This window comes from Agromyces cerinus (assembly GCF_016907835.1).
Taxonomy (GTDB): domain Bacteria; phylum Actinomycetota; class Actinomycetes; order Actinomycetales; family Microbacteriaceae; genus Agromyces; species Agromyces nitratus.
Genome location: NZ_JAFBCT010000001.1, coordinates 2,390,966 through 2,447,747, shown reverse-complemented (window position 1 = coordinate 2,447,747; position 56,782 = coordinate 2,390,966). Strand labels below are relative to the sequence as shown.

The following is a 56,782-nucleotide window of genomic DNA, read 5'->3' as shown; positions in this document are numbered from 1 at the left end:
GCTCGGCGTAGCCGCGCACCGACACGAGCGGCGTGCGCAGCTCGTGCGAGGCGTCGCCGACGAAGCGGCGCATCTGGTCGATCGTGCGCGCACGGTCGCGGAAGGCCCGGTCGATGCGGTTCAGCATCGTGTTGAGCGAGCGATTCAGCCGCCCGACCTCGGTGTTCGGCGTCGCGCCGCCGAGACGCTGGCTGAAGTCGCCGTCGGCGATCGCCGCCGCAGTGCGCTCGACCTCGCGGAGCGGCATGAACGTCGTCGTCACGAGCATGCGCGTGAGCAGGGCGCCGACGAGGACCACCCCGAACCCGAATCCGAAGAAGATCGTGAGGTACATCGCGAGCAGCTGCTCGGTCTCCTTCGAGGAGATCGCGAGGATGATCGGCGAGTAGTTGCCATGACTGTCGGCGAGGGTCAGCGCCGTGACGGCGCGGAAGGTCGGGTTGCCGTCGCCGTCGAGCATCGGGAAGACCGAGTACTGCCCCTGGTTCCTCGCATTGACCTCGGCGGCGGTCAGCGTGTCGGGGAACTCCGGCAGCTCCACGCCGTCGCGATCGTGCCAGTTGTGCTTGTCGACCTTGCCCGTCTTCGCGTCGTACACGGCGACGAACACGTCGAGGTCGGGCTTGAAGCTGAGGTCGTCGAGGGGGGCCCGCTCGCTCGGTTCCTCACCCTGGTCGGTGAAGTACTTGCGCAGGTCGCCCGACGCGATCGCCTCGAGCTTGACCTTGACCTGGTCTTCGACATACGAGCGAAGCATCGCCGCGGTGCCGATTCCGGACACCAGAAGTCCGAGCGTGAGCATGAGCACGGTGACACCCGTGATCTTGGTACGCAGCGAGATGCGGTTCCACCGCTCGGAGATCTGATTCATGGCGGGCCGAGTCTAGGTGGGCCTTCCTGAGTCAGGGCTTGGAGGACTTCAGCATGTAGCCGAATCCGCGCTTGGTCTGGATCAGCGGCTCCGCAGAGTGCTGATCGAGCTTGCGGCGGAGGTAGGAGATGTAGCTCTCCACGATGCCGGCATCGCCGTTGAAGTCGTACTCCCACACGTGGTCGAGGATCTGCGCCTTCGACAGCACCCGGTTGGGGTTCAGCATGAGGTAGCGCAGCAGCTTGAACTCGGTGGGGGAGAGCTCGACGGGCACGTCGCCGACGAGCACCTCGTGCGTGTCCTGGTCCATCGTGAGCTCGCCGGTGCGGATCACCGCGTCTTCTTCGGCGTGCATCGTGCGGCGCAGGATGGCCTTGATGCGCGCGACGATCTCGTCGAGGCTGAAGGGCTTCGTGACGTAGTCGTCGCCGCCGACGGTGAGGCCGGTGATCTTGTCCTCGGTGTCGTCCTTCGCCGTGAGGAAGAGGATCGGCGCGGTGTAGCCGGCCGAACGCAGGCGCTTGGTGACGCCGAAGCCGTTCATGTCGGGCAGCATCACGTCGAGGATGATGAGATCGGGCTCCTCCTCGAGTACCGCCGAGATGGTCTGCGCGCCGTTGCCGACCGCGCGCACCGCGAAACCGGCGAACCTGAGGCTCGTCGTGAGAAGGTCGCGGATGTTGGGCTCGTCGTCGACGATGAGAATTCGTGGTCCGTCGCTCATGTGATGATTCTCTGCGCATCGGCTGGAACTTTCCTGAACATTCTTCGAGGGTCGCCGATCCGGTGTGTCGGATGACACATTGGATTGGAGGCCCGCAGCAGCCGTGGAAGACTCGGCAGCATGGCGAATCGAACCCCGGTGATCCGGCGCATCGGCCCCCGCGAGTTCGACTTCTCGCGCGAGGTCGCGGTGATGGCGATCGTCAACCGCACCCCGGATTCCTTCTACGACCGAGGGCGCACCGAGGCGCTCGACGCCGCGGTCGCCGCCGCGAGCCTCGCGATCGAGCAGGGCGCCGACTGGATCGACATCGGCGGCGCGAAGTTCGCGCCGGGCCCCGCGATCCCCGCCGACGAGGAGATCGAGCGCGTCGTGCCCGTCGTCGCCGCGCTCGCCGCATCCGGCGCCGTCATCTCGGTCGACACCTTCCTCCCCGAGGTCGCCCGCGCCGCCATCGCCGCGGGCGCGCACGTCGTCAACGACACGACCGGCATCCACGACCCGGCCATGGCCGACGTCGTCGCAGAGTCGGGGGCGACGATCGTCGTCACGCACAGCCTCGCGAAACCCCGTACGCCGTATCCCTCGCCGCGGTACGGCGACGTCGTGGCCGAGGTGTCGGCCTTCCTCACGGAGCGCGTCGCGCTCGCCGAATCGCGAGGCGTGGCATCCGATCGCATCATCGTCGACCCGGGCCACGACCTCAACAAGCACACGCTGCACTCGCTCGAGCTGACCCGCCGCCTCGGCGAGATCACGAGCCTCGGCTACCCGACCCTCGTGGCGCTCTCGAACAAGGACTTCGTGGGCGAGAGCCTCGGCCGGCCGCGCGAGCAGCGCATCGAGGGCTCGATCGCCGCCGCGGTCTACTGCGTCATGCAGGGCGCCCGCATCGTGCGCGTGCACAACGTGCGCGAGACCGTCGACGCCATGCGCATGGTCGAGGCGATCGAGGGATGGCGCGAGCCCGTGTTCCTGGAGCACAACCAGTGATCGCCGACGGGCCCGTGCTGCCACCCCCGCCCGATCGGGCGGCACTGCTCGCCGCCTACGCCCTGCCCGATCGCGACACACGGCGGGTGCGCATGAACTTCGTCGCGAGCCTCGACGGTGCGGCCACCCTCGAGGGCCGCAGCGGCGGTCTCGGAGACGCGAGCGATCGCCTCGCCATGCAGGTGCTGCGCACGCTCGCCGACGTCGTGCTGGTCGGCGCCGGCACCGTGCGGGTCGAGGGCTACGGCGGCCTGGCCGTGGGCGAAGAGGATGCCGCGTGGCGCGTCGCCCGCGGACTGCCCGGGCAGCCCCGGCTCGCTGTCGTGTCCTCGTCGCTCGACCTCGACCCCGATTCGGCGTTCTTCACGGCGGCCGTGACGCGGCCGATCGTCGTGACCCATGCCGCGGCGCCCGCCGCGCGCCGAGCAGCGCTCGAACAGGTCGCCGACGTGATCGTCGCAGGGGAGCAGGCCGTCGATCTGCGCGCCATGCTCGACCTGCTCGCCGATCGCGGCCTCCGGCAGGTGCTCTGCGAGGGCGGGCCGCACCTCTTCGGAGCCCTCCTCGAGGCCGACCTCGTCGACGAGCTCTGCCTCTCGCTCAGCCCGATGCTCGTCGGCGGCGATGCCGGGCGCATCGTGCGCGGTGCTCCCGAGCTCGAATGCCGCATGCACCTCGTGCATGCGATCCCGGCCGGGGACCTGGTGCTGCTGCGCTATCGGCGCGGCTGACGGCAAGCGTCACGTGTTCGAATCAGCCGAGCGTCAGGCGGCTTCGAGCGAGTGCGCGTCGAGGATCGTGTAGCTGTAGCCCTGCTCGGCGAGGAACCGCTGGCGGTTCTGCGCGAAGTCCTGGTCGACGGTGTCGCGCGAGACGAGCGTGTAGAAGTTCGCGCTGAGTCCCGACTCGTTCGGCCGAAGCAGCCGGCCGAGCCGCTGCGCCTCCTCCTGGCGCGAACCGAACGAGCCCGACACCTGGATCGCCACGGTCGCCTCGGGCAGGTCGACCGAGAAGTTCGCGACCTTCGAGACGACGAGCACGGGGGTGCGGCCGTCGCGGAACTCCTGGAACAGCCGTTCGCGCTCGTCGACCGGTGTCGAGCCGGTCAGCTGCGGGGCGCCGAGCGCCGCCGCGAGCTCGTCGATCTGGTCGAGGTACTGGCCGATCACGAGGATGCGCTCGCCGGCATGCTTGGCCACGAGCTCCTTGACGACGCCGAGCTTGGCCGGCGCGGTCGCCGCGAGGCGGTAGCGCTCGTCGTCGGCGGAGGCCGCGTACGTCAGCCGCTCGGACTGCGGCAGGTCGATGCGTACCTCGTAGCAGGCCGCGGGGGAGATGAAGCCCTGGGCCTCGATCTCCTTCCACGGGGCGTCGAAGCGCTTCGGGCCGATCAGGCTGAAGACGTCGCCCTCGCGGCCGTCCTCGCGCACGAGGGTCGCGGTGAGGCCGAGGCGGCGTCGCGCCTGCAGCTCGGCGGTGAGCTTGAACACCGGCGCCGGCAGCAGGTGCACCTCGTCGTAGACCACGAGGCCCCAGTCGAGCGCGTCGAGCAGGGCGAGGTGGGCGTACTCGCCCTTCCGCTTCGCGGTGAGGATCTGGTAGGTCGCGATCGTGACCGGCTTGACCTCCTTCACCTGCCCCGAGTACTCGCCGATCTCGTCGGCGGTGAGGGTCGTGCGACGCAGCAGCTCGTCGCGCCACTGGCGGGCCGAGACCGTGTTCGTCACGAGGATCAGCGTCGTGGTCTTCGCCGTCGCCATCGCCCCGGCCCCGACGAGGGTCTTGCCGGCGCCGCAGGGCAGCACGACGACGCCCGAGCCGCCGTCGAAGAAGTTGTCGATCGCCTGCTGCTGATAGCCGCGCAGGTGCCAGCCCGCCTCTTCGAGGTCGATCTGGTGCGGCGTGCCCGGCGTGTACCCGGCGAGGTCTTCTGCGGGCCAGCCGAGTTTCACGAGCTCCTGCTTGAGGGCGCCGCGCGCCCATGCCTCGACGAGGAAGCTCCGGTCGTCGAGGCGCTCGGTGAGCAGCGGCGCGATGCGCTTGGCCGAGGCGACCTCGGTCAGCACGGCGATGTCGTCGCTGTGCAGGCGCAGCGCGCCGTCGTCGGTGCGGTCGACGACGAGGCGTCCGTAGCGGCCGACGGTCTCGCGCATGTCGACGGCGACGGTCTGCGGCACCGGGAACTTGGCGTAGCGCTCGAGCGTCGAGAGCATGTCGTCGGCGTCGTGACCGGCGGCTCGCGCGTTCCAGAGGCCCAGCCGGGTGATGCGGTAGGTGTGCATGTGCTCGGGGGCCCGTTCGAGCTCGGCGAACACCGCGAGGTCGTGGCGCGCGTCTTCGGCGAGCGGGTGCGCGACCTCGAGGAGGACGGTTCGGTCGCTCTGCACGATGAGTGGGCCGTCTGACATAGCGGTCGAGTCTACGCCCGGTTCATGGGAGGTCGGCCGTGCGGCACCGGATCGGAGATCTGCACTCGATCGGATGCCTCGGGCGGATCCGGTCCGGAACCGTGCTGATCTCCGAGCGGGCGACGGGAGCGTCAGGCGCCGGCCGGTGCCGGAGACACGGCCGCGATCGCCGACAACGGCAGCGTGCGCTCGATGTCGGCCTTGCGGTCGCGCGCACGGAGCCGCCCGTTGGCGACGCTCGCCGGCGCCAGCAGATAGTCGGCGGTGTCGCCGCCCGGCATGCGCACGGTGACCGTGAGCGTCTCCTTCGAGCGGGCGGCGGCCTCGAGCTGGCGGGCCAGCCAAGCCTGCTCGCTCGCCCCGGCTTCCCCCTCGGCGAGCACGACGTCGAGGAGCGCCTCGATCGGGTCGGGCTTCGACACCGGCTCGGGAACCGTCGCCAGATGGTGGCGGCTCAGCCGGATGATCTCGCCCGCGGCGTCTTCCGCGGCGACCGGGTATCGCGCGTCGGCGAGCGCCCAGAACACGACCTCGGGCGGGAACCGCGAGAGCAGCCGGTGCGGGCCCGCCTGGCGCAGGCCGATCGAGACGAGCGACTGGTCGACGGCGAGGGTGCGCACGAGCTGCTCGTCGTCGGAACGCACGCTCGCCCGCGCCGGGGCATCCGCCGGATCTGCGAGCGAGACCCTGAGCGACCCGAATCGCGCCGCGGCCTCGGCGACGAGGTACGACAGTGGCTGCGGGATGCCGGTGAGCGAGAGCCCGCCGAGGAACTCGAGGATCGACTCGGCCGTCTCGCCGGCGGCGAGACCGCGATTGACGGATGCCGCGCTGACGCGATACGTCGAGGCGAGGTCGCGGCCCTCGACATCGGCGAAGCCGCGCAGGCGGGCGTCGAGCGCCGGCTCGAGCGGGCCGGGGGAGACGATCGAGAGGTCGTGCTGCAGGTAGACCTGCTCGACCTGGGCGGGGAAGTGCGCCGCCAGTCGCTCGGAGGCCCGGTCGAGCTCCCCGGCGAGCACGAGCAGCGCCGTCGGTGCGGGCTCGCCCGCCACCGCGAGACCGAGCGCTTCGGCCTCGCCGATGAGCCGTTCGAGCCCCTCGTCGATCCAGCGTCCGCCTGCGGGGTAGAACCAGCGCACGTCTTCGCCGAGCGTGCTCGCCGTGAGCGACTCGCTGCGACGTGCGACGAGTTCGCGGAGCGCCTCGGGGATGCGGGCGCGCCAGCACTCGGCGAGGTGCCGCCACCGGCCGGCCGTCGTCTCGAGCGACCACTCGGCGCCGCGGTCGGACTCGAGCCAGAATGCGCCGTCGCGCACGACGAGACCGGCTTCGTCGGCTCGGTGGAAGAGGCGGGGCAGTGCGTCGAGGGCGATGCCGCTGGCCTCGGCGAGGCGCTTCGAGTCGGGAAGTGCGAGACCGCCCTTGGCGAGTTCGCGGGCCGGCTGCGTTCCGAGCGCGGCCAGCACCTCGGCCGTGGCGGCGACTGTCGCGTAGGCCGTCTCCGCGGCGCGGCGGTCGATGAGCGTGCGGTCGACGTCTCCGCCGGAGACGAGCACCGGCGGTGCCGGCGTCGCGAGCTCGGCCACGGTGGGCAGTTCGGCGCCGAGGCGCGGAGCCACCCGTGCGATGACGGCGGCGGGCACGTGCACGCGGTCGTCGATGCGCACCAGCAGCATCAGGCCGCTCAGTTCGTCGAGCAGTTCACCCGTGGAGTCGGACAGTTCAGCGGATGCCGCATGCCCCACGAGCTCGGCACGTACCCGTTCGACCGTGGTGTCGCCTTCTGCGACCAGTTCGACGGCCTCGGCGAGCACGGCGAGGTGGCGGCGATCGAGCCGGCCGACCGCGTGGTCGATCGAGTCGGGTGCGAGCACCGCCTCGGCGAGGTCGAAGAGGTCACGCACCCCGGACGGCTCGAACTCGCGCGAGTGCAGTGCTGCTGCGAGGGAGTCTCGCGACAGCCCGCGGAGTCGTGCGGCGAGCTCGAGCATCGTCCCCGATCAGCTCGATCCGGATCGCGCGGCTCGGCCCCGCCGGACGCCGTTGACGATGAGCAGGACGATGAGGAGCACGAAGGCGATCGGCAGCCCGAACCAGGGCAGCATCGTGACGACCGCCCAGACGCCTGAGCTCATCTCATCGACGGCGACGCCGGAGATGGTGCCGATCATCACGGCGAAGAAGCAGATGATGGACAGGCCGACGATGGCGGCGAACATGTACGCCAGGACGCGCTCGGCGCGATTGTCGGTGATGGGGCCGGAATCGCTCACCATCCCAGAATAGGCCAGGCGGCCGGTTCACGGGTGTCCCGAGCAATAGACTGGGCAGTGGACGGCGCTGTGGTTCAGCGCGCCTGCAGACATGAGCGAGGTTCATACGATGCCCACCGGCAAGGTCAAGTTCTACGACGAGGAAAAGGGATTCGGCTTCATCAGCTCCGATGACGGCCAGGAGGTCTTCCTCCACGCATCCGCACTTCCCGCCGGCGCGACCGTGAAGGCGGGCAGCCGACTCGAATTCGGCGTCGCCGAGGGCAAGCGCGGCGCACAGGCGCTGTCGGTGCGCGTGCTCGACACTCCGGTGAGCCTCACCAAGATCAACCGCAAGCCCGCCGACGACATGGCGATCATCGTCGAAGACGTCGTGAAGGTGCTCGACGGCATCGGCGCAGACCTCCGTCGTGGCCGCTACCCCGAGAAGTCGAAGGCACGCACCGTCGCGGCGGTGCTGCGCAAGGTGGCAGACGATCTCGATGCCTGAGGCGACGGAACCCGAGCAGGCTGTGGCCGAGAGCGCCGAGAGCGCCGAGGTCGCCGAGGTCGCCGAGGTCGCCGAGAGCGCCGAGGTCGTCGTGGCCGACGAGGTGCTCCTGTCGTCGGTGGATCTCGCCCGACGCGCACTGCTCGAGGTCACCGCTCCCGAGACGGTCGGATCGGTTGTCGGGCACCTCGTCGAGGGGGAGCATGTGCTGACCCTCCTCTTCGCCTCCGACCTCCGCGGGTACCCGGGCTGGCACTGGAGCGTCACGCTGTCGCGGTTCGACGGCAACGCGGAGCCGACGGTGCTCGAGACCGAGCTCATGCCCGGCGAGTCCGCGCTGCTCGCACCCGACTGGGTGCCGTGGTCGGAGCGGCTGGCCGACTACCGAGCGGCTCAGGAGGCGATCGCGGCCGACGGCGGCGAAGCCGACGACGAGCACGACGATGACGACGTCGACGACGAGCTCGACCACGACGATGACGACGTCGACGACGAGTTCGACGGGATCGACATCGATGCGCTCGGCGCGGCCGACGACGCGGACGCAACCGATGACGAAGAGTCCGACGACGAAGAGTCCGATGACGACGAGTCCGATGACGACGAGTCCGACGACGATGAGTCCGATGACGATTCAGACGACGACGACGACGAGGACTCAGACGACGACGAGGACTCAGACGACGACGAGGACTCAGACGACGACGCTGACTCCGACGACGACGCGGACTCCGATGATCAGTCGGCCGAGCGCTCCGACGACTGATCGGCCCGTCGCCGGATCACCTGCACGACCGCGAGGCCGATGAGGCCGATCACGATGCCGGTGATCGCGGCGCCGACGAACCATCCGAGGCCCGCCGATTCGAGCGGCCCCCGGAACACGAGGCAGGCCACGAGCACGACGACCCAGCCGAGCGTGCCCGCGACCACGGCCTTGCGGCCGTCGGCCCGCGCGGGGGCCGGGTCGGGGCGCCGTTCGTCGTCGCTGAGCCAGAGCCGCATCGGGATCAGCCGATCTGCGAGAGCACGTAGTCGATCGAGGCCGTGAGCGCCCGCACGTCGTCGGGTTCGATCGCGGTGAAGGTGGCCACGCGCAGCTGGTTGCGGCCGAGCTTGCGGTACGGCTCGGTGTCGACGATGCCGTTCTCGCGGAGCACCGAGGCGAGCGCCGCGGCATCCGTCGACTCGTCGAAGTCGATCGTGACGACCACCTGCGAGCGGTGCGCGGGGTCGGCGACGAACGGGGTCGCGATCGAGGTGCGCTCGGCCCAGTCGTAGAGCACCGACGACGATTCACGGGTGCGGGCGTCGGCCCAGGCGAGACCGCCCGAGGCGTTCATCCACTCGAGCTGGTTCTCGAGCAGCAGCAGGGTCGCGAGGGCCGGAGTGTTCAGCGTCTGGTTCAGGCGCGAGTTGTCGACCGCGTTCTTCAGCGACAGGAACTCGGGGATGTACCGGCCGCTCGCCGCGACGCGCTCGACGCGCTCGATCGCGGCGGGGGAGAGCAGCGCGAACCAGATGCCGCCGTCGGAGGCGAAGTTCTTCTGCGGCGCGAAGTAGTAGACGTCGAACTGCTGCGGATCGACCATGATGCCGCCGGCAGCGCTCGTGGCGTCGATGACCGTGAGCGCGCCTTCGTCGCCCGCCACCCGGCTGACCGGGGCCATCACGCCCGTCGAGGTCTCGTTCTGCGGCCAGGCGTAGACGTCGACGCCCGCGAGCGCGGCGGGCTCGGCCCGGGAGCCGGCGTCGGCCTTGCGCACATCGGGAGCCTGGAGCCACGGGGCTGCTGCGGCGGCGGCGAACTTCGCGCCGAACTCGCCGAAGGAGGCGAGCTGCGCGCGCTCCTCGATCAGGCCGAAGGCCGCGGCATCCCAGAACGCGGTCGAACCGCCGTTGCCGAGCACGACCTCGTAGCCGTCAGGCATGTCGAAGAGGTCGGAGAGACCCGTGCGCACCCGGCCGACGAGCTGCTTGACCGGGGCCTGCCGGTGCGAGGTGCCGAGGATCGACGGACCGACCGCCGCGAGGTGGGCGAGCTGCTCGGGGCGAACCTTGGACGGTCCGCAGCCGAAGCGTCCGTCGGCGGGCAGCAGGTCAGTGGGAATCACGATGCTCGGCATGCGACGAGTCTAGCGAGCGGGCGCCGCCCGGTAGGCTGGACGACGGGCTGTGACAACGGGAGGACGACGCGTGACCGACCTGATCGACACGACGGAGATGTATCTCCGCACGATCCTCGATCTCGAGGAGGAGAACATCGTGCCGCTGCGCGCACGCATCTCCGAACGCCTCGGGCATTCCGGCCCCACCGTCTCGCAGACGGTCGCCCGCATGGAACGCGACGGCCTCGTCGTCGTCTCCGGCGACCGCCACCTCGAGCTGACCTCCGAGGGTCGTTCGAAGGCCGTGCACGTCATGCGCAAGCACCGACTCGCCGAACGGCTGCTCTCCGACGTCATCGGCCTCGAATGGGAGTTCGTGCACGACGAGGCATGCCGCTGGGAGCACGTGATGAGCGAGCAGGTCGAGCGCCGCCTCATCGAGATCCTCGGCGGTCCCCGCGAATCGCCCTACGGCAACCCGATCCCCGGGCTCGAGGAGCTCGGGCTCCCGCCCGCCGACGCGTTCATGGACGGCGTCGTCAACGTCGTCGAGGCCGTCGAGGCGAGCGACGAGCCGGTGCGCGGCGTCCTGCGCCGCCTGGGCGAGCCCGTGCAGTTCGATCCCGAGCTCCTCGCCCAGATGCGGCAGGCCGGGGTCATGCCGGGTGCCGTGGCGACGTTCAGCCGCGCGGGCGGCTACGTGCTCGTCGTCGTCGACGGCGTCGAGGGCGGCCTCGAGCTGCCCAGTGAAGTGGCCGGGCACCTCTTCATCGCCAAATAGCCTGATCAGCGCCACGCCGTGACCAGAATGTGACATTCGGGGACTCCTCGCGTAGTCTCATTCGAGTCCGCCGGCGAGAAGCCAGTCGGAGGACCAGGGTCGAGACGCCTCCCAAGCCCACCGCTCGATCAAGTACCCGTAGGCGCCCTCGTGCGCATCCGGTGGGGTGACATCCGATGTCGTGGGGCGACGGAGGTACACATTTTGGCTCGATTCTCACGGCGGCGGCTCTCCAGGAACCCCGCCCGCGGGGCTGCGACGAAGGCGATCATCGCCGCGAAAGCACCCGCTTCCCCCACTTCCCCCCAGCCGGATGCCGCAGCACGCGTCGCGACGAAGTTGCCGTCGACGCGACGACTGCGCCGTGGCCCGGTCGCGAACGTGCTCGTCATGGCGGTCTCGGCCGGCATCGTCGGCACCCTCGCGATCCCCGCATACGCGTTCGCACCGGGTTCGGCCGGCCCGCAGTTCGGCGAGACCGACGTGACGAAGCTCACCAAGGCGCAGGCGCAGTCGGTCGAGGTGACCGACGACGTGATCGCCGCCCCGGTGACGAAAGACAGCTACGACGCCGTCACGGGCGCCGAGATCGCAGCGGCGGCCGAGGCCGCGGCTGCGGCTGAGGCGGCGAGGATCGCGGCCGAAGAGGCGATGACGTCCTACGCTGCGTCGTACTCGGGCCCGTCGGTCGGCGACTTCCTCGCCAACCCGCCCTACCCGAACTTCGACCTCGCGAGCGTCTACGACGTCGCGACGTCGTACATCGGCGTCCCCTACGTCTACGGCGGCGCCACGCCCGCCGGGTTCGACTGCTCGGGCTTCGTGATGTACGTGTACGCGCAGTTCGGCGTCAGCATGCCGCACTCCTCGGCCGGCCAGGGCGACATGGGCACCCGGATCTCCGAGGCCGATGCGCAGCCGGGTGACCTCGTCATCATGCCCGGACACGACGGGTTCTACGCCGGCAACGGCATGATCCTGCACGCTCCGTACGAGGGCGCATCCGTTCGCGTGCAGCCCATCTGGACGAGCGACTACTACATCGTGCGCATCGGCATCTGACCGATGAACATCGCGTGACACCACGCGTGAATGGCGCGCCGGACATTCCCGGCGCGCCATTCGTGTTCTAACCTGAGACCCTGACGATCCGAGAAACCGGGCAGGGGAAGCCGATGGTGAAGTCGTGCAGCATCCATTCCACGGATGCGCGCGCGCTCTTCGACCAACGGCGCAGTAGTCGAACGAGCACGAACCGGGCCGAGGCCGCGACGGGCACTGTCATCATGACGGTGCCCGTTCTCTGTTTTCAGGGGTCCTCGAGCCGCGGTCGTCCGACGTTGCCCGCCACCGTCCGACGCCTTCTCGGGCCGCCGTTCCGTTCACGCGGCTGGAAGCCATCCAGCACCGATCGAAAGGCATTCCATGCGCACACTCGTGCTCAACGCGGGCTATGAGCCCCTCGCCGTCGTCTCCTTCAAGCGCGCGCTGCTCCTCGTCATGAATCACAAGGCGACGGTCATCCAGCACGAGGTCGGCAACCCGGTCTGCGCGGCGAGCGGATCATGGCAGCGGCCGAGCGTCATCCTCCTCACCCGGTACGTCCGTGCTCCACGAGCGAATCAGGCGCCGGTGAGCCGTCGCGGGGTGCTCCGTCGCGACGACCATGCGTGCGCCTACTGCGGCCGGCCGGCAGCCACGATCGACCACGTGCTTCCCCGCTCGCGCGGCGGGCGGGACACCTGGGAGAACCTGGTCGCCTGCTGCCTTCGCTGCAACAACACGAAGAGCGATCGCACGCCCGCCGAGATGGGCTGGGAGCTGCGGTTCACGCCGGGTCGCCCGAACGGACGCAACTGGGTGGCGCGGGGATTCGAGCGCCCGCTGCCGCAGTGGGACGAGTACCTCCTGACGGCGGCCTGACCACGCGCCACGGCACGCCGGACGCGATTCCTTCCCTCCGGGGCACGGCGGGTCTACGCTGCCGATCGGGAGCACATTTCGGCTCCGCTGGTGCGGCAGTGCAGGAGGACCGGAATGTCTGATTCGTCAACCCTCACACGAGTGATCCGGCATCCCGCGCGGAGCGCGGAGGCCAAGGAGTCGTCGGCCCTTCTGGTCGGGGCGGCCGCCCTCGTGATCGGCACGCTGATCGGTCTGTTCGTCTTCTGGGAGCGCGATGTGCCCATCTCCGGCCGCGGCTCGGTCGGCATCTACGCGGCCGTCGGAGGTGCCATCGCCGCGATCGTCGCGTTCGTGTTCGGCTGCATGCTGCGGCGGTCGCGCGCCCGTGCTGTTCCGGGGTATCGGCAGCGCCTCCACTGGTTCGACGTCGCCGCACTGGCCTTGGCGCTCGGTGTGATCGCGCTCCTCGGTTGGACCGGCCTCGCGTCGTTGTTGAGCGAGAGCTTCGTCGGTGCTCTCGTCTACGGCATCCCTGCGGCGATCCTCGGCGGCGTGGCGATGGCGATCGCCGCGTACATGTCGTACCTCTCGGCCGTGAACCTCACCCCGATGCTGCTGTCACTCGTGCTCGCGATGTTCCTCGCCGTCGGTGCGCTCGCGAGCATGCTGAGCGCGACCGACCCGCTCTGGTGGCAGAAGAACCTCAGCACGCTCGGCATCAGCGACGACATCTCCGCCCTGGCGTTCAACCTCACGCTCATCATCGCCGGCGTGATGGTGACGACCATCGCGCACTATGCGACCGCGTTCCTCCCGACGGACAGCGTCACCGAGCGGCGAGGCCGCAATCTCGTGCGCCTCGGGCTCATCGTGATCGGGATCCTGCTCGCCTGCGTCGGCATCTTCCCGGTCGACGAGTACCTCGGCATGCACAACCTCTCGGCCACGGGCATGGCCATCGTGTACGTCGCGATGGTGGTGAGCCTGCCCGCGTTGCTTCCGTCGATGCCGAAGGTGTTCGTCCTGCTCGGGTACGTCTACGTCGGCGTCATCGTGATCCTCGCCGCCTTCTTCATCAGCGGGTACTACAACCTCACCGCGGTCGAACTCATCGTCGCCGTGCTGGTCTTCAGCTGGGTCATCGTCTTCCTGCGCAACACCGGTGCGGTCGAGCAAGGTGCCGGCGACGAGGCGCGCCTCGATGACGAACTGGCCGTGACAAAGGTACGAGCTGTGCCCTAAGGTGATACGAGTCCGGCGGCCCGTGAGGTCGTCGACACCCGAGAAGCCACTCCGTTCCCGGGCTGCACTGCGGCCTCGGAACGGTGCCCGGAGGTCCCACTGTTGAACGCCGACGAGACGAACGACGCACCGGAGCGCCCGCGCTCCGCACGTCGATCGGCCGACCGAGGCCGCGCGCCGCGAAGCACCTCCTCAGCTCGGCGACGCTCCAAGCGGGCAGTGGGCAGAGCGGATGCCGCGGCACCCGTCGCCGCATCGCCGGTGACCGCCGGTCGCGACGATGTCGCCGCCGCCGTGGCCAAGGCCCAGCGACCGACCACGCGTCGCAACGGCCCGGCACGAGTCTTCGCGACGATGCTCGTCGTGCCGGCGATCGTCGGCACCGTGGCGCTGCCGGCCTACGCGTTCATGCCCGGCGGTGAGTCGTACGAGGCATCCGGCACCTTCAGCCTCTCGAGGGCGGAGGCGCAAGACGTCGAGGTCTCCTCGCTCGCGAGCGGCGCTCCGCTGTCGACCGAGGGCTACACCGTCGTGACGAAGGCCGAGATCGAGGCTGCGCGCATCGAGCAGGAGGAGAAGGACGCGGCGGCGTGGGCCGCGAACCTCGCCTCGCGCGGTTCGGGCAGCTATGCGATCTACACGGTCAAGGCCGAGGGAGACGACTACCCCTGGTGGGACCAGACGCCCGACGACTACGGCGGAGGCCTGTCACCGCTGCGGTACTACTACCGCGAATGCGTCGACTTCGTGGCCTGGCGCCTGAACCGCGACGCCGGTGTCACGAGCGCCCCGTGGAAGTGGGACTGGGCGAACCTCGCCTCCGGCAGCGCGTACGCGTGGGCCGACGAATGGGCGAGCAAGGGCTGGCCGACCTCGAGCGAGCCGGTCGTCGGAGCGGTCGCCTGGTTCCCGTACAACCACGTGGCGTACGTGCAGTCGATCAACGACGACGGCAGCGTGAACATCGAGGAGTACAACCAGAACTCCGACCACTCCTATCACCGGCGCACCATCCCGGCGGGCGAGGCGCTGTACCTCTACCCGCCCGGCTAGCTCGCGCATCGGCGGAGCCCGCGAGGGACCGCCACGGGCACCCGCCCGTCGATCGACAGCCCCGCGGGGGCCGTCTCGAGACCTACATCCGCGCCAGGCACGCCGGCGCCGGCGTCTCGACGACCCCGACGACGCCCGTCGGCACGCCGACCCCGTCGAGCGCGACCACGGTGATGGAGTCCGAGCCCTGATCGGCGACGAGCGCGAAGCGCTCATCATGCGTCAGTTCCAGGTCACGCGGATGCCGCCCGCCCGTCACGACCGTCGCCACGAGTTCGAGCGTGCGGGCCTCCGCGTCGAAGCGGAGGGCGCGCAACGCGTCGGCGTCCCGGTCGCCGATGAGCACGATGCCGCCGCGCGTCAGGCGGATCGCCGAGCAGCCGAGTCCGAGCGGCTCGACGTCGTCGCCGATCGAGCACCACGCCACCTCGCGTCCTTCGGCGAGGTCGATGACGCTCGCCGTCCGGTCGAGCTCGTTCGCGGTGATGGCCAGGTCGCCGGCGATGACGAGGTGCCTGGGGCCTGCGCCGGCATGCACGACGATGTCGCGCTCCTCGTCGTGCCCGAGCGCTTCGGGGAGCGCGTCGAGCGCGAGCACGCGCACCCGGTCGGATCCGAGGTCGGGCACGAGCAGCTGGTCGCGAGCGGTGTCGACGACCGCCTGGTGGGGGTGCGACGCCTCCTGGCGTTCCCGGTTCGGGCCCGAACCGGTGAAGTCCGCACTCAGGGCGACGTCGGCCGGGGCATCCGGAGCCGCGTGGTGCACCGAGACCCGTGCACCCGAGTAGTTCGCCGCGAAGAACAGGCCGCCCGCCTCGTCGAAGGCGAGGTGGCAGGGGTCGGCTGCCCCGGTCGCGCCGGACAGGCCGAAGCTCGAGAGGCCGTCGCCCTCGAAGGTCCACGTCGAGACTCGGCCCTCGGCGAGCTCGTGCACGATGCCGAGCACGCCCGTGGCGTGGGAGATCGCGAGGAACATGGGGTTCGGGCCCACGTCGACGGGTTCGCCGAGCGTCGCGGAGCCGTCGGCAGTGATGTCGAGCGAGCGGATGCCGCGCGCCGGCGCACCGATCGCACCGAGCGTCGACGCGCCCACCCAGAACCTCGTGCTCGTCGACTCGTCCATGCCGCCCCGTTCTGCGGCAGCGCCGCGATTCGCCGGCGCTCGCGCGCCGCAGAACACGCTACCGCGCGGCGGGTAGACTCTGATGCGGCCAGCCTCTGTAGCTCAATGGAAGAGCAACTCCGTCCTAAGGAGCAGGTTGGGGGTTCGAGTCCCTCCAGGGGCACCAACAGGTGTCATCCGCCGAGCAGGCCCCTGATGTCGTCGGCGGTGAGGGTCTCGCTGAAGAGCTCCCCGTCGTCCATGAGCGACGAGACGAGCTTCGCCTTGCGGGCCTTCAGCGCCATCACCTTCTCTTCGATCGTGCCCTCGGCGACCATGCGGTAGACGTTCACCGGCTTCGACTGGCCGATGCGGTGCGCCCGGTCGACGGCCTGCGCCTCGCTCGCCGGGTTCCACCACGGGTCGAGCAGGAACACGTAGTCGGCCTCGGTGAGGTTCAGGCCGAAGCCGCCGGCCTTGAGGCTGATCAGGAACACGGGCGCGTCGCCGTCGCGGAACTTCGCGATGACGTCGGCACGCTTGGTCGTCGCGCCGTCGAGGTACGCGTACGGCACGCCTGCCGCCTCGAGTCGGGCGGCGGCGATCTGCAGGAACGAGGTGAACTGGCTGAAGACGAGCGCCCGGTGCCCCTCGGCGACGACCTCGTCGAGCTGATCGAACAGGGCGTCGAGCTTCGCCGACGGCACGTCCGCGTACTGCTCGGAGTCGATGAGTGCGGCGTGCAGGCTCAGCATGCGGAGCAGGGTGAGCGAGCGGAACACCGTGAACCGGTTGCGGTCGAGGTCGTCGATGAGGCCGAGCAGCTTCTGGCGTTCGAGCTGCAGGAATGCGTCGTAGACACGCTGGTGCTCGGGATCGAGCTGCACCGTCAGCACCTGCTCCTGCTTCGGCGGCAGCTCGGGGGCGACGACGTCCTTCGTGCGGCGCAGCATGAACGGGCGGATGCGCCGGCGCAGCGTCGCGAGGCGCTCGGCGTTGTGGTCGTTCTCGATCGGCCGGGCGAAGCGCTCGGCGAATCCGCGCGCAGAGGGGAAGAGCCCTGGCGCGACGATCTTCAGCAGCGCCCAGAGCTCCATCAGGTTGTTCTCGACCGGCGTGCCGGTGACGGCCAGGCGGAACGGCGCACGGATGTCGCGTGCGGCCGCATTCGCCTTCGACGAGTGGTTCTTCACGAACTGCGCCTCGTCGAGCACGAGCCCGGCCCAGTCGAGGCCGGCGAACTCGGGAGCGTCGAGACGCAGGATCGCGTAGCTCGTCACGACGATGTCGGCGCGCGCCGCGACATCCGCGAGCCGTGTGCCGCTGGCCGCCCTCGTGGCGGTCACCGTCTCGACCCGCAGGCCGGGCACGAAGCGCGTTGACTCCGCCGCCCAGTTCGAGACGACCGACGTGGGTGCCACGACGAGGAACGGGCGTCGCTCGCCCTCGGCCGCGGTCTCGTAGGCGTGCGCGATGAGCGCGAGGGTCTGGGCGGTCTTGCCGAGGCCCATGTCATCGGCGAGGATGCCGCCGAGCCCGTGCCGGTGCAGGAACGCGAGCCACCGGAATCCGGCGAGCTGATACGGCCGCAGCTCCATCGCGAGCCCGGCGGGCGGGGCGATCTCCTCGACGCCGTCGGCCGCGCGCAGCCCGGCCACGGTGTCGCGCCAGGCCACGGCGGTCTCCGACTGGTCGGCGAGGTCTTCGAACTCCGCCCAGAGGCTCGTCTGGTAGCGGCTGATGGTCAGGCCGGCCTCCCACTCGCGGAGCGATCCGGCCTCCTCGATGAGTTCGCGCAGCGGGTCGAAGACGGGCTGCTTCAGCGACAGGTAGCTGCCGTCGACGAGGAGGAGTTTCGCCCGCCCCTTCGCGAGCGCGCTGAACAACGGCCCGAACGGCACCTTCTTGCCCTCGACCGTGACGACGACGCCGAGGTCGAACCAGTCGGTTCGATCGCTCTCCACGGTGGTGACCGTGAGCGTCGGGGCTTCGACGAGCTCGCGGTACGCGGGCGGGTCTCCGATGACATCCATCCGCAGCCGCTCGAGTTCCTGCAGCCGCGGCACCAGCCTGGCCGTGAACTCGGCGCTCGCGAGCCCGCGCAGCTCCGCCTCGGGGCGCAGGCGCGGCTCGGTGCCTGGCGTGACGGTCGGCAGACCGGCCGGGTCGTCGGCGAGCAGCGCGGCAGCGGATGTCGCGACCAGCCGCTCCCGTTCGGGATCGTGGAACTCGGCGTCGGGGGCGTCGAGCGCGAACCGCCGCCCGCCGTCGGCCTCCCACTGCCATTCGAGCCGCACGACATGGTTGGGCTCGTGGTGCATCGTCGCCACGAGGGTCGCGGGCGGCAACTCGGGCAGTGCGAAGCTGCCGTCGCCGCTCGCGAGGCGCAGCGATCGTGCCAGCGGCGCGTACTGCTCCTCGACGAACGTCGCGACCTCGGCGGCGGGCACGACGATCGGCGTGCGCCGCCGCACGGCCGCGCGGCCGGAGGCGGTGAGCGGCGCGGCGAGCGGCGCGAGGGTGATCGTGCCCTCCGCGAAGTCGAACGCGTAGACACCGTGGTCGCCGATGAGTCGCACGAGCTCGGTCGGGTAGCTGCGGCCGCCGACGGTGACGGACGGGGTGAGCACGAGGTCGGCGTCGGACTCGGGGGCGGGTGCAGGGTCGGCATCCGGTGCGTGTCCGGGCGCGGCAGGTGTGTGCCGGGCGTCGAGCCCGATCACTGCGGGCCGTGCGACGTCGATCACCGTGCGCGCCGTGCCGCCGACGAGTGCGATGCCGAGCCGCGGCGCCGCGTCGAGCAGCGCCCACAGCGTGCGGCTCTCGTACTCGTCGAGCGAGATCCACGCGGAGCCGTACTCGGCGAACGCGGAGTGCCTGGTGCCCTTCAGCAGCGAGAACTCGGCGAACCATCGCGCCTGCGCCGGGTCGAAGCCGCCCGCGCGGCCCTGGAAGCCGACGTTCTGCCACGTCAGGCTGCCCTTGATCCATCCGCCGCGCGTGCCGCGGGTCACCGGGCGCACGGCGAGACGGTCGACGGATGCCGCGGACGACGCGGGTTCGTCTCGAGCCGTCTGGCGGGCGCTCGCCTTTCGGGAGACCCGCTCGCGCAGCTCGAACTGGAGCGCGAGCGGCTGGCGGATCGCCGAGTCTTCCGGCCCGTCGGAACCGTGCGCGGTGCCGGCGAGCACCGCCAGCTCTCCGCGCCATCCGGTCGCCGCCGCGCTCGCCGCGTCGCGGTTCTCGAAGTCGGCGGCATCGGCCTGTTCCTGCCTGTTGCGGGCGGCCGAGGCGATCAGGGTCGCCGCGACGTGCTTGCAGTTGCGCCCGACCGGGCACGTGCAGGCTCCGGCGAGGATCGTCGCCCGCCCCGGCATGCCGAGGTCGAGCTTCACGGTCGAACGGTACGGCTCGGGTGCGGTGCCCTGCACCTCGGCGCTCAGCCGGAAGTGGGCGGGATCCCAGTTCAAGGAGACGACCGCTCCGGCGCGTTCGGCCGTGCGGCCGCGGCTCAGGTTCAGCGGACCGACGAACCTCGCGATCGCGAGCTCCTCCACGAACGGGTACGTGTCGACGGGCATCCTTCAATCGTCGCACCCCGCGAGCACCCGAATGCACACGAGCCTCCGGAGCGGGTCACCTCAGCCGAGCACGTCGTCGAGGTCGTAGGCGACCGGCCGCTCGATCTGCTCGAAGGTGCACGAGCGCGGTTCGCGGTCGGGCCGCCACCGTTCGAACTGAGCAGTGTGCCGGAACCGATCGCCCTCGAGCTGGTCGTAGCGCACTTCGGCGACGAGCTCCGGACGCAGCTGCACGAACGACACGTCTCGGCCCGATGAGAAGCGACTGCGCTCCGTCTCACCGGTGACCGCCGAACCGTCGTCGCCCCGCACGACGTAGGGCGCGAGCTCGTCGATGAGCTCGAGGCGCCGGGCGTTCGAGAACGCCGACATGCCGCCGACGTTGCGCAGGCGGCCCTCGTCGTCGTAGAGGCCGAGCAGGATCGAGCCGACGCCGCTGCCGGAAGCGTGGATGCGGTAGCCGAGCGCGACCACGTCGGCGGTGCGGTGGTGCTTCGCCTTCAGCATCACGCGCTTGCCGGGGGAGTAGGGCGCCGCGAGCGGCTTGGCCACGACGCCGTCGAGCCCGGCGCCCTCGAACTCCTGGAGCCAGCGCCGGGCGAGCGCGACATCCGTCGTGATGCGGGTGAGCCGGATCGGGTCGCCGATCCCGCCGACGAGTCGCTCGAGCGCGGCACGTCGCTCGGAGAACGGCCGGTCGAGCATCGAGACGTCGTCGGCTTCGATCAGGTCGAACGCCACGAACATCGCGGGGGTCTCGCGCGCGAGCAGCTCGACGCGGCTCGCCGCCGGGTGGATGCGCTGCGAGAGCGCCTCCCAGTCGAGGCGCGCCTGGCCGGTGCGGGCCGTCGAGATGACGATCTCGCCGTCGAGCACGCAGGGCACGGGTAGGAGGCGCGTGAAGGCCTCGACGAGCTCGGGGAAGTAGCGGGTGAGCGGTTTCGCCCCGCGGCTGCCGATCTCGACGTCTTCACCGTCGAACGACACGATGCCGCGGAAGCCGTCCCACTTCGGCTCGTAGGCGAGGCCGCCGGCGACCGAGTCGGGGTCGGGCACACCGGGCACGGCCTTGGCGAGCATGGGGGCGACGATCTCATTGGGCGCCATGCCGACAACGATAGAACCGGATGCCCCCGGCTGGCGAGAGCGGGCGGCTGAGAGCCGGCCGCTCAGATCACCGCGCGAAGCCCCGCCGACAGTGCGGTGTGGTGCTCGAAGACGAGGTTCGTCTCGGTGAGGGCGACCGCCGGATTCGCCGAGAGGTTCTTCAGCACGAACTGCCGGACGTGGTCGCTGTCGCGGACGCGCACATGGATCAGGAAGTCCTCGGAGCCGCCGAGGAAGAACAGCTGGGCGACCTCGGGCTGGGTGCGCAGCTCGTCGGAGATCTGCTCCATGAGGTGGCGGGCGCCCGGCCGGATGCGCACGCTCACGAGCGCCTGGAGGTGGTAGCCGAGCGCCGCCGGATCGATCTCCGCGGTGTAGCGCACGATGACGCCGCGTTCGCGCAGGGAACGCACCCGGGCGAGGCAGGTCGACGGCGAGATGCCGGCGGCGCGCGCGAGGTCGACGTTGGGGATGCGCGCGTTCTCATGGAGGCGGGCGATGATCTGGCGATCGATCGCGTCGAGCACGACGGGCGTGGGCTCGACGCCGGGTGCGCTGATCTGCGGTGCGTCGGGCATCGAGACATCCTTGATTCGAATGAGTGAAGCGGATATCGCGATCCTACCGAATTCTGTACGGGGGATCTGTCGGAACGGCGAACAAGCGGCGAGAATGATGCCAGTCGTCACTACGACATTCGGACCACAGCAACGGAGCAACCCCATGCGCATCGGCGTGCCTGCAGAGATCAAGAACAACGAGTTCCGCGTCGCGATGACGCCCGCGGGCGTCGACGCGCTCGTCGGACGCGGCCACCACGTCGCCATCCAGGCGGGCGCGGGCAACGGAGCCGGCTACCTCGACACCGAGTACGCCGAGGCCGGCGCGACGATCGTCGCGACCGCAGCCGAGGCCTGGTCGGCCGAGCTCGTGCTGAAGGTCAAGGAGCCGATCGCCGCCGAGTACGGCTTCCTCCGCGACGACCTGACGCTCTTCACCTACCTCCACCTCGCGGCCGACCTGCCGCTGACCCGCGCGATCCTCGACTCGGGCGTCACGGCGATCGCCTACGAGACGGTGCAGCTCGCCGACCGCTCGCTGCCGCTCCTCACCCCGATGAGCGAGGTCGCCGGCCGCCTCGCCCCGCAGGTGGGCGCCGCCGAACTGCTCGCCTCGAAGGGCGGCCGCGGCGTGCTGCTCGCGGGCGTGCCGGGCACCTCTCCGGCCAAGGTCGTCGTCATCGGCGGCGGTGTCGCCGGCGAGCAGGCCGCGGCGACCGCGCTCGGCCTCGGCGCCGACGTCACGGTGTTCGACATCTCGCTGCCGAAGCTGCGCGAGATCGACGCGCGCTACGACCACCGCATCCACACCCTGGCCTCCTCGCCCTACGAGATCGCCCGCCAGCTGAAGGACGCCGACCTCGTCGTCGGCGCCGTGCTGGTGCCGGGAGCCGCAGCGCCGAAGGTCGTCAGCGACGCGATGGTCGCCGCGATGAAGCCCGGCTCCGTGCTCGTCGACATCGCGATCGACCAGGGCGGATGCTTCGAGGGCTCGCGCGCGACGACCCACGCCGAGCCGACGTTCCGCGTGCACGACGCCATCTACTACTGCGTCGCCAACATGCCCGGTGCCGTGCCCGCGACGTCGACGCCCGCGCTGACCAACGCGACGCTGCCCTACACGCTGAAGATCGCCGACCTCGGCTGGGAGGCCGCGCTCGCCGCGGACCCCGCGCTCGCCAAGGGCCTGAACGCGACCGCCGGCAAGCTCACGAACGAGGGCGTCGCCGCGGCGCACGGCCTCGAACTCGCCTCGATCTGATCGAAGCGGGCGGCGGCGGCGTCCCACTCGGGTGCCGCCGCCGCCGGCTCGGCCGCCACGGCCGGCTCAGGAGAGCGTGAGGAAGAGCTTCTCGAGTTCGTCGACGCTGAGGCGCTCCGAGGCATCCGTCGCCTGCGACTCGTCGGGTTCTGCCAGGCATTCGCGCATCGCGGTCGAGATGACCGCGAAGCCGGCCTTGTCGAGCGCGCTCGACACGGCGGAGAGCTGGGTGACGACTGTGCGGCAGTCGGCGCCCGACTCCACGGCGTCGATGACCGCGTTCAGCTGGCCGCGCGCGCGCTTCAGCCGATTGGCGATGCGGCGCTGCGCCTCGGCCTTGGTCGACGTCGCGGTCGTCATGACGCACCGCCGAGCGTGACCGGCAGGCCCGCCCGGTGCCAGGCCACGATGCCGCCGTCGATGTTGACCGCGTCGATGCCGCGGCTCTCGAGGTACTGCGCAGCCTGGGCGCTTCGGCCGCCCGCGTGGCAGAGCACGTACACGGTGGTGTCGCTCGGCACCTCGGTCACCCGTTCGACGAGCTCGCCGAGGGGGATGTCGAGGGTGCCCTCGATGCGGGCCTGGGCGAGTTCGCCCGGCTCGCGCACATCGAGGATGACGGCGTCGGCGACCGCGTGGACGTCGTTCGGGGTGGTGGATCGCATCTGGGCTCCTGTTCGAGTGGGTCGGGGTGTGGTCGGCGGACGGCCGCTAGGCCGCCAGCGGCAGTTCGGCGAGCGACCTGGCGCGTCGGCCGTCCCGCCAGGTGAGGTAGCCGCCGTCGAGGTTCACGACGTCGTGGCCGAGCTCGGCGAGCAGGCGCGCGGCGGTGTGGGCTCCCTGCCCGACACGGCAGTGCACGACGATGCGGCGGCCGGAGAACTCGGCGTGCCGCTCGCGCAGTGATTCGACGGGGATCCACAACGCCCCGGGGATCAGTCCCTCGGTGAGCTGCGCCTCGGCGCGCACGTCGAGCAGCACAGCGCCGGTGGCGAGCTCGTCGTCGAGTTCGTGCCACTGGATGACGCGGTCCTCGCCGCTCGCGAGGTTGCGGGCGACGTAGCCGAGCATGTTGATCGGGTCCTTCGCCGAGCCGTACTGCGGGGCGTACGCGAGCTCGAGGTCGGCGAGAGCGGATGCCGCGAGGCCGGCGCTCATCGCCGTCGCGATGACGTCGATGCGCTTGTCGACGCCGTCGGTGCCGACGGCCTGGGCGCCGAGGATCCGATCGTCGACGGCGTCGATCACGAGCTTCATCGAGAGCGGGGCGGCGCCGGGGTAGTACCCGGCGTGCGAGGACGGGTGGGTGTGGACGACCCGCACGTCACGGCCGCGCTCGCGGGCGACGCGTTCGGTCCAGCCGACGCTCGCCGCGGTGAGGCCCGCCGCGTCGACGATCGCGGTGCCGAGGGCGGGCCGCGACGGGGCAGCGTCGCCGGCGATCGTGTCGGCGACAGCTCGGCCGTGCCGGTTCGCGAGTCCGGCGAGGGTGGCGAGCCGACCCGATCCGTCGATGGCGTCGCGCTTCTCGGCCGCGTCGCCGATCGCGAAGATCGAGGCGTCGCTCGTGCGGTGGAAGGCGTCGACGGCGATGCCGCCGCTCGCGCCGATCGCGAGACCGGCGGCGGCCGCGAGGGAGGACTCGGGCGTCACGCCGATCGCCGAGACGACGAGGTCGGCGGGAATCCGGCTGCCGTCCTCGAGCACGACGTGGTCGACGCCGATCGAGGTCGCGTCCTGCCCGAGTCGCACGTCGACGCCGAGGCCCGCGAGATGGTCGGCCACGGGGGCGGCCATCTCCTCGTCGAGCGAGGTCAGCAGGTGGGTGCCGCGCTGCACGAGGGTGACGTCGAGGCCGCGCCGGTAGAGGTTGTCGGCCATCTCCACCCCGATGTACCCGCCGCCGATGACGACGACGGCGCCGTCGTCGGGCACGCGGCCGAGTTCCGCCATGAGCCGGTCGAGGTCGTCGAGGGTGCGGAGCGCATGCACCGGTGCATCCGCCGCGATGCCCGCGGGTCGTCGCGGTGCCGCGCCGGGGGAGAGCACGAGTTCGTCGTAGGCGACCACCGAGGTCGTGTCGTCGTCGAGCCGGTGCACCGTGACGGTCTTCGCGGCCCGGTCGATCGCGACGGCCTCGTGCCGCACCCGGGCATCGATGCGGAATCGGGCGGCGAGACGTTCGGGGCTCTGCAGCGACAGGGCGTCGCGATCGGCGATCACGCCGGACACGTGGTACGGCAGCCCGCAGTTGGCGAAGGACACCTCGCTGCTGCGCTCGAGCACGATGATCTCGCGCTGCTCGTCGAGTCGCCGCAGGCGCGTCGCAGCCGACATGCCGCCGGCGACGCCGCCGACGATGACGGTGGTGCGGGCGCCGTCGCGTGCGGGTGCGGTGGACGTTTCGAATCGCTCGGCAGGACGTCGGGGAGGAACTGAACTCACCCGGGGGACGCTAGCACAATACCCTGGGGGTATCGAAAGAGCCTCGGGCACGGCGATGCTCCGAGAAATCCGCTGGATTCCACGTATGGTGTCGGTGTGCGGCGGCTCGATCGGAATCACGACGAGGAGGACATCCTCGACCCCGAGGTCGATGCTGCCGCCGAGAACCTCACCCCGGAGCACATGCGACACGACATCACGAGCCCCGAAGGATTGAGCCTCGGCGACCCCGACCTCGTCGCAGGCAACGTCGCCGAACCCTCGTGGCGGCGCTGGAACGCCGAACTCGCGGCCGTGGGCGGACGCTCGCCGCTCGCTCGCTTCGTCGACACCCCGCGCACCCGCATCGAGCTCTCGACGACCCACCCCGGCGGCCTGCCCCAGTTCATCACCGGCAAGTCCACCCTGCTCTCGAGCCTCATCCGCGACGAGCTCGCGCTCCGGAACGCCCGCCTCGCCGCAGCCGAGATCACCCAGAAGGGCATCGAGCTGCGCTCCGTGCGCGGCATCGAGTCGGTGCACCTGGCGATCGGCCTCGCCTCCTGGCGCAACGCCGGCGAGGAATTCCTGGCCCCGGTGCTGCTGCGCCCGCTCGCCATCCGTCGCTACGGGCGCGACTTCGAGCTGAAGCTCAAGGGGCAGCCGTTCCTGAACCCCGCGCTCGCGCGCGAACTCCGCGAGCAGTTCCAGATCACGCTCGACGCCGATGCCTTCGTGGCGCTCGCGATCACCAACGGCGTCTTCAAGCCGCAACCGGTCATCGACCGGCTCCGCGGCCTCACGAGTCACCTGCCGTGGTTCCACGTGGCGCCCCGCCTCGTCGTCTCGTCGTTCGCCGAGGTCGGCCCCGAGATGGCAGCGGATGCCGCGAAGCTCGACCACCCCGTCATCGATGCGATCGCCGGCAACCCCGCCGCCCGCGCGACGGTCGTCGCCGCGACCGGCGAACGGGTGCGCGCGGTCTCGCAGGACGTGCGGCCGCCCTCGACCGACACCCTCCTGCTCGACGCCGACCCCGAGCAGGAGCAGGCGATCGCCGAGATCGAGGCGGGCACCTCCGTCGTCGTCAAGACGCTGCCGGGCACCGGCGGCACGCAGACGATCGTGAACGCGCTCGGCGCGCTCGTCGCGAAGGACAAGCGCGTGCTCGTCGTCGGGGCGCGTCGGGCGAGCCTCGACGGCATCGCGCACCGCCTCGGCCAGGTCGGGCTCGGCGGCGCAGCCGTGACGACCGCGGGGCTCCGACGAGAGCTCATCCAGTCGATCTCGCGGAACGAGAAGGCCGAACGGCCGAGGGTCGCCGACGTCGACGACGCCCTCGTGCGCCTCCGCAAGGTGCTGCTCGACTACCGTTCGGCGCTCACCCGCAAAGACCCCGAGCTGCACGTCTCGGTGCTCGACGCGCTCAGCGAGCTCGCGAGCCTCGCGCTCGTGCCGAGCCCGCCGTCGACGACCGCGCGCCTCGACCATGCCGCACTCGTGGCCGTCGCCGACCGTCGCGACGAGATCGCCGGCGACCTCGCCCGCGCCGCCGCGCTCGGCGAATTCCGCTACGGCCCAGGAGATTCGCCCTGGTACGGGGCGTCCTTCACCTCGTCGGAGGAGGCGACCGGTGCGCACGACCTCGCGAAACGCCTCTCCCGCAGCGACCTGCCGCGACTGCTCGACCGGGGCCGCGCCCTCATCGAGCACACGCGGTTGCGCGAGTTCGAGTCGGTCGCCGAGCTCGGCGTCTTCCTGCGCCTGCTCCTCGACGTGCGCGAGACGCTCGATCGCTTCCAGCCGTCGGTCTTCGACCGTCCGCTCGGCGAGCTCATCGCCGCGACCTCCTCGCGCCGCGACTCTCCGGGCATGTCGGGTGCCAACCGTCGGCGCCTGCGGAGGCACGCGCTCGAATTCGTGCGCCCCGGCGTGCACGTCTCCGACCTGAACTCGGCGCTCCGCGGCATCCAGCAGCAGCGCACGCTCTGGCAGCGCTACTCCGACGCCGGTGCGATCCCCGGCGTGCCCGTCGGCATCGACGACGTGCACGTCGCATACCAGCACGTCGTCGCCGATCTTGCGGTACTCGATGCGCCGCTCGGCGTCGTCGGCACGCAGCGCCAGCTCGCATCCCGACCGGTTCGGGAGCTCACCTCGGCACTCGAGGGCCTCGCGGCCGAGTCCGAGGTGCTGACGAACCTGCAGGAGCGCACGGCCGTGCTCGCGCGACTCCGCGACCTCGGGCTCGACCCGCTGCTGCTCGACCTCGCCAAGCGCCACGTGCCCGAGCGGGCGGTCGCGGCCGAACTCGAGCTCGCCTGGTGGCAGTCGGTGCTGGAGTCGGTGCTCGCGAACGAGAAGGCCCTGCTCGGCGCGAACACCTCGGTGCTCGACCGCCTCGAGGGCGACTTCCGCCTCGTCGACGAGGCGCACGCCTCCGCGGCCGGGCCGCTCCTCGCGTGGCGCCTCGCCGAGAACTGGAAGGTCGCGCTCGTCGACCACGCCGACGAGGCCGGGCGACTGAAGCGGATGCTGCGGGGCGACCGGGTGCGACCCGAGGCCCTGCAGGCGGAGACGCCGCATCTCTTCCGAGCACTCGCGCCGGTCTGGCTGGCCTCGCCCTACGACGTCGCCGCGATCGACGACTCGATCGGCTTCGACACGGTGATCCTCGTCGACGCCGGAGCCACGAGCATCGCGGAGAACCTCGGCGCCATCCGTCGGGCGAAGCAGGTGGTCGCGTTCGGCGACCCCGTCACCCAGACCCCCACGCTCTTCGAGACCGGGCTCGACGACGTGGAGCAGACCGGGGTCTCGTCGACCGAGCACGGCGTCGACGCGCTGCACGCCGACTCGGCGCTCGCACGACTCGGCGAACTGCTGCCGACGCTCACACTGACCCGCAGCTACCGCGCCGGCGGCGAGGACCTCGCCGAGCTCGTCAACAACCGGTTCTACGCGGGGCGCATCGCCTCGCTGCCCTGGGCGGGCAGCTTCCTCGGCCATGGCAGCCTCGGCCTGCACTACGTCGCGGGAAACGGCCTGCCCGACACCGTCACCGGCACCGTCGAGTCGATCGACACCGAGGTCGCGAAGGTCGTCGAACTCGTCATGGAGCACGCGGTCAAGCGACCCCGCGAATCGCTCATGGTCATCACTGCGAGCACGAAACACGCGGGCCGGGTGCACCAGGCGGTGCTCGCGGCCTTCGCCAAGCGCACCGACCTCTCGGACTTCATCCTGAAGGACCGCGCCGAGCCGTTCACCGTGCTGACCCTCGAGCAGGCCGTCGCGCAGAGCCGCGACCGGGTGATCTTCTCCGTCGGCTACGGCCGCACCCCGCACGGCCGCCTGCTCTCGAACTTCGGCTCGCTCGGCGAACCCGGCGGCGACCGGCTGCTCGCTGTCGGCATGACTCGGGCGCGACGCTCGATGGACGTCGTGTCGGCGTTCCGGCCCGAAGACATCGACGAGGACCGCCAGAGTCACGGCGTGCTCGCGCTCGCGAACGTGCTCACGCAGACCGAGGAGCGCGCGGCAGGGCCGAGCGCGACCGGCGAGGCCCCCTCGATGCTGCACGACCTGGCCGCACGGCTCCAGCGCCGCGGCATCCGGGTCAGCGTCGGTCATCGAGGTCGACTCGCCCTCGCCGCTGCGAACGCGGGGAAGGCGGTCGTCGTCGAGACCGACGACGCACTCGCCGGGCTCAGCCTGCGCGAGTCGCTGCGGCTGCGCCCCGACGTGCTGCGCCGACTCGGCTGGCACTACCTGCGGGTGCACAGCTTCGAACTCTTCGGCAACCCCGAGGCGGTCGCCTCGCGGGTCGCGTCACTGCTCGGGCGGCCGGATGCCGAGCGAACGGCGGATGCCGCGGCCGAAGGCCGATGACCGAGGAACCGCGTCAGCGCGTCGAACGCGCCGGCGGGCGGGCGCGCCGTGCACGGCTCACGCCCGCGCCCGGTTCGGATCCGTCGCCCGAGACGCCGGTCGACCGGCCGAACGAACCGGCGACGCCCCGCAAGCAGAAGGCCGGCCGCGGGTCATCCGACGACGAACGCCTGACCCGCGACCGGCCTCCACACTGGAAGCAGACCTGATCACTCCCGGTGCGCGCCGGTGCTGCCCCGCTCTGCGAGCAGGTCGCGGATCTGGGCGAGCATGGTGAGCTCGGTCTCGGGCTCTTCGGGGTCGGGCTGGCCAGCCTTGCGCTTGGCCTCGGCCCGCTCCTTGAAGTGATTCATCGGCATGACGAAGACGAAGTAGACCACGGCGGCGACGGCGAGGAACGAGATGACCGAGCCGATGATCGAGCCGTAGGCGAACGTCGCGGTGCCGAGCTGGAAGGTGAGCGAATCGAGGCTTTCGGCCTTGAACAGCAGGCTGATGAGCGGGTTGATGAGCCCTTCGACGATCGCGTTCACGACCGAGGTGAACGCGGCGCCGATGACGACCGCGACCGCGAGGTCGATGACGTTGCCCCGCATGATGAATTCCTTGAAGCCCTTGATCACGGCTCTCCCCCTTGGTCGTCGGCGGATCCGAGTTCGGCGGATCCCGTTGTCGTCGGAACGACGGGCACCACGTTAGCCGAAGGTCACTTCGACGACGAAGACGACGATGAGGAGCCGCCGCCCGACGTTCCGCCGCCCGATGACGGGGCGGAGGAGCTCGACGACGATCCGGCGGAGCCGGAGGAGCCGGATCCCGACGACCCTGATCCGCCGTTGCGGGAGTCGGTGCGGTAGAAGCCCGAGCCGTTGAAGGTCACGCCGATTGTGTTGAAGAGCTTGCGCAGCTTGCCGCCGCAGACCTCGCAGACCGTCAGCGTGTCGTCGGTGAACGCCTGGTGGATGTCGAAGGCGTTGTCGCACTCGGTGCAACGGTAGGAATACGTGGGCATGGAGCTTCTTCCGATCTCGGGTGATGCGCCGGCCCGCAGCCGGTCAGAACGCGATGATGCGCGTGGGCGTCACGACGCCGTTGACGCCTTGATCGTGCACCTCACGCGGCACGGTCTCGACGAACTCGCTGTCGAAGACCACGGCGTACACCGGGGGACATTTTCCCATCGATCCGAGGGTCTTGTCGAAATAGCCCCTGCCCCAGCCGAGTCGCATGCCCGTCGCGTCGATCGCGGCGGCCGGCACGATGATGAGATCGACGTCGTTGATGGCCATCGGGCCGAGCAGTTCGCCGACCGCCTCGGGCGTGCCGTGGAGGCCGAGCGTCTCGGTCTCCTCCTCGCCGACGGTCCAGTCGAGCAGGCCGTCTTCGCGCGTGACGGGGAACAGGACGCGGATGCCGCGGGCCTCCGCCCAGTTCACGAACGGCCGCGTGTTCGGCTCGGTCGGCATCGACAGGTAGCAGGAGATCGACTCCGCCTCGGTCGAGCCGATCAGCTCCTCGAGGCGCGCGGTGAAGCCCTCGGTCGCGAGCTCGCGCTCGTGAGCGGGCATGTTCCGGCGTCGCTCGCGCAGTTCGGCGCGGAGGATGCGCTTGTCCACATCCGGTTCGTCGGGCATGGCACACATCCTAGGACGAAGCGGCCGGAACTCCTCCGAGGGCCTACAGGTACGCTGAGTCGCATGACTCAACGGATCACGAAGGCCGTCATCCCGGCAGCGGGACTCGGCACTCGCTTCCTGCCCGCGACGAAGGCGATGCCCAAGGAGATGCTCCCGGTCGTCGATCGGCCGGCCATCCAGTACGTCGTCGAAGAGGCGGTCGGAGCCGGACTCACCGACGTGCTGATGGTGACCGGGCGCAACAAGAACGCCCTCGAGAACCACTTCGACCGCGTCGCCGAGCTCGAGGCGACACTCGAGGCGAAGGGCGACACCGCGAAGCTCGCGAAGGTCAACGAGTCGACCGACCTCGCCGACATGCACTACGTGCGCCAGGGCGACCCGCTCGGGCTCGGGCACGCGGTGCTCCGGGCGCGCATGCACGTCGGCGACCAGCCGTTCGCCGTGCTGCTCGGCGATGACATCATCGACGCCCGCGACATCCTGCTGACGCGCATGCTCGAGGAGCAGGGCGCGAGGGATGCCTCGATCGTCGCGCTCCTCGAAGTCGACCCCGACTCGATCCACCTCTACGGCGCCGCGGCGGTCGAAGCCACCGACGACCCCGACGTGGTGCGCGTCACGGGCCTCGTCGAGAAGCCGGCGAAGGACGTCGCGCCCTCGAACTACGCGGTGATCGGCCGCTACGTGCTGAAGCCCGAGGTGTTCGACATCCTCGAGCACACTCCGCCGGGCAAGGGCGGCGAGATCCAGCTGACCGACGCGCTCATGACCATGGCGGGCGATGTCGAGGGCACCGGCGGCGTGTACGGCGTCGTCTTCCGGGGCCGCCGCTACGACACGGGCGACAAGCTCGACTACATCAAGGCGGTCATCCAGCTCGCCGCGGATCGTGACGACCTCGGACCCGATCTCCGCCCGTGGCTCGTGGAGTACGCGGCAGGACTCGATACAGTCTGAGCATGCCCGCAGTCGCCGTGCCCACCCTGCGAGACGGCGACGTCACGCTGCGACCCATCCGCGTCCGTGACGCGAAACCGCTCGAGCGGGTGCTGCTCGCCAACCGCGGGTGGCTCCGGCAATGGGAGGCGACGTATCCGGGCGGCGGCTCGGTGATCGACACCCGGGGCAGCATCCGCAACCTGCTGGCCCACGCGCGCAGCGGCCACGCGTTGCCGTTCATCATCGAGGTGGACGGCGCGCTGGTCGGGCAGCTGAACGTCTCGTCGATCGCGTACGGCTCGCTGTCGTCGGCGACGATCGGCTACTGGGTCGCCCAGGAGGTCGCGGGGCGCGGCATCACGCCGACGGCGGTGGCGCTCGCCACCGACTACTGCTTCGCCGCCCTGCGGCTGCATCGCATGGAGATCTGCATCCGGCCCGAGAACGGGCCGTCGCTCAGGGTGGTCGACAAGCTCGGCTTCCGCTACGAGGGGCTCCGGCGGCGGTTCATCCACATCAACGGGGTCTGGAGCGACCACTTCGCCTTCGCGCTCGTGGCCGAGGAGGTGCCGCGCGGCGTGCTCCGGCGTTGGCGCGACGGGCTCGTGCCCGAGGGGCTCGCCCGCGTGAACGACGAGGACCGCGAGGCATCCGCGCACCCCTTGCAGCTGCCTGATCGGTGAACACGCGGGCGTCGAGTACGGCTGAGGGCATGTAGTGACCTAGCGTTGTCCCATGGACGTGATCGGTGGGGGGCTGCTCGTGGCTGTTGCAGCCGCGCTGTGGATCGCGTACCTCCTGCCGAACTGGCTGCGTCGTCGCCAGTACATGGCCACCGAACGCAACGCGGTGCGGCTCCAGCAGACGCTCCGCATCCTCGCCGAGACCGCCGAGACGCCCGAACCCGTCCGGGTGGAGGCGACGGCTCGCGAGGTCGCGGCGCAGCAGCGCATCCTGCAGCAGCGCGAGGCGACCGCCCGGCTCACCGCGGAGGCCGAGGAGCGCGAGGCGCTCGCCGAGCGCTGGGCAGCTGAAGGCGCAGTGGATGCCGCGCGACTTCGTGTCGGCGTCGTGCTCGCCGCGGCCGCAGCGGCGACGGAGCCGATCGCCATCATCGCGCCCGCAGAGGTGCCGGCGGCTCCGGTGCAGAGCCCTCGATCGCCGAAGAGCGCCCTCGCCCGCAAGCGGCTTCGTCGCGGACGGGCGCTGTGCTCGCTCCTGCTGCTCGTCTCGCTCCTCACCGCCGTCGGCGGTGGCATCGCCGCCGCGCTCGGCGCCTCGCTCATCACGCCCGTGATCGGAGCGCTCGGCATGGCACTCGCGCTCGCGGGCCTCGTCAGGCTCGCGCGGGTGCGCCCGGCGGCTCCCGTCGCGGCCCGGACGGCGAGCGTCGTCGAGGCGCGACCGTTCGAGCCCATCGATCTCGTCGAGCCGGAGTCGCCCGCCGACGGCTGGGTGCCGCAGCCGCTGCCGCGGCCGCTGCACCTGTCGAGGGGCACGATCGCCGCGATGGCGATGGCCTCCATCGACGCGGCGGCGGAGCTGAAGAAAGCGGAGACCGGCGACGACATCGCGCGTCGCGCGGCGGAGCTGGAGCCCGAACTGCCCGTCATCAAGCCGGCAGCGGCCGCCTCGGCAGCGGCGGCGCGTGCGCGGCCCGCGACCTCGGTGCCGGCCGACGCGCCGGTCAGCCCGTATTCGCGCATGGGCATCATCGACGAGGCGCAGCCCGGATTCGACGACCTCGACGCCGTGCTGCGTCGTCGCCGCCAGGCCGGCTGACCGGGCCGAGCGACCCGGATGGTCTGAACCACCGACTGCGAGATGATAGGCTTTTTCTCGCTCGGGCCCTTGGCGCAGCTGGTAGCGCGCCTCGTTCGCATCGAGGAGGTCAGGAGTTCGAATCTCCTAGGGTCCACCGAGTCGAAGGGCTCCCGCCATGCGGGAGCCCTTCGTGCATTTCGGCCGCACCTGGATCATGCGGCACCACGAACCCGGGACCTTCGATGCGATCCCGCCGCTCGGACACTACCCTCGAACGGACATGCATTCGAGTGCTGCGAACCGGGGGAGTGCGACATGAGGGCGACGACGGTGGCGCGTCCGAAGCGTCGCGCGCCGAAGGCGATTCCCACCCGCATCGTCGAGGACCGCCCTGCCGACCCCGGCGCCGTGGTCGCCGCCGGCCTCATCGCGCTCGCGCCGGTCTCGGTTGCGGCTCCCGCGTTCACCGGACTCGATCTCGTGGCTGCCTACTGGGTGTCGACGGGATTGCTGCTCGCCGGGGAACTGGTGCTCGCGACGACGGCTCGGCGCGGTGTCTCCAGTGCGCCGCGCCGCATCGGTCGACTCAGCCCTGTCGCGTTGCGCTGGGTCGCCGCGTTCGCGGCCCTCGTGCCCGTGCTCGTCATCGTGACCGCGTTCGCCGATCCCGTCGCGGCGACGCGCTACGTCGGAGCGTTCTTCGCAGCGCAGTGCATGATGGTGTTCGGCATCGCGGCGTTCTCGGAGATCGCCCGAAAGCAGGACTGGAACGCCCGTGGCGGCCGCTCAGCCGATCCACGAGTCGAACGCGGCGAACCGTTGCGCATCGACGTCGGAGCGTTCCTCGGCATCGCACTCGTCGCGGTCGCTCCGTTCGCGGTGACGGCGAGCCTTGCGGCCCCGATCGACCCCGTGCACTGCGGATGGGTCGGGACCGGCCTCCTCGTCGCCGGCGCAGTCGTGCTCGGGCTCACCGCCGGCCGTGCCGACGGGCTGGCGCCGGCGCGCCGGGGCCGACTGAGCTCCGCGGCACTGCGATGGGTGGTGGCACTCGCGGTCGTGACCCCGGTCACGCAGCTCGCGATGCTCCTCACCGAGCTCGATGCGCTCTGGGCGGCGATGGCGGGGTGCCTCGCGATCCAGTCGATCGCCGTCATCGCGCTCATCACGCTGCCGTCGATCGCACGCGGCCAGGAGCGCGGTGGTCCCCTGTACGCCTGAGGTGGCGGGGGACATAGGGTTGAACGGATGTCGCAAGCGCCAGAGACCCGGTCGATCACCCTCCCCGAAGGCCACCGTTGGCGCGCCTACTGGGTGTGCGTCGCCGTCGCCGCGCTCACGATCCTCGACCTGTCGAAGGTCAACGTGGGGCTCCCGGCCATCGAAGACGCCTTCGGCGCCGGCTCGACGGAGCTCCAGCTCATCGTCGCCGGCTACGTGCTCACCTTCGGCCTGACGCTCGTTCCGGCCGGTCGCATCGGCGACCAGCGCTCGCGCAAGACGCTCTTCATCGTGGGGCTCAGCCTCTTCACGCTCACGAGCCTCGTCGCCGCGCTCGCGCCCAACATCGAGGTGCTGCTCATCGCGCGCCTCCTGCAGGGCGTCGCCGCCGGCATCCAGATGCCGCAGGTGCTCGGCATCATCCAGGAACTCTTCACCGGCAAGGAGCGCGGCAAGGCGTTCGGGCTCTTCGGGGCGACGATCGGGCTCGCGACGGCGTTCGGGCCGACACTCGGCGGGCTGATGATCGCGATCGGCGGGCCCGAAGACGGCTGGCGCGGCATCTTCTGGATGAACGTGCCGCTCGCCCTCGCCGCGATCGCGCTCGCGATCTGGCTGCTGCCGGTGACGCGGCATCCGTCGTCGAAGCCGCTGTCGCTCGACCCGGTCGGCCTCGTGCTCTTCGCCGTCACGGTGATCTCCCTCATGTGGCCGTTCCTCTTCACGACGGGCTCGCCGACCGACAACCCGGCGCGCTGGTGGGTGCTCGTGCTGTTCGTCTTCGCGATCACGGCGTTCATCGCGTGGGAGCGGCACTACGCGGCATCCGGCAAGCATCCGCTCGTACCGCTCGCCCTCTTCGGCGTGAGTTCGTTCCGCAACGGCACTGCGCTCGCGAGCGTGTACTTCGCGGCGATGCCGTCGATGTTCCTGCTCACGACGCTCTACCTGCAGCACGGCCTCGGACTCGAGGCCGTCTTCGCGGGCATGGTCGGCATCGGCTTCGCCCTCATGAGCGCCGTCGGCTCGTGGGTCGGCGGCACGCTCGTCAACCGCCTCGGCCGGCCGCTCGTCGTGTGGGGGCTCGCACTGCTCCTCGTCGGCATCGGGCTGCTCGTGCTCTTCGCGCTCACGACATCGCCCGAAGTCACGCCCTGGGCGATGGCGGGCGCGATGGTGATCGGCGGCGCGGGCGGCGGTCTCGTCGTCTCGCCGAACCAGACGCTGACGCTCATGGACATCCCGGTCAAGCAGGGCGGCCTGGCCGGCTCGGTCGGTCAGCTGGGCCAGCGCATCGGCACGGCGATCGGCACGGCCGTCACGCTCTCGCTCTTCTACTCGACGATCTTCCGCGAGTCCGATGGCGAGCCCGACCTCACCGTGTACCACCACGCCTACGGCATCGGCATGCTCGCGGTCGCGATCTTCGTCGCGATCGCCTTCGCGATCGGCGTGGCCGATCTCGGGGCGCGGCGGCGACAGCGCAGCGCCCTCGGCGGAACGGAGCCGGCGGCCGGCTGACGCGGGCGGCGGGCAGCCGTCTCGATCGCCGCGGGACGACTCAGCGGATCGCGAGGAATCGGGAGCGCTCGGGCCTGTCGTAATGCTCGATCGCGGCGCGCAATGCGACACGTGGCATCGTCGGGGCGTGGCGCTCGACGAAGGCCGTGAGCCGATCGCGATCGAGGTCGCCGGCGGCCCGGAGCACCCAGCCGAGTGCCTTCTGCACGAGCGGCTCGGGATCGTCGGCGAGGGTCTCGGAGAGCTCGAACGCATCGTCGAGCTCACCGCGGCGGAGGAACGCGAACGTCGCCACGAGCGCGGTGCGGCGCTCGGGCCAGAACGCGGATGCCGCGAGCCCGGCGAGCGGAGCCCGATCTCGTTCGATCAGGTACCCGCCGACGACATCGCGTGCGGCGAGGTCGACGAGGTCCCACTGGTCGATGCGGTCGTGTCGGCGGAGGTAGAGCTCGTAGAGTTCGTCGCGCCGCTCGGTGTCCGTCTTCGGTCGTGCCGCGCACTTGCCCATGATGCTGCAGGCGAGGGCGCGCACCTCGTGCGTCGGCTGCTCGAGCAGCGTCTCGAGCTCGCCCGCCGGCAGGTCGAGCGCCGTCTTCGCGAGGTCGAACACGGCACCCATGCGCACCCCCATGAACGGGGCGTCCGGGTCGGGTGGGAAGTAGCGCGTGTACTTCTCCCGCTCCTCCTCGCTCGCGAGGCCTTCGAGCGTGGCGACGAGCGCTGCGGCATCCAAATCGCGCCCTCCCGTCGTCGGGATCAGCGTACGGCGGTGGCGGCCTCAACGACAGGTGCGTCGGAGAACGCGAGCTTCGGCACGAAGGCGAGCAGCACGGCCGCCAGTGCCGCCGTGAGTCCGCACACGAGCCAGACGGTGATGTACCCGCCGAAGGCGCCGGCTGTGCCCGTCGCGGCCTCACCGGCGGCGCCGAGCAGCGCGATGCCGAAGACGCAGGAGGCGATGGCGCCGCCGACGGTCTTCACGGAGTTCGTGAGGCCCGTCGCGACACCCGTCTGGTGGGCCGGGGCCGCTGCGGCAGCGGCGGCGGGGAGCGCGGCGACGAGGGCGCCGGAGCCGATGCCCGCGATGATCATGTTCGCGAGCACCTGTGCGTATCCGTCGTGGAAGGGGAGGAACAGCAGATAGCCGGTCGCGACGAGCGAGCTCGCACCGATGAGGGCGACGCGCGGTGTGACCCAGCGGGTGGCGAGCGGGAAGAGCATCGCGCCGACCACGAGGGAGAGCACGTAGGCGCCGACGAGGATCGACGTCTGGCCGGTCGTCGCGCTCAGGCCGAAGCCGTACTCCGCGGCATCCGTTCGGGCGAAGGTCGAGAGGGGCGCCTGCGCGCCGAGCACGCTGACGCCGAAGAGCCCTGCGGTGAGGAAGATCGGCCACAGGGTGGGCTCGCGGAACATGCGCACGTCGATGAGCGGGTCGGGGTGCTTCAGCTCGTACCGCGCGAACGGGATCACGAGCAGGGCGCCGAGCGCCACGAGCGCCCAGGACAGCAGGTCGGCGGGGCCGTTCAGGCGCATGAAGCTGAGCCCGCCCGTGAGGGAGAGCAGGGCGAGCGAGATGAGGATGAGTCCGCCGGTGTCGAGCGTGCCGCCGGTGAGGTCGGGCGACTCCTTCACGCCGAACAGCACGACGAAGAAGCAGGCGACCACCGCGACTGCCGGCACGAGAAGCAGCGCCTGCATGGGGAGGAGTTCGGCGAGGGCGCCCGCCGAGAGCGCACCGGCGATCGCGCCGAGCTCGAGCGCCGCGACGAGCAGGCCCGCCGCCTTGCGGGTCATCGCCGCCGGACGGTCGGCCGAACGGCTGCGCGACCAGATGAGCGCGATCTCGAGGGGCAGCCAGACGACGTAGAACCCCTGCAGCGCCCACGCGACGAGGAACACCCAGAACTGGTCGGTGAAGGCGAGCGCGATCGAGGCGACGGCGGTGACCGCCGTCGACCACACAAGCATGCGCTTGTGGCCGACCATGTCGCCGAGTTTCGCGAACGCAGGCACGACGAGCGCCGAGAGCATCAGCTGCGTGCCCTCGAGCCAGTTGACATCGGCGTCGTGGATGCCGAGGTGCCGGGCGATGTCGGTCAGCAGCGGCGTGTAGTAGCCCTGCAGGATGCCGCTCGTGAACTCGACGAAGGCGAGGAATCCGACGATCGCGGCAACGGGACCGAGTCTGGCAGCACGCGACATCGGGGCTCCTTCGGGATGGGGTGGACTCACCCTAATGGGTCATCCGTCTCACTCGGGAATCGCTGCGATGAGGGCGCGGTGGAACCGCTCACCGCGCTCGAGGCTGTCGATCGTCACCCACTCGTCGACCCCGTGGATGGACGCGCGCTGGGCGGCGGTCATGGCGATCGGCGCGAAGCGGTACACGGCGGGCGAGAAGCGGTGGAAGTACCGCGAGTCGGTCGCCGCCATCATGAGGTACGGCGCCGTCGTCGCCTCGGGATACGACGCGGCGACCGCCGCCGCGATCGCCGCGAACTGCGCGGAGTCGGTCGGCGACTCGGGGGAAGGGTCGCCGCCCTCGACGACGGTCACCTCCACCTCGGGGTCGCGGATGACGCGGCGCAGGTGCGCGACGACCGACTCGACGGTCTCGCCGACGGCGATGCGCAGGTTCAGGGTGGCCGTCGCCTGCGACGGCAGCACGTTGTCGGCGGTGCCGGCCTCGAGCATCGTGGCGGCGACGGTCGTGTGCACGAGGGCGGCGGGCTCGCCGCCGAGCCGCGAGAACACGCGGGCCGTGACCCAGGGGAGGGCGATGAGGAGGCGGAGCAGCAGCCGCGATCCGCCGCGCGTGTGCGGCACGAAGCTCGAGAGCATCGCCCGCATCGATCGCGGCATGCGCTTCGGGAACGGATTCGGCGCGAGGCGGTCGACGGCACGGGCGATCCGCGCCGTCGGCGTCGTCTTCGGCGGAGCGGAGGCGTGGCCCCCGTCGCCGCGGGCCGTCAGTCGCACCGTGAGCACGCCCTTCTCGCCGACCCCGACCATCGCGGCGGGAACCTGCACGAACGGCAGGGGCGCGTCGACCACGGCGCCGCCCTCGTCGAGCACGAGCCACGGCGTGATGCCGCGCTCCTGGAAGAGTGCCGCGATCGCCACAGCTGCCGCGCCGTGGCTCTCCTCGTTGCCGCCGAACGAGAGGTACACGTCGCGCGCCGGAGTGAACCCGTCGGCGAGGAGGTTCTCGACCGCCTCGAGCACGACGAGCAGCGGACCCTTGTCGTCGAGCGTGCCGCGGCCCCACACCGAGCCGTCGGCGATGCGCCCCTCGAACGGCGGGAAGCGCCATCCGTCTCGCTCGTCGACCGGCACGACGTCGAAGTGCGCCATCAGCACGACGGGGTCGGCGTCACCGCGTCCGCGCCAGTGGAAGAGCAGCCCGAGATCGGTGACCTGCTCGAAGGCGAGGTGCTCGTGCACGAGGGGGTAGAGCTCGGCGATGAGCTCGCGGAAGCGGTCGAAGTCGGCGAGGCCGCGTTCGGCGAGTTCGGCCGACACCGTCGGCAGCTGCACCATGCGGGAGAGGCGTTCGGCTGAGCCGTCGCGAACGGTCACGGGTTCGGGCATCCACCCACCCTAAATGAGCGGATGTCGCGGCTCGCGCGGGCCGCTCAGGCGGCGAGATGCACGGCGGGCGTGAGCAGCGCCGCGAGCTCGGCCGCCGAGAGTTCGCGGCCGAATGCGGGGTGCCCTGGCTCGAGGGCGACGCCGTGTCGGAGTTCGCCGCCGTCGACCGGGTCGAACCCGAGCTCGTCGATGATCTCGGCGACCACCGCCCGAGCCTCGACATCGTCGCCGACGACGGCGAGGGCGCGCCGCAGGGGAGAACCGGCGTCCATGCTGTCGTCCTCCATCTCGTGGTAGCCGAGGTGGTTCAGCGACTTCACGACCCGGGCGCGCGGGTTGCGTGCGGCGTTGATCTCGCTCGTCGTGCGGTCGTCGTCGTCGATCTCGGCGATGTTGCCGTCGACCGGCGGCCAGTAGTTCATGGCGTCGACGACGATGCGGCCGTCGAACGCATCCCAGGGCACGGTGCCGGCCTTGCCGAACGGCACGGCGACGATGATGACGTCCGCCGTCTCGGCGAGGATCTCGGGGGAGGTCACCTCGGCACCGGGGGCGACGACGCCGACGAGCAAGTCGAGTGCCGTCTGGCGCGGCGAACCCGCGATGAGCACGCGGTGCCCGGATGCCACGAGGAGGCGGGCGAGGGCTGTGCCCACCTTGCCCGCGCCGTAGATTCCGATGACCGGCCGATCCGTCACGTTTCGATTCTCCCATCCCTCGACCCACCAGATCGATGCGTCGTCATGGAAATGAACGCGCCGGCCGCAGCGGGCATTCCCGCGGGCGGTGCGCGCGTCGATGACGGGGAATAGTCTCGTCCCGACGGTGGTTCCCAGTGACGCGTGCGAGTTGCATGCAGGCGTATGGAAATGTGGAGAGGGATCGCGATGTCTGAGCGGTACGAATTCGGAGTCGACACCTTCGGCGACGTGACGAGCAGGGCCGATGGCAGCCTCCTGCCGCACGCCCAGGTGCTGCGCAACGTCGTGGAGGAGGCCGTGCTGGCCGACCGTCTCGGTCTCGACTTCTTCGGCGTCGGCGAGCACCACCGGGTGGACTTCGCGGTCTCGGCGCCCGAGGTCGTGCTCGGCGCGATCGCCGGTCGCACCGAGCGCATCCACCTCGGTTCCGCGGTCACCGTGCTGAGCTCCGACGACCCCGTACGCGTCTTCGAGCGCTTCGCGACGCTCGACGGGCTCTCGAACGGCCGCGCAGAGGTCATCCTCGGCCGCGGCTCCTTCATCGAGTCGTTCCCGCTCTTCGGCTTCGAACTGAACCAGTACCAGGCGCTCTTCGAGGAGAAGCTCAACCTCTTCTCGGCCCTGCTGTCGCAGGAGCCCGTCACCTGGAGCGGCCAGCTGCGCTCCTCGCTGACCGACCAGCTCGTCTACCCGCCCGTCGAGCACGGCCGGCTGAAGACCTGGGTCGGCGTCGGCGGCAGCCCCGAATCCGTCGTGCGCGCGGCCCACTACGGCCTGCCGCTCGTACTCGCGATCATCGGCGGCAGCCCAGCGCGGTTCGCGCCCCTCGCGGACCTCTACCGCCGCGCCCTCGACCAGTTCGACAAGCCGCTGCAGCCGATCGCCATCCACTCGCCCGGATTCATCGCCGAGACCGACGCCGAGGCGCTCGACACGCTCTGGCCGCACTACAAGGTCAGCATCGACCGCATCGGTCGCGAGCGCGGTTGGGGCGCGGTCGACCGCGACCATTTCGAAGACGAGGCCGGGCCGAACGGCGCGCTCTACGCGGGGTCGCCCGAGAACGTCGCCGCCAAGATCGCCGCAGCGATGCGCGCCGTCGGGGCGAGCCGGTTCGACATGAAGTACTCCAACGGCGCCCTGCCGCACGAGGCCATGATGCGCAGCATCGAGCTCTACGCCACGGAGGTCGTGCCGCGGGTGAAGGAGCTGCTCGCGGCATCCGACGCCGCCGATGCCGAGCTGGGCGCCGTCGCCGATCTCGGCGCGACCGACCTCGCCGCGGCCGATCGAGCGGATGCCGCGGCATCCGCCGAGCAACCGGCCGACTGAACTCGGTTCGCAGCCCTCAGGCGGCGGGCGGCACCGGGCTCGCGCCGGCGGCCGCCCGCCGTCGACGCACGGCCGCCCGGAACCAGAGGGCATCGGGCACGCGCGCGAGGAACGTGCCGGCGACGATCGTGATGAGCACGTAGGCCGTCGCGAGCGGCGCGAGTTCGGGCGCGACGACGCCCGACCCCACTGCGAGCCCCGCGATGACGATCGAGAACTCGCCGCGAGGCGCCAGCGAGAGGCCGGCGCGCCACTGGCCGAGAGTGCCGACACCGGCACGTCGTGCGGCGTACGCGCCCGTGATGAGCTTCGTGATGATCGTCACGAGGGCGAGCGCGAGCGCCGCGGGCAGCATCGACAGCAGCGCCGACGAGTCGGTCGTGAGGCCGAAGAAGACGAAGAAGATCGCGGCGAAGAGGTCGCGCAGCGGGGTGAGCACCTGGCTCGCGTTCGCCGCGACTCGCCCCGACAGCGCGATGCCGACGAGGAACGCGCCGACGGCGGCCGACACGCTCACCTCGGCCGCGAAGCCCGCGACGAGCATCGTGAGGCCGAGCACGCCGAGGAGCAGCGGCTCGAAGTGGTCAGCCGGGAAGAGGCGCGAGACGAGGTGTCCGTGCCGCAGGGCGACGTAGAGGATCACCGCGACCACGCTCACCGCGATCGCGACGGACACGGCGCCCTGCATCAGGCTCATGCCGACCACGAGTGCGGAGAGCACCGGCAGGTAGAACGCCATCGCGAGGTCCTCGATGACGAGCACCGCGAGGATCGCCGGCGTCTCGCGGTTCGAGAGCCGGCCGAGGTCGCGCAGGAGCTTCGCGATGACACCCGACGACGACACCCAGGTCACTCCGGCCATGGCGACCGCGGCCACCGGACCCCAACCGAGGAGGAGCGCGAGCGCGGCGCCTGGCAGGGCGTTCAGCGCCGCGTCCACGAGGCCCGCGGTGCGCGCCGACTTGAGGCTGCCGAACAGCTCGGATGCCGTGTACTCGAGGCCGAGCAGCGCGAGCAGCAGGATGACGCCGATCTCGGCGCCCGTCTGGAAGAACTCCTCGCTCGCGTCGAGGGCGATGAGCCCGCCCTCGCCGAAGGCGAGCCCGAGCACGAGGTAGAACGGGATCGGCGAGATGCCGAAGGCGAGCGCGACGCGCCCGAGCAGACTCATGCCGAGAAGCAGCGCGCCGACTTCGATGAGGAGCAGCGTGGTCTCGTGCATAGCGGCCTCAGTCGGGGCCGTTGGCGAGCAGCCGGGCTACTCCGTCGAGTCCTTCACGTGTTCCGACGACGACGATGACGTCTCCAGCGCGCAGCGTCTCTGCAGGCGTGGGTGAGGGGATGATCGCGCCGTCGCGCACGATGGCCACGATCGAGGCGTGCGTGCGTGTGCGGGCTTTCGTCGCCCCGAGGGTGCGGTTCAGGTACGGCGAGTCCGTCGGCAGGGCGATCTGCTCGGTGTAGAGGCCGGCCGTCTCGTCGCTGAGGCTCGTGAGCCGGCTGAGCATGACGGAGGCGCCGAGCACGTCGGCGAGGGCCGCGGCCTCGTCGTCGTTCAGCGGAATGGAGTCGCGACAGGCATCGGGATCGTCTTGGTCGAAGAGCCCGAGGTCGCGCTCGCCGTCACGGTGCGAGACGACGCTGATGCGCCGCCCGCTCTCGGTGACGAGGTCGTGACGAATGCCGATCCCCGGAAGGTCGACCTTCTCGATGCGTATACCCACATCCGCAATCGTAACCCCGCGCGGAGGTGTCGCGGCCAGTGGCGCTCAGCGCGCCGGTGCGGCGTGCGTGCGCATGGTCAGCACGGGGGTGCCGGCATCGTCGCCCGCCTCGAACTCGACCTGCACGTCGCCGAGCTCCGCGAGCGAACCGACGTGGGTGCCGCCGCACGCGATGCGGGCGGTGCCGGCGGGAAGCTCGGCGACCCAGTACCTGCGGTCGGTGAGCCCGTCGCCCTCGCGGTCGATGCGTACAGCGGTGCCGGCGGCGGCCCATTCGGCGATCGTCGCGGTGACGGATGCCGCGAGCTCACCGAGACCGTCGGCGGCGACCGATGCCGTGTCGAACCCGGCGCGGCGCAGCGACTTGTTGAGACGGTACACGTCGACGGAGCCGTTCGGCACGATGCGGCTCGATGCGATCGCGATGCCGTCGAAGTCGGGTGCTCCGAGGGCGTCTTCGCGTGCGGCCTTCGACCAGTTGCCGGCGAGTGCGGCGTTCAGGGCGAGCGCCGCCGCGTGGCAGGCGGTATGACCGGTCGAGAGGGCGCGGCGCGCCGTGGCATCCGCTCGCACCGAGACCGCATCGCCCTCGGCGATCGCGGCATCGCCGGCGACGAGGTGGGCGACGAGGAACGCCCAGCCCTCGGTGCCCTTGCGCACGGGGATGTCGGCGCCGAGGAAGAGCTCGGTGCCGTCGGTGGCCGCGACGACGGCGTCGACGATCGGGACCTCGAGGTCGCCGGCGGTCAGCGTCCCGGTGTCGGCCGGCTGGTCGGGCCAGGCGGCGTCGACCGGGTGGAAGCTCGTCGCCTCGGTGACGACGGCGGTTCGGCCGTCACCTGCTGGGGCGACGTGCAGCACCACGGTGTCCGCGTCGAGCGCGCCAGCGGGGTAGGTGACGAGTGTGTCGCGAGAGGGCAGCAACTCGGGGCTCAGACGCCGTCGCTGCGGCCGAGGAGATGGAACGGGATCGCGAGGGAGAGCGCCACGGCGACGATGCCGCCGAAGAACACGGGCGCCTGGAACTCGGTCATCACCGGCGCGGTGCCCATGAGCCACATGCCGAAGACGAAGAGTCCCATCGAGATGAGGAAAGTGACGACGTTCACAACGACCTCCAGAGTTCCGGTGACGGTCCGCGCCGCCCGGTCGAGTCTACCGGGCGGACGCACCCGGGGTCGGGCTCACGCGTCGATCGGGCCGAGCCAGGCGTTCGCGACCGTCGCATGGGCGGACTCGTCGTCGGAGGGGTGGAAGATGCCGGCGAGCACGTCGCGGTAGAGGCGGCCGAGCTCGGAACCCGCGAAGTACGTCGACCCTCCTGAGACGCGCACGGCCTGGTCGACGACGTGCTTGGCCGTCTCGGTCGCACGCACCTTGATGCCCACGAGCTTCGCGAACCAGAACGCACCGTGGTCGACGAGCTCCTCGAGGTCGCGCGCGATGGCGAGGAGCTGTGGGGCGATGGCCTCCTGGGCCATCGCGGCATCGGCGATGCGCCAACGGATGTCGGGATCCTGCGAGAGCGGCGCACCGCCGTTCTTCATCGAGGTGCGTCGGCGCGCCGCTGCGACGGCGAGGTCGAGTGCGCGGTCGCCGATGCCGGCGTACACCGAGGCGAGCAGCAACTCGAAGTTCGCGAAGATGCCGAAGATCAGCGGGTCGGCGTTGGGCCCGGGGTCGAGCCGGCGCACGATGCGGTCGGATGCCGCGAACGCCCCGTCGAGCACCGTCGTGCGGCTCTGGCTCGCCCGCATGCCCATCGTGTCCCAGTCGTCGAGGATCCGCACGTCGGGGTCTTCGCGGTCGATGAAGCCGTAGACGATCTTCGGCGCATCGGCGGAGACCGTGTCGAGGCCCATCGTGCCGAGCCGGGTCCAGGCGGGGGAGAGGGAGGTGAAGATCTTGCGGCCCGTGTACCGGTAGCCGCCGCCGGCCTGGGGTTCGGCGATGGTGCGCGAGCCGAAGAGCATGAGGTCGTTGCCTGCCTCGCTGATGCCGAACCCGAAGATCTCGCCGGCACCCGCCTCGCGCAGCACGAAGTCGAGCGAGTCGTCGCCTCGATCGCGCAGCACCTTGGCGACGCCGGTCCAGACGAGGTGCATGTTGACCGCCAGCGCCGTCGCGGGCGCCGCACCGGCGAGGCGCATCTGGCCGCGCACGGCGTCGGCGAACGTCCAGCCGAGGCCGCCGAGCTCGACGGGCACGAGGGCCGTCAGATAGCCCGCCTCGCGGAGCTCGGCGAGGTCTTCGTCGAAGAACGCGTTGTCGCGGTCGTACCGGGCTGCCCGCTCGCGGAAGCGTTCGAGCAGCTCGTCGTGCAGCAGGGTCTCAGGCGTGGCGCTCACGCCGCCAGACTACGCCTCGGGCGCCCGGTCGTGCGGGGGCGTCACGGGCGGAGCGGGGTTCGCCGGCGCCGTGGCCTGCGGGGCGACGGATGCCGCGGCATCCGCTCGCCGGGTCCGTCGCCGCCGCGACGACAGCAGCACGATGCCGACGACGATCGCGGCGATGACCGCTGCTGCGAGGAGCCACGGCAGCAGCACGCCGATCGCGACGCTCAACCATGCGCCGAAGACGACGAGCGCGCCCCAGCCGGCGGCGAGCCCGCTCCAGAAGTCGCCGGGCACGGCGGCGGGCGCCTGGGCCTCGGTGACGAGTTCGACGCCGAGGGTCGAGTAATCGACCTGGTCGACGAGCGCGTCGCGCTGCAGGGTCAGGCTGTCCAGCTCGGCCTGCCGAGTCGTGAGCTCCGACTCGATCGCGATGAGGTCGGCGATCGACGTCGCGGTGCCGAGCAGTTCGCGGAGGCGATCGACGGAAGCGGTGAGTGCTTCGATGCGCGCGTCGAGGTCCCTGCGCTGCGCGCTGACATTGGTCGAGTCCATCGACACGGAGGTGACGGTGCCGAGCTCGCGCAGCTCGGCGACGACGGCGTCGAGCTCGTCGGCGGGAATGCGCAGCGTGAGTCGGGCGCTCGGCGTCTGCGTCTGCGTGCCGGGCGTCTCGTTGCGGCTGTCGACGCGTCCGCCCGACGAATCGGCGATGTCCGCGGCGGCCTCCGCCGAAGCGATCGGGTCGTCGACGGTGATCGCCATCGAACCGGTCGTGATGACGCTGTCGGCGTCGGCGTCGGCGTCGGCGTCGGCGTCGGCGTCGGCCGCGGCATCGCCCCCCTCGACCGACTGCGGCGCGTCGGGCGCGACCTCCTCGACCACGCCGCCGGGCTCGCCTGTCGACGCGCTCTGGCCTGCTGTGCATCCGGCGAGAAGGAGGACGGTGAGCACGGCCGCGACGGCGGCCGTCGGTGCGAGTCGTCGTCTCATGCGCTCACTGTATTGCCGGCCCGGAATGCGATGTCTGGACGCCGGCTGGGAGTCGGGTCACGATCGGATGACGCTCGAGACCCGGTCTCAGTCGTCGTCGGGATCGCGGCCGGTGCGCTCGCCGCTGTCGAGCGAGGCGATCGCCGCGAGGTCGGCGGCGTCGAGCTCGAAGCCGAAGACGCCGAGGTTCTCGCGGATGCGTTCGGGCGACGATGCCTTCGGGATCACGATGTTGCCGAGCTGCACGTGCCAGCGCAGCACGACCTGCGCAGGGCTCCGCCCGTGCTTCGCGGCCAGCTCGTCGAGCAGCGGCGTGCCGAGCACTCTGCCGCGTGCGAGCGGCGACCACGCCTCGGTGCGGATGCCGCGGGCCGCATCGAACTCGCGCAGCGCCGTCTGCGGCAGCCACGGATGCAGCTCGACCTGGTTCACCACGGGAGTCTCACCGGTCTCGGCGACGAGTCGTTCGATGTGATGGGCGTGGAAGTTCGAGACGCCGATCGAGCGCACGCGGCCCTCGTCGCGGATGCGGATGAGCGCGCGCCAGGTATCGACGTACCGGTCGGTCGACGGCACCGGCCAGTGGATGAGGAAGAGGTCGAGCCGATCGAACGCGAACCGACGCATCGACGCGTCGAAGGCACGGAGGGTGGAGTCGTAGCCGTTGTCGTCCTTCCACACCTTGCTCGTCACGAACAGCTCGTCGCGCGCGAGCCCCGACGCACGCACCGCTTCGCCGACCTCGCGCTCATTGCCGTAGAACGCGGCGGTGTCGAGGTGTCGGTAGCCCGCGTCGATCGCGTCGAGGCAGAGGCCCGCGGCATCCGCTGCCGGCACCTTGTAGAGGCCGTAGCCGAGCTGCGGGATGCTCGAGCCATCGGCGAGCGGCAGTCGGGGCGCTGCGGGAAGCGGTCGTGACATCGGGGTCTTCTCTCGACGGGTGCGGCGGTGCCTCAGCTCGGCTGAGCCGGAATCGGCTCGGTGTCGGGGATCGGGCTGGCATCGCGTCCGCGGAGGTCGGGGTGCCAGCGGCGACCGAGCAGCGGCACGAGGAAACCGAGGAAGGCGAGCGCCGTGGCGGCCCAGAACGCACCCTGCGCGCCGTTGCTGTCGATGAGGAAGCCCGCGAGCGCCGAGCCGAGGGCGGCGCCGATGAGTTGGCCGGTGCCGACCCAGCCGTACGCCTCGGCGGTGTCCGAGAACTTCACGCTCGCCGACACGATCGCGAAGAGCACGGCGAGTGCCGGCGCGATGCCGATGCCGGCGATGAAGAGGGTGATCGAGAGCCACCAGAAGTCCATGAGTCCGGCCGCGAGCGCCGTGCCCGCGAACACGATGAACATGCGGCGGGCGGTCGACCACGGGCCGATCGGCACATGGCCGAGGAAGAGGCCGCCGGCGAGCGAGCCGACCGAGAAGATCGCGAGCACGATGCCCGCCTCGGCGCCGTCATGGCCGAACGCGGCGACGACGCCGGCTTCGATCGCCGCGCACGCGCCGATCAGCAGGAAGCCGACGATCGTCGCGAGCATCACCGGGGGGCGCCCGAGCACGGTGCCGAAGCGCCGCTTCGACCGGGGGATGCGCACCCGGCCGAGCTCGGGCGAGGAGATGAACCAGATGCCGCCGACGACCATGAGCACGGCGGCGAGGAGGATCGCCCAGACCGTGCCGATCTGGGTTGCGACGAACGTCGTGACGACGGGGCCGACGACCCAGATGATCTCCTGCGCCGAGGCGTCGAGTGAGAAGAGCGGCGTGAGCTGGCGCGAGTTCACCATCTTCGGGTAGATCGTGCGCACCGCCGGCTGCACCGGCGGGTTCGCGAGCCCGGCGATGAGCCCGATCGCCATGTAGAGCGGCACCGTGAGCGGCAGCAGGGCGATCGCGACCACGGCCGTGACGCAGACGGCGAGGGTCGCGATGAGCACCGGCCGCATTCCGAGCCGGCCCATCAGGCGGCTCGTGAGCGGACCGGCGACGGCCTGGCCGATGGAGGTGGCGGCGAGCACGAGCCCGGCGGAGCCGTAGGAGCCCGTCTGCTGTTCGACGTGGAGCAGGAATGCGAGCGAGAGCATGCCCGACGGGAAGCGTGCCGTCAGCTGGGCGGCGATGATGCGAGCGACGCCCGAGGTTCTGAGCAGTTCGGAGTAGCTTCCCACGGTGCGACCAACTCTATCGAGGGCCGGATCGTGATCTCGAAGCCGGATCCAGCGCGCCGCACGTGACATATGCTCGGTCTGTAACGGCGCCGGGGCCAGAGTCTTGCGGCGTCGACGATCATCGCAACGACAGAGGTTCTCCCATGCACACCCGACGCCTGCTCATTCCGACCGTGGCTGCGGCCGCGGCCGCGGTCCTCCTCCTCTCCGGCTGTGTCGACAACACGACCGGCGGCGACGAGCCGAACACCGATTCCTCGGCCCCCACGATCGCGGTCGACGAGGCCGCCGCGGCCCTGCTGCCCGCCGAGATCGCCGATTCCGGCAAGCTCGTCGTCGGCACCGACGCCGCCTACCCGCCCAACGAGTACAAGGACGACGCGGGCAACCCGATCGGGTGGGACGTCGACCTCGTCGAGGCCCTCGGCGCCAAGCTCGGCCTCGAGGTCGAGTACGAGATCGCCAGCTTCGACAAGATCATCCCGTCGATCACGGGCGGCACCATGGACATGGGGATGTCGAGCTTCACCGACAACGCAGAGCGCCAGAAGCAGGTCGACTTCGTCGACTACTACAGCGCCGGCATCCTGTGGGCCGCACCGGCCGGCAAGACCGTCGACCCCGACGACGCGTGCGGCCTGAAGGTCGCCGTGCAGGCGACGACCTACGAGCACACCGACGAACTGCCCGCGAAGAGCCAGGCCTGCGTCGACGCCGGCAAGCCCGCGATCCAGATCACGCCCTTCGACACGCAGGACGCTGCGGCGAACGCCGTGGTGCTCGGCCAGGCCGACGCGATGAGCGCCGACTCGCCCGTCACGGGCTACGCGATCGCGCAGACCGACGGCAAGCTCGAAGCGGCCGGCGAGGTGTTCGACTCCGCGCCGTACGGCTTCCCGGTGGAGAAGGGCTCCGAGCTCGCCGCGGCGGTCCAGGCCGCGATGCAGTCGCTCATCGACGACGGCACCTACGGCGACATCCTCGCCGAGTGGGGCGTCGAGTCCGGCGCCGTCGACACGATCGAGATCAACGCGGGCACCTGATCATGAGCGATCAGTCCTCCGGCCGGGCGACGACGCCCGTGCCGGCGGGCGGCCCCGGGGCCGCCCCGGTGCCGACGAAGGTCGTGCGGCTGCGGCATCCGTGGCGCATCGTCTTCGCCGTGCTGCTGCTCGCCGTCGTGGCCGTCTTCGTCATCGATGCCGCCCAGCGCGAGGCCTTCGACTGGCCGACCGTCGGCAAGTACCTCTTCGATCAGCGCATCTCGCAGGCAGCGGGGTACACCCTGCTCCTCACCGTGCTCTCGATGGTCATCGGCGTCGTGCTCGGCATCATCCTCGCGGTCATGCGGCAGTCGCCGAACCCCGTGCTGAAATCGATCGCCTGGGTCTGGCTCTGGATCTTCCGCGGCACTCCGGTGTACGTGCAGCTGGTCTTCTGGGGCCTGCTGTCGACGGTCTACACCACGATCGACCTCGGCGTGCCGTTCATGGAGGCGTGGGTCTCCTTCCCGACGGACGTACTGTTCAACGCCTTCTGGCTGGCCGTCATCGGGCTCGCGCTCAACGAATCGGCGTACATGGCCGAGATCGTCCGCGCCGGCCTCCTCTCGGTCGATTCGGGGCAGCACGAGGCGGCGACGGCACTCGGCATGAGCTGGGGCACGACGATGCGGCGCATCGTGCTGCCGCAGGCGATGCGGGTGATCATCCCGCCGACCGGCAACGAGGTCATCTCGATGCTGAAGACGACCTCGCTCGTCTCGGCGATCCCGTTCACGCTCGAGCTGTACATGCGCCAGCGCGACATCGCGGCCGCGATCTTCGCACCGGTTCCGCTCCTGATCGTCGCATCGATCTGGTACCTCGCGATCACGTCGGTGCTGATGGTCGGCCAGTACTTCCTCGAGAAGCGCTTCGCGCGCGGGGTCGGCGCTCGGCCCGACACCGGTCCCGGTCCGGTCACCGGCGCGATGAGCGCCGTCGACGCGGAGATCGCCGAGACCGCGATCGCCGCCAAGCACGGAGGAGACGCTCGATGAGCGAACAGACGACGGCTGCTCAGAAGCCGATGGTGCTCGCCGAGCACGTCTCGAAGAGCTTCGGCTCCAACGAGGTGCTGAAGGACATCTCGCTCGAGGTCAAGCGCGGCGAGGTGCTCTGCCTCGTCGGCCCGTCGGGTTCCGGCAAGTCGACGTTCCTGCGCTGCATCAACCACCTCGAGCAGGTCTCGGCGGGGCGGCTCTCGGTCGACGGCTCGCTCGTCGGCTACCGCGAGGTCGGCGACAAGCTATACGAGATGCACCCGAAGGATGCCGCGAAGCAGCGTCGCGACATCGGCATGGTGTTCCAGCGGTTCAACCTGTTCCCGCACATGACGGCCCTCGAGAACGTCATGGAGGCCCCGACCCAGGTCAAGGGCGTCTCGAAGTCGCAGGCCAAGGCCCGTGCGCACGAGCTGCTCGCGCGCGTCGGCCTCGCGGAGCGCGCCGACTACTACCCGGCGCATCTCTCGGGCGGGCAGCAGCAGCGGGTGGCGATCGCACGGGCGCTCGCGATGGATCCGAAGCTCATGCTCTTCGACGAGCCCACGTCGGCGCTCGACCCCGAGCTCGTCGGCGAGGTGCTCGACGTGATGAAGGAGCTCGCGAAGACCGGCATGACCATGATCGTCGTCACGCACGAGATGGGCTTCGCCCGCGAGGTGGCCGACACGCTCGTGTTCATGGACGGCGGCGTGGTCGTCGAGACGGGCGACCCGCGCGAGGTGCTCGCGAACCCGCAGCACGCGCGCACGCAGGCGTTCCTCTCGAAGGTGCTGTGATCCCGTCGGTCGAGTAGCCGGGCGAACGCGCCCGGCTGCTCGATCGACGCGGCTCAGCCCTGCAGCAGTTTCGTGATGCGCTGGAGCGACACGCTCTCGGCCGCACGGAGCTCCTGCGCGAAGAGGCTGATGCGCAGCTCCTCGATGAGCCAGCGCGCGCGCACGACGTTCGCCGGGGCATCCGGTGCCAGCGGAATCGTGCCGCCCGCGTCGGCGAAGCGGGTGAGCGCCGTCTGCACCTCGTTCATCCACACCCGGTCGCGGCCGGGGTTGTCGACGAGCTTGCCGACGCGCATCGTGACGCCCTCGAGGTATCGGGGCACGTGTCGCAGGCGCTCGAGGCCGGTGCGCGAGACGAAGCCGGGGAAGACGAGACCGGCGAGCTGCTCCTTGGCATCGCTGAGGGCCGGCAGCAGCGCCATGCTCGTCGCCGAATTCACGGTCTTCTCAGCGGTGCGGAGCGCCGTGAGCGTGCGGGCGACGAGGCCGACGGTCTCGAACATCGTGTCCATGACGACGCCCGAGACGCGGTCGCGCACGGTGTCGAACTCGAGCTTCGTGAAGAGCATGCCGTCGTCCTTGACTCGGTAGAGCACGTCGTTGACGCAGGCCACGAGGCAGTCGGCGAAGAGCGCGGTGGTACTCGGGTACGGGCTCGTCGCGAGGACGAGCTTCTCGTTGCCCGTGAGGTGCTGCTGCACGTAGTTGACCGGCGACGGCGTCGCGAGCATGAGCAGACGACGGATGCCGCCGGGCATCGCCCGCGCCTGTTCCTCGGGAGTCGCGAGCAGTCTGATGTTCACGGCGGCGCCGTCGTCGATGAGCGCGGGGTAGGCACGTACCCGGTTGCCGCCGACCGTGGTGTCGACGAAGCGGGGGAGCTCGGCGAAGTCCCAGCTCGTGAGGCCGGTGCGCTCGATGCCGGCGCCCGGTGCCTCTCCTGCGGCGGCGATCGAACCGGGGGTGACCGGCCCGTCGACCTGGCGCGGCCCTCGTGGTCCGCGCTCGCCGCGGGCGGGTGCCGCGAAGGTGTCGGCCACGGCGTCGCGGGCTCGGTCGGCGAGCTGCGCCTGGAGTGCCCGCAGGTCCTTGCCGACGGCGAGCTGCTTGCCGCGGCCGTCGACGACCCGGAACGACATCTGCAGGTGCGGCGGAATCCGGTCCATCGCGAAGTCGGCGCCCGTCACGGGAGTGTGCGTCAGGCGCTTGATCACGGCGGCGACCTCATCGGCGAACGACATGCCCGCCGGGGCATCCGCTTCGCCGAGCTCGGCGACGATCTTCGCGGCCCAGTCGTTCGCCGGTACGACGTTGCGGCGGATCACCTTCGGCAGCGCCTTGATCATCGCGGTGACGAGTTCGGTGCGGAGGCCGGGCACCTGACGGTCGAACCCCTCGGGGCGGAGCCTCGCGAGGAGCACGAGGGGCACCTGCACGGTGACGCCGTCGTCGGATGCGCCGGGCTCGAAGCGATATCGCAGCGCGAGCGTCTGGTCGTCCTGCCGCCAGTTCGGCGGGAACGCGTCCTCGTCGATCGCGGGCGCGTCGTCGGGGGCGAGCGACTCGGCCGTCATCGTCAGCAGCTCGGGCGACTCCTGCTTCGCGGTGCGCCACCAGGTCTCGAAGAGACGGGTCGAGGTGACGTCGGCGGGGATGCGCGAGTCGTAGAACTCGTAGACCGCCTCGTCGTCGAAGAGGATGTCGCGGCGACGGCTGCGCTCCTCGACGGCCTCGAGCTCGGCGCGCAGCTTGCGGTTCTTCCGGTCGAAGTCGAAGAGCCGGTCGCGGCGGATGTCGTTCGGCCAGTCGCCCTCGACGAGCGCGTGCCTGATGAAGAGTTCGCGGGCGTACGCCTGGTCGACGCGGGAGAGCTGGATGCGCCGGCGGGCGATGATCGGCACCCCGTAGAGGGTGACCTTCTCGTAGGCGACGGCCGAGCCCTGCCGCTTCTCCCAGTGCGGCTCGCTGTAGCTGCGCTTGAGGAGCGAGCCGGCGAGCGGCTCCGCCCACGCCGGGTCGATCGCCGCGTTCATGCGGGCGAAGAGCCGGCTCGTCTCGACGAGCTCGGCGCTCATGATCGCGTCGGGCTGCTTCTTCGCGAGCGCGGAGCCCGGGAAGATCAGGAAGCGCGACTGCCGGGCGCCGAGGTACTCGCCCTTGGGCTTGCGCCCTCCGGATGCCGCGCCGCCGCGGGCGCCCGACTGGGTCGTGCTCGCGGGGGAGTCCTTCAGGCCGATGTGGCTGAGGAGGCCGGCGAGCAGCGACTTGTGGATGAGGTCGGCGTCGGGAGCCGTGCCGCCGCCGGGGGTCTTGTCGTCGATCTCGAGTCCGAGCGGCCGCGCCATCTGGCGGAGCTGGCGGTACACGTCGTTCCACTCGCGCACGCGCAGGTAGTTCAGGAACTCGTTCTTGCACATGCGCCGGAATGCGCTCGAACCGAGCTCGCGCTGCTGCGTCTCGAGGTGGTTCCAGAGGTTCAGGAGGGTGATGAAGTCGCTCGTGGGGTCGGCGAAGCGGGCGTGCTGCTCGTCGGCCTGCTGGCGCCGTTCGAGGGGGCGTTCGCGCGGGTCCTGGATCGTGAGGCCGGCGACGATCGCGAGCACCTCGCGGCTCACGCCGTGTTGCTTCGACTCCACGACCATGCGGCCGAATCGGGGCTCGATCGGGAGTTTCGCGAGAGCGCGGCCGACCTTCGTGAGGCGGTTGCCGGCCGCTGCACCCGAACCGGCTTCGACGGCACCGAGTTCGCGCAGCAGCTCGACGCCGTCTTTCACGCCGCGTGCGTCCGGCGGCGTCAGGAACGGGAACGCCTCGATGTCGCCGAGGCCGAGCGAGATCATCTGCAGGATGACCGCCGCGAGGTTCGTGCGCAGCACCTCGGGCTCGGTGAACTCCGGACGCCGTGCGAAGTCCTCTTCGGAGTACAGGCGGATCGCGATGCCGTCGCTCGTGCGACCCGACCGGCCGGAGCGCTGGTTCGCCGATGCCTGCGAGATCGCCTCGATCGGCAGTCGCTGCACCTTCGAGCGCACCGAGTAGCGGCTGATGCGCGCGGTGCCGGCGTCGATCACGTACTTGATGCCGGGCACCGTGAGGCTCGTCTCGGCGACGTTCGTCGCGAGCACGACGCGGCGCCGCACACCGGCGACGGTCGAGGGCTGGAACACGCGGTGCTGGTCGGCCGCCGACAGGCGTCCGTAGAGCGGCAGCACCTCGGTGACGGATGCCCCGCGGCCGGAGTAGTGCCCGCGCACGGCCTCCTCGGCGTCGCGGATCTCGTTCTCGCCCGAGAGGAAGACCAGCACGTCGCCGCGCGACTCCCGGTCGAGTTCGTCGAGGGCTTCGATGATGCCCTGCAGGTAGTCCTTGTCGTCGGCCTTGCGGGGTGAGTCCGCCGAGCCCCTGCGGGTTGAGCCTGTCGAAACCGAGCCGGTCGAAACCGAGCCGGTCGGAACCGGATCATCGTCCGGATCATCCGTCGCCGAGTCCTCCGCCACGAGCGGCCGGTAGCGGATCTCGACCGGGTAGGTGCGACCCGACACCTCGATGATCGGCGCCGGCTCGCCGGATGCATCCGCGAAGTGCCTGGCGAAGCTCTCGGGGTCGATCGTCGCGCTCGTCACGATGACCTTCAGGTCGGGGCGCTTCGGCAGCAACTGCTTGAGGTAGCCGAGCAGGAAGTCGATGTTGAGGCTGCGCTCGTGCGCCTCGTCGATGATGATCGTGTCGTACCGGCGCAGCATCCGGTCGTGGTGCATCTCGTTCAGCAGGATGCCGTCGGTCATCAGCTTGATGCGCGTCGAGGCGCTGGCCTTGTCGGTGAACCGCACCTGGTAGCCGACGACCCCGCCGACCTCTTCGCCGAGCTCCTCGGCGATGCGCTCGGCGATCGTGCGGGCGGCGAGCCGCCTCGGCTGGGTGTGGCCGATCGACTCGCGGCCGAGTTCGAGGCAGATCTTCGGCAGCTGCGTGGTCTTGCCGGAGCCGGTCGCGCCGGCCACGATGACGACCTGGTTCTCGCGGATGGCGCGCGCGATCTCCTCACGCTGCCGGGAGACGGGCAGCTCGGCGGGGTAGGTGATCGCGGCAAGCACAGCCCTCCATCGTATGCGGTCGACCGAGGTCAGGCACGTCTGAGCCCTGCCGTATCCACATGCGGCGCGAGCGGGGTCGTGGTAGAACTCCCTCATGTCGACCGAGGTCGAGACGGCTGCGAGCACGGTCGCGTCGCGCGTTCCCGGCGTCGCGGCCCTCGTCGGACTGCCGTTCCTGAGGGTCGCGCTCGTCGGACTCGCGGCGCTCGGCACCTGGATCGCCCTTGCGCTGACAGCCGAGCCCGGACCGTTCCCGCCGGGAATGCTGTTCGCCGCGGCGACGATGCTGCCGGTGAACGTGCTGTCGATCGTGCTCGTGCGCCGGGCACTGCACCGCTCGGGGCAGCGCGCGCGGGATCTCATCGACTTCTCGTGGCGACGACTCGGCCGCGACGTGCTGTGGGGCCTGCTCTGGCTCGCGGTGCTGTGGCTCCCCTTCATCCTCGCGGTCTTCGGCGTGATGTTCGCCCTCCACGGCGGCGCCGCGCTCGAGCACTTCGAGACGGTCTTCTACGACGCGGATGCCGCCCCGCCGCTGAACCGCGTCTGGCTCACGGTGCTCGCGGTCGTCTCCGTCGTCACGTTCGCTCCGCTGAACGCACCGGCTGAGGAGCTGATCTACCGCGGCTATTCGCAGTGGGGCCTCGAGCGGAGGTGGCCGACCTTCTGGGCGATCGTCGTCCCGTCGGCGATCTTCGCCCTGCAGCACGTCTTCTACGCGGCGACCGCCGATGCCGTGCTCGTCTACCTCGCGGCGTTCTTCGTGTGGGGACTCGGTTCGGGCATCATCGTGCACTCCCAGCGGCGGCTGATGCCGATCATCGTCGCCCACCTGCTCGTCAATGTCATGACGAGTGCGCCGGCGCTCGTGCTGCTGTTCCTGCCCGACTCGGCGCTGGCCTCCTGAGGCCCCGCGATTCGATCCGGCTCGCTCGGCCGGTTACGGTGTCGGCATGGGTGAGCACGAGTTCGAGGCCGCGTTCCGCGAGTGGCAGCAGTCGCGTTGGAGGGCGGTCTCCGCGCCGCACGGCACGGCGGCGCTGCTTCACACCCACTGGCTCACGACGGAGCCGGCCGAGTTCACCGGTGCGCCGGGTCGGTGGCACGCCGAATCCGCGAACGTCGTCGGCGCGCTGCCGAACGGCGCTGCGGTGCGGCTCGCGC

At 70.7% G+C, this 56,782-nt stretch carries 53 protein-coding genes and 2 tRNA genes (2 of these 55 cut by a window edge); 25 read left to right on the top strand and 30 right to left on the bottom strand.

From position 1 onward, the window contains the following. Nucleotides 1–871: the 5' portion of a sensor histidine kinase gene (locus JOE59_RS11385; RefSeq protein WP_204460600.1), read on the bottom strand. The gene continues 965 nt to the left of window position 1, outside the view; 871 of the gene's 1,836 nt are visible here — the first part of the coding sequence; the start codon lies at nt 869–871; its stop codon lies off the left edge, out of view. 31 nt (nt 872–902) lie between these two features. Beyond that, nucleotides 903–1,595 carry a response regulator transcription factor gene (locus JOE59_RS11380; RefSeq protein ID WP_022894322.1) on the bottom strand — a complete coding sequence of 231 codons (693 nt, stop codon included), beginning with the start codon at nt 1,593–1,595 and terminating at the stop codon, nt 903–905. Nucleotides 1,596–1,715: 120 nt separating this feature from the next. On the opposite strand from JOE59_RS11380, the gene folP reads away from it, so the two are divergent. Continuing rightward, nucleotides 1,716–2,588 carry a dihydropteroate synthase gene (folP, locus tag JOE59_RS11375; RefSeq protein ID WP_204460598.1) on the top strand — a complete coding sequence of 291 codons (873 nt, stop codon included), beginning with the start codon at nt 1,716–1,718 and terminating at the stop codon, nt 2,586–2,588. Then, nucleotides 2,585–3,319 (top strand): pyrimidine reductase family protein, encoded by a 735-nt coding sequence (locus JOE59_RS11370; protein ID WP_307837037.1) that lies wholly within the window; start codon nt 2,585–2,587, stop codon nt 3,317–3,319. The genes folP and JOE59_RS11370 overlap by 4 nt, the downstream gene beginning before the upstream one ends. Nucleotides 3,320–3,352: 33 nt before the next feature. On the opposite strand, the gene JOE59_RS11365 is transcribed toward JOE59_RS11370, so the two are convergent. From JOE59_RS11365 to JOE59_RS11355, 3 genes are all read right to left on the bottom strand, one after another. Continuing rightward, nucleotides 3,353–4,996, bottom strand: coding sequence for a DNA repair helicase XPB (locus JOE59_RS11365; RefSeq protein ID WP_204460594.1), 1,644 nt, complete (start codon nt 4,994–4,996; stop codon nt 3,353–3,355). Between the two features lie 131 nt (nt 4,997–5,127). Continuing rightward, a complete protein-coding gene (locus JOE59_RS11360; RefSeq protein WP_204460591.1) occupies nt 5,128–6,990 on the bottom strand; it encodes a helicase-associated domain-containing protein in 1,863 nt (620 codons plus the stop codon). A gap of 9 nt (nt 6,991–6,999) precedes the next feature. After that, nucleotides 7,000–7,272 (bottom strand): multidrug ABC transporter ATPase, encoded by a 273-nt coding sequence (locus tag JOE59_RS11355; RefSeq protein WP_179552400.1) that lies wholly within the window; start codon nt 7,270–7,272, stop codon nt 7,000–7,002. Nucleotides 7,273–7,381: 109 nt separating this feature from the next. On the opposite strand from JOE59_RS11355, the gene JOE59_RS11350 reads away from it, so the two are divergent. Continuing rightward, nucleotides 7,382–7,762: a cold-shock protein gene (locus JOE59_RS11350; protein ID WP_056656630.1), complete on the top strand. Its 381-nt coding sequence runs from the start codon at nt 7,382–7,384 to the stop codon at nt 7,760–7,762. Further along, nucleotides 7,755–8,528, top strand: coding sequence for a DUF3027 domain-containing protein (locus tag JOE59_RS11345; RefSeq protein WP_204460589.1), 774 nt, complete (start codon nt 7,755–7,757; stop codon nt 8,526–8,528). Before JOE59_RS11350 ends, JOE59_RS11345 begins: the two co-directional genes overlap by 8 nt. Here the strand turns inward: JOE59_RS11345 and JOE59_RS11340 are convergent. Both JOE59_RS11340 and serC read right to left on the bottom strand, forming a co-directional pair. After that, nucleotides 8,501–8,767, bottom strand: a complete 267-nt coding sequence (locus JOE59_RS11340; RefSeq protein ID WP_204460587.1) for a DUF2530 domain-containing protein — start codon at nt 8,765–8,767, stop codon at nt 8,501–8,503. The genes JOE59_RS11345 and JOE59_RS11340 overlap by 28 nt on opposite strands. Nucleotides 8,768–8,772: 5 nt before the next feature. Next, nucleotides 8,773–9,888 (bottom strand): phosphoserine transaminase, encoded by a 1,116-nt coding sequence (gene serC / locus JOE59_RS11335; RefSeq protein ID WP_204460584.1) that lies wholly within the window; start codon nt 9,886–9,888, stop codon nt 8,773–8,775. A gap of 70 nt (nt 9,889–9,958) precedes the next feature. On the opposite strand from serC, the gene JOE59_RS11330 reads away from it, so the two are divergent. From JOE59_RS11330 to JOE59_RS11310, 5 genes are all read left to right on the top strand, one after another. Beyond that, entirely contained in the window at nt 9,959–10,651 is a 693-nt protein-coding gene (locus JOE59_RS11330) for an iron-dependent transcriptional repressor DtxR (protein ID WP_204460582.1), read from the top strand. Nucleotides 10,652–10,855: 204 nt separating this feature from the next. After that, complete coding sequence (locus JOE59_RS11325; protein ID WP_239560215.1) at nt 10,856–11,713, top strand: C40 family peptidase; 858 nt, start codon at nt 10,856–10,858, stop codon at nt 11,711–11,713. A 363-nt stretch (nt 11,714–12,076) separates the two neighbouring features. After that, nucleotides 12,077–12,574 (top strand): HNH endonuclease, encoded by a 498-nt coding sequence (locus tag JOE59_RS11320; RefSeq protein WP_204460580.1) that lies wholly within the window; start codon nt 12,077–12,079, stop codon nt 12,572–12,574. 114 nt (nt 12,575–12,688) lie between these two features. Continuing rightward, nucleotides 12,689–13,798 carry a DUF998 domain-containing protein gene (locus JOE59_RS11315; RefSeq protein WP_204460578.1) on the top strand — a complete coding sequence of 370 codons (1,110 nt, stop codon included), beginning with the start codon at nt 12,689–12,691 and terminating at the stop codon, nt 13,796–13,798. A 219-nt stretch (nt 13,799–14,017) separates the two neighbouring features. Next, complete coding sequence (locus tag JOE59_RS11310; RefSeq protein ID WP_204460576.1) at nt 14,018–14,851, top strand: CHAP domain-containing protein; 834 nt, start codon at nt 14,018–14,020, stop codon at nt 14,849–14,851. A gap of 82 nt (nt 14,852–14,933) precedes the next feature. Here the strand turns inward: JOE59_RS11310 and JOE59_RS11305 are convergent, their stop codons facing one another. Continuing rightward, complete coding sequence (locus JOE59_RS11305) at nt 14,934–15,974, bottom strand: lactonase family protein (protein WP_204460574.1); 1,041 nt, start codon at nt 15,972–15,974, stop codon at nt 14,934–14,936. 91 nt (nt 15,975–16,065) lie between these two features. Between JOE59_RS11305 and JOE59_RS11300 the strand changes: the two genes are divergently transcribed. Next, nucleotides 16,066–16,140: transfer RNA gene (locus JOE59_RS11300), tRNA-Arg, on the top strand. 7 nt (nt 16,141–16,147) lie between these two features. Here the strand turns inward: JOE59_RS11300 and JOE59_RS11295 are convergent. The 3 genes from JOE59_RS11295 to JOE59_RS11285 all read right to left on the bottom strand — a co-directional run bounded on the left by JOE59_RS11295 (nt 16,148) and on the right by JOE59_RS11285 (nt 21,219). Continuing rightward, nucleotides 16,148–19,534, bottom strand: a complete 3,387-nt coding sequence (locus tag JOE59_RS11295) for a DEAD/DEAH box helicase (RefSeq protein WP_204460572.1) — start codon at nt 19,532–19,534, stop codon at nt 16,148–16,150. 60 nt (nt 19,535–19,594) lie between these two features. Beyond that, nucleotides 19,595–20,641 (bottom strand): ATP-dependent DNA ligase, encoded by a 1,047-nt coding sequence (locus JOE59_RS11290; RefSeq protein WP_239560213.1) that lies wholly within the window; start codon nt 20,639–20,641, stop codon nt 19,595–19,597. A gap of 62 nt (nt 20,642–20,703) precedes the next feature. After that, complete coding sequence (locus JOE59_RS11285) at nt 20,704–21,219, bottom strand: Lrp/AsnC family transcriptional regulator (protein ID WP_204460569.1); 516 nt, start codon at nt 21,217–21,219, stop codon at nt 20,704–20,706. Nucleotides 21,220–21,364: 145 nt separating this feature from the next. Between JOE59_RS11285 and ald the strand changes: the two genes are divergently transcribed. Continuing rightward, nucleotides 21,365–22,462 (top strand): alanine dehydrogenase, encoded by a 1,098-nt coding sequence (ald, locus tag JOE59_RS11280; RefSeq protein ID WP_204460567.1) that lies wholly within the window; start codon nt 21,365–21,367, stop codon nt 22,460–22,462. A 66-nt stretch (nt 22,463–22,528) separates the two neighbouring features. Here ald and JOE59_RS11275 read toward each other — a convergent pair whose 3' ends face one another. From JOE59_RS11275 to JOE59_RS11265, 3 genes are read right to left on the bottom strand one after another with little or no spacing between them, the layout of a single operon-like run. Beyond that, nucleotides 22,529–22,822 (bottom strand): metal-sensitive transcriptional regulator, encoded by a 294-nt coding sequence (locus tag JOE59_RS11275; protein ID WP_204460564.1) that lies wholly within the window; start codon nt 22,820–22,822, stop codon nt 22,529–22,531. Then, nucleotides 22,819–23,127, bottom strand: a complete 309-nt coding sequence (locus JOE59_RS11270; protein WP_204460562.1) for a rhodanese-like domain-containing protein — start codon at nt 23,125–23,127, stop codon at nt 22,819–22,821. Before JOE59_RS11270 ends, JOE59_RS11275 begins: the two co-directional genes overlap by 4 nt. 46 nt (nt 23,128–23,173) lie before the next feature. Next, the gene (locus JOE59_RS11265) at nt 23,174–24,823 is read right to left on the bottom strand and encodes an FAD-dependent oxidoreductase (protein ID WP_307837133.1); all 1,650 of its coding nucleotides are present in this window, start codon (nt 24,821–24,823) and stop codon (nt 23,174–23,176) included. A gap of 180 nt (nt 24,824–25,003) precedes the next feature. Between JOE59_RS11265 and JOE59_RS11260 the strand changes: the two genes are divergently transcribed. After that, nucleotides 25,004–28,777, top strand: a complete 3,774-nt coding sequence (locus JOE59_RS11260) for an AAA family ATPase (RefSeq protein ID WP_374191125.1) — start codon at nt 25,004–25,006, stop codon at nt 28,775–28,777. Next, entirely contained in the window at nt 28,774–28,986 is a 213-nt protein-coding gene (locus JOE59_RS11255; RefSeq protein WP_204460560.1) for a hypothetical protein, read from the top strand. The genes JOE59_RS11260 and JOE59_RS11255 overlap by 4 nt, the downstream gene beginning before the upstream one ends. On the opposite strand, the gene mscL is transcribed toward JOE59_RS11255, so the two are convergent. The 3 genes from mscL to JOE59_RS11240 all read right to left on the bottom strand — a co-directional run bounded on the left by mscL (nt 28,987) and on the right by JOE59_RS11240 (nt 30,411). Continuing rightward, on the bottom strand, nt 28,987–29,400 hold the full coding sequence (gene mscL / locus JOE59_RS11250; protein ID WP_204460558.1) for a large conductance mechanosensitive channel protein MscL: 414 nt from the start codon (nt 29,398–29,400) through the stop codon (nt 28,987–28,989). Nucleotides 29,401–29,483: 83 nt separating this feature from the next. Continuing rightward, complete coding sequence (locus JOE59_RS11245; protein WP_204460555.1) at nt 29,484–29,789, bottom strand: FmdB family zinc ribbon protein; 306 nt, start codon at nt 29,787–29,789, stop codon at nt 29,484–29,486. Nucleotides 29,790–29,832: 43 nt separating this feature from the next. Further along, nucleotides 29,833–30,411, bottom strand: a complete 579-nt coding sequence (locus JOE59_RS11240; protein WP_204460553.1) for a 5-formyltetrahydrofolate cyclo-ligase — start codon at nt 30,409–30,411, stop codon at nt 29,833–29,835. A gap of 63 nt (nt 30,412–30,474) precedes the next feature. On the opposite strand from JOE59_RS11240, the gene JOE59_RS11235 reads away from it, so the two are divergent. The 6 genes from JOE59_RS11235 to JOE59_RS11210 all read left to right on the top strand — a co-directional run bounded on the left by JOE59_RS11235 (nt 30,475) and on the right by JOE59_RS11210 (nt 35,862). Further along, the gene (locus JOE59_RS11235) at nt 30,475–31,374 is read left to right on the top strand and encodes a UTP--glucose-1-phosphate uridylyltransferase (protein WP_204460551.1); all 900 of its coding nucleotides are present in this window, start codon (nt 30,475–30,477) and stop codon (nt 31,372–31,374) included. A gap of 2 nt (nt 31,375–31,376) precedes the next feature. Further along, nucleotides 31,377–32,039: a GNAT family N-acetyltransferase gene (locus tag JOE59_RS11230; RefSeq protein ID WP_204460549.1), complete on the top strand. Its 663-nt coding sequence runs from the start codon at nt 31,377–31,379 to the stop codon at nt 32,037–32,039. Between the two features lie 52 nt (nt 32,040–32,091). Beyond that, entirely contained in the window at nt 32,092–33,138 is a 1,047-nt protein-coding gene (locus JOE59_RS11225; protein WP_204460547.1) for a hypothetical protein, read from the top strand. Nucleotides 33,139–33,201: 63 nt separating this feature from the next. Then, nucleotides 33,202–33,274 (top strand) — tRNA-Ala (locus JOE59_RS11220). 161 nt (nt 33,275–33,435) lie between these two features. Continuing rightward, a complete protein-coding gene (locus JOE59_RS11215) occupies nt 33,436–34,341 on the top strand; it encodes a hypothetical protein (protein WP_204460545.1) in 906 nt (301 codons plus the stop codon). 27 nt (nt 34,342–34,368) lie between these two features. Further along, nucleotides 34,369–35,862: an MFS transporter gene (locus tag JOE59_RS11210; protein WP_204460542.1), complete on the top strand. Its 1,494-nt coding sequence runs from the start codon at nt 34,369–34,371 to the stop codon at nt 35,860–35,862. Between the two features lie 40 nt (nt 35,863–35,902). On the opposite strand, the gene JOE59_RS11205 is transcribed toward JOE59_RS11210, so the two are convergent. The 4 genes from JOE59_RS11205 to JOE59_RS11190 are packed head-to-tail and all read right to left on the bottom strand — an operon-like array spanning nt 35,903 to nt 40,154. Continuing rightward, nucleotides 35,903–36,595, bottom strand: coding sequence for a DNA alkylation repair protein (locus JOE59_RS11205; protein ID WP_204460540.1), 693 nt, complete (start codon nt 36,593–36,595; stop codon nt 35,903–35,905). A 23-nt stretch (nt 36,596–36,618) separates the two neighbouring features. Further along, nucleotides 36,619–38,067, bottom strand: coding sequence for an MFS transporter (locus tag JOE59_RS11200; RefSeq protein WP_204460537.1), 1,449 nt, complete (start codon nt 38,065–38,067; stop codon nt 36,619–36,621). A gap of 48 nt (nt 38,068–38,115) precedes the next feature. Next, the gene (locus JOE59_RS11195; RefSeq protein ID WP_204460535.1) at nt 38,116–39,456 is read right to left on the bottom strand and encodes a M20/M25/M40 family metallo-hydrolase; all 1,341 of its coding nucleotides are present in this window, start codon (nt 39,454–39,456) and stop codon (nt 38,116–38,118) included. A gap of 44 nt (nt 39,457–39,500) precedes the next feature. Continuing rightward, nucleotides 39,501–40,154: an NADPH-dependent F420 reductase gene (locus tag JOE59_RS11190; RefSeq protein ID WP_204460533.1), complete on the bottom strand. Its 654-nt coding sequence runs from the start codon at nt 40,152–40,154 to the stop codon at nt 39,501–39,503. A 189-nt stretch (nt 40,155–40,343) separates the two neighbouring features. Here JOE59_RS11190 and JOE59_RS11185 point away from each other — a divergent pair, with 189 nt between their 5' ends. Further along, the gene (locus tag JOE59_RS11185) at nt 40,344–41,489 is read left to right on the top strand and encodes an LLM class flavin-dependent oxidoreductase (protein WP_204460531.1); all 1,146 of its coding nucleotides are present in this window, start codon (nt 40,344–40,346) and stop codon (nt 41,487–41,489) included. A 16-nt stretch (nt 41,490–41,505) separates the two neighbouring features. On the opposite strand, the gene JOE59_RS11180 is transcribed toward JOE59_RS11185, so the two are convergent. The 8 genes from JOE59_RS11180 to JOE59_RS11145 all read right to left on the bottom strand — a co-directional run bounded on the left by JOE59_RS11180 (nt 41,506) and on the right by JOE59_RS11145 (nt 48,701). Next, the gene (locus JOE59_RS11180) at nt 41,506–42,711 is read right to left on the bottom strand and encodes a cation:proton antiporter (RefSeq protein ID WP_204460529.1); all 1,206 of its coding nucleotides are present in this window, start codon (nt 42,709–42,711) and stop codon (nt 41,506–41,508) included. Between the two features lie 7 nt (nt 42,712–42,718). Beyond that, complete coding sequence (locus tag JOE59_RS19110; protein ID WP_022894277.1) at nt 42,719–43,213, bottom strand: cation:proton antiporter regulatory subunit; 495 nt, start codon at nt 43,211–43,213, stop codon at nt 42,719–42,721. A 45-nt stretch (nt 43,214–43,258) separates the two neighbouring features. Beyond that, nucleotides 43,259–44,137, bottom strand: coding sequence for an alanyl-tRNA editing protein (locus tag JOE59_RS11170; RefSeq protein WP_204460527.1), 879 nt, complete (start codon nt 44,135–44,137; stop codon nt 43,259–43,261). An 8-nt stretch (nt 44,138–44,145) separates the two neighbouring features. Then, nucleotides 44,146–44,322 (bottom strand): hypothetical protein, encoded by a 177-nt coding sequence (locus JOE59_RS11165; RefSeq protein WP_204460525.1) that lies wholly within the window; start codon nt 44,320–44,322, stop codon nt 44,146–44,148. Between the two features lie 75 nt (nt 44,323–44,397). Next, complete coding sequence (locus JOE59_RS11160) at nt 44,398–45,561, bottom strand: acyl-CoA dehydrogenase family protein (protein ID WP_204460524.1); 1,164 nt, start codon at nt 45,559–45,561, stop codon at nt 44,398–44,400. Between the two features lie 9 nt (nt 45,562–45,570). Beyond that, a complete protein-coding gene (locus JOE59_RS11155) occupies nt 45,571–46,539 on the bottom strand; it encodes a DUF4349 domain-containing protein (protein WP_204460523.1) in 969 nt (322 codons plus the stop codon). Between the two features lie 87 nt (nt 46,540–46,626). Next, entirely contained in the window at nt 46,627–47,460 is an 834-nt protein-coding gene (locus JOE59_RS11150; protein ID WP_204460522.1) for an aldo/keto reductase, read from the bottom strand. A gap of 32 nt (nt 47,461–47,492) precedes the next feature. After that, a complete protein-coding gene (locus JOE59_RS11145; protein WP_204460521.1) occupies nt 47,493–48,701 on the bottom strand; it encodes an MFS transporter in 1,209 nt (402 codons plus the stop codon). 143 nt (nt 48,702–48,844) lie between these two features. Between JOE59_RS11145 and JOE59_RS11140 the strand changes: the two genes are divergently transcribed. The 3 genes from JOE59_RS11140 to JOE59_RS11130 are packed head-to-tail and all read left to right on the top strand — an operon-like array spanning nt 48,845 to nt 51,524. Further along, entirely contained in the window at nt 48,845–49,744 is a 900-nt protein-coding gene (locus JOE59_RS11140) for an ABC transporter substrate-binding protein (RefSeq protein ID WP_204460519.1), read from the top strand. 2 nt (nt 49,745–49,746) lie between these two features. Continuing rightward, a complete protein-coding gene (locus JOE59_RS11135; RefSeq protein WP_204460517.1) occupies nt 49,747–50,742 on the top strand; it encodes an amino acid ABC transporter permease in 996 nt (331 codons plus the stop codon). Nucleotides 50,743–50,771: 29 nt separating this feature from the next. Beyond that, nucleotides 50,772–51,524 carry an amino acid ABC transporter ATP-binding protein gene (locus JOE59_RS11130; protein ID WP_204463361.1) on the top strand — a complete coding sequence of 251 codons (753 nt, stop codon included), beginning with the start codon at nt 50,772–50,774 and terminating at the stop codon, nt 51,522–51,524. 53 nt (nt 51,525–51,577) lie between these two features. Here JOE59_RS11130 and hrpA read toward each other — a convergent pair whose 3' ends face one another. After that, entirely contained in the window at nt 51,578–55,633 is a 4,056-nt protein-coding gene (gene hrpA, locus JOE59_RS11125) for an ATP-dependent RNA helicase HrpA (protein ID WP_417281913.1), read from the bottom strand. 79 nt (nt 55,634–55,712) lie between these two features. Here hrpA and JOE59_RS11120 point away from each other — a divergent pair, with 79 nt between their 5' ends. After that, nucleotides 55,713–56,525, top strand: coding sequence for a CPBP family intramembrane glutamic endopeptidase (locus JOE59_RS11120; protein WP_204460513.1), 813 nt, complete (start codon nt 55,713–55,715; stop codon nt 56,523–56,525). Between the two features lie 46 nt (nt 56,526–56,571). After that, nucleotides 56,572–56,782: the 5' end (the start) of a DUF1684 domain-containing protein gene (locus tag JOE59_RS11115; RefSeq protein WP_204460511.1), read on the top strand. Its footprint extends 572 nt past the window's final position; 211 of the gene's 783 nt are visible here — the first part of the coding sequence; the start codon lies at nt 56,572–56,574; the stop codon falls past the right edge of the window.

Coding starts and splice junctions, on each gene's coding strand:
- JOE59_RS11380 (WP_022894322.1), bottom strand. CDS start 1,595: ATGAGCGACGGACCACGAATTCTCATCGTCGACGACGAGCCCAACATC.
- folP (WP_204460598.1), top strand. CDS start 1,716: ATGGCGAATCGAACCCCGGTGATCCGGCGCATCGGCCCCCGCGAGTTC.
- JOE59_RS11365 (WP_204460594.1), bottom strand. CDS start 4,996: ATGTCAGACGGCCCACTCATCGTGCAGAGCGACCGAACCGTCCTCCTC.
- JOE59_RS11360 (WP_204460591.1), bottom strand. CDS start 6,990: ATGCTCGAGCTCGCCGCACGACTCCGCGGGCTGTCGCGAGACTCCCTC.
- JOE59_RS11350 (WP_056656630.1), top strand. CDS start 7,382: ATGCCCACCGGCAAGGTCAAGTTCTACGACGAGGAAAAGGGATTCGGC.
- JOE59_RS11345 (WP_204460589.1), top strand. CDS start 7,755: ATGCCTGAGGCGACGGAACCCGAGCAGGCTGTGGCCGAGAGCGCCGAG.
- JOE59_RS11340 (WP_204460587.1), bottom strand. CDS start 8,767: ATGCGGCTCTGGCTCAGCGACGACGAACGGCGCCCCGACCCGGCCCCC.
- serC (WP_204460584.1), bottom strand. CDS start 9,888: ATGCCGAGCATCGTGATTCCCACTGACCTGCTGCCCGCCGACGGACGC.
- JOE59_RS11320 (WP_204460580.1), top strand. CDS start 12,077: ATGCGCACACTCGTGCTCAACGCGGGCTATGAGCCCCTCGCCGTCGTC.
- JOE59_RS11315 (WP_204460578.1), top strand. CDS start 12,689: ATGTCTGATTCGTCAACCCTCACACGAGTGATCCGGCATCCCGCGCGG.
- JOE59_RS11305 (WP_204460574.1), bottom strand. CDS start 15,974: ATGGACGAGTCGACGAGCACGAGGTTCTGGGTGGGCGCGTCGACGCTC.
- JOE59_RS11295 (WP_204460572.1), bottom strand. CDS start 19,534: ATGCCCGTCGACACGTACCCGTTCGTGGAGGAGCTCGCGATCGCGAGG.
- JOE59_RS11290 (WP_239560213.1), bottom strand. CDS start 20,641: ATGGCGCCCAATGAGATCGTCGCCCCCATGCTCGCCAAGGCCGTGCCC.
- JOE59_RS11285 (WP_204460569.1), bottom strand. CDS start 21,219: ATGCCCGACGCACCGCAGATCAGCGCACCCGGCGTCGAGCCCACGCCC.
- ald (WP_204460567.1), top strand. CDS start 21,365: ATGCGCATCGGCGTGCCTGCAGAGATCAAGAACAACGAGTTCCGCGTC.
- JOE59_RS11275 (WP_204460564.1), bottom strand. CDS start 22,822: ATGACGACCGCGACGTCGACCAAGGCCGAGGCGCAGCGCCGCATCGCC.
- JOE59_RS11270 (WP_204460562.1), bottom strand. CDS start 23,127: ATGCGATCCACCACCCCGAACGACGTCCACGCGGTCGCCGACGCCGTC.
- JOE59_RS11255 (WP_204460560.1), top strand. CDS start 28,774: ATGACCGAGGAACCGCGTCAGCGCGTCGAACGCGCCGGCGGGCGGGCG.
- JOE59_RS11245 (WP_204460555.1), bottom strand. CDS start 29,789: ATGCCCACGTATTCCTACCGTTGCACCGAGTGCGACAACGCCTTCGAC.
- JOE59_RS11240 (WP_204460553.1), bottom strand. CDS start 30,411: ATGCCCGACGAACCGGATGTGGACAAGCGCATCCTCCGCGCCGAACTG.
- JOE59_RS11235 (WP_204460551.1), top strand. CDS start 30,475: ATGACTCAACGGATCACGAAGGCCGTCATCCCGGCAGCGGGACTCGGC.
- JOE59_RS11230 (WP_204460549.1), top strand. CDS start 31,377: ATGCCCGCAGTCGCCGTGCCCACCCTGCGAGACGGCGACGTCACGCTG.
- JOE59_RS11225 (WP_204460547.1), top strand. CDS start 32,092: ATGGACGTGATCGGTGGGGGGCTGCTCGTGGCTGTTGCAGCCGCGCTG.
- JOE59_RS11215 (WP_204460545.1), top strand. CDS start 33,436: ATGAGGGCGACGACGGTGGCGCGTCCGAAGCGTCGCGCGCCGAAGGCG.
- JOE59_RS11210 (WP_204460542.1), top strand. CDS start 34,369: ATGTCGCAAGCGCCAGAGACCCGGTCGATCACCCTCCCCGAAGGCCAC.
- JOE59_RS11200 (WP_204460537.1), bottom strand. CDS start 38,067: ATGTCGCGTGCTGCCAGACTCGGTCCCGTTGCCGCGATCGTCGGATTC.
- JOE59_RS11195 (WP_204460535.1), bottom strand. CDS start 39,456: ATGCCCGAACCCGTGACCGTTCGCGACGGCTCAGCCGAACGCCTCTCC.
- JOE59_RS11185 (WP_204460531.1), top strand. CDS start 40,344: ATGTCTGAGCGGTACGAATTCGGAGTCGACACCTTCGGCGACGTGACG.
- JOE59_RS11180 (WP_204460529.1), bottom strand. CDS start 42,711: ATGCACGAGACCACGCTGCTCCTCATCGAAGTCGGCGCGCTGCTTCTC.
- JOE59_RS11155 (WP_204460523.1), bottom strand. CDS start 46,539: ATGAGACGACGACTCGCACCGACGGCCGCCGTCGCGGCCGTGCTCACC.
- JOE59_RS11150 (WP_204460522.1), bottom strand. CDS start 47,460: ATGTCACGACCGCTTCCCGCAGCGCCCCGACTGCCGCTCGCCGATGGC.
- JOE59_RS11140 (WP_204460519.1), top strand. CDS start 48,845: ATGCACACCCGACGCCTGCTCATTCCGACCGTGGCTGCGGCCGCGGCC.
- JOE59_RS11135 (WP_204460517.1), top strand. CDS start 49,747: ATGAGCGATCAGTCCTCCGGCCGGGCGACGACGCCCGTGCCGGCGGGC.
- JOE59_RS11130 (WP_204463361.1), top strand. CDS start 50,772: ATGGTGCTCGCCGAGCACGTCTCGAAGAGCTTCGGCTCCAACGAGGTG.
- JOE59_RS11120 (WP_204460513.1), top strand. CDS start 55,713: ATGTCGACCGAGGTCGAGACGGCTGCGAGCACGGTCGCGTCGCGCGTT.